The 57,671-nt window shown below is 39.6% G+C and carries 50 protein-coding genes, 1 tRNA gene, 1 other RNA gene and 1 pseudogene (1 of these 53 running past the window's edge); 50 read left to right on the forward strand and 3 right to left on the reverse strand.

The window, feature by feature from the left end:
• From BM146_RS19425 to BM146_RS07160, 27 genes and pseudogenes are all read left to right on the forward strand, one after another.
• A pseudogene (locus BM146_RS19425) lies at window positions 1-283 on the forward strand (hypothetical protein); the annotation flags it as partial.
• 152 nt (window positions 284-435) lie between these two features.
• A tRNA-Leu gene (locus BM146_RS07035) sits at window positions 436-520 on the forward strand.
• 143 nt (window positions 521-663) lie between these two features.
• Window positions 664-1,314, forward strand: coding sequence for an HAD family hydrolase (locus tag BM146_RS07040; RefSeq protein ID WP_074886459.1), 651 nt, complete (start codon window positions 664-666; stop codon window positions 1,312-1,314).
• A gap of 34 nt (window positions 1,315-1,348) precedes the next feature.
• Complete coding sequence (locus BM146_RS07045) at window positions 1,349-3,031, forward strand: extracellular solute-binding protein (protein ID WP_074886462.1); 1,683 nt, start codon at window positions 1,349-1,351, stop codon at window positions 3,029-3,031.
• A 62-nt stretch (window positions 3,032-3,093) separates the two neighbouring features.
• Window positions 3,094-3,522 (forward strand): hypothetical protein, encoded by a 429-nt coding sequence (locus BM146_RS07050; RefSeq protein WP_074886465.1) that lies wholly within the window; start codon window positions 3,094-3,096, stop codon window positions 3,520-3,522.
• A 16-nt stretch (window positions 3,523-3,538) separates the two neighbouring features.
• Window positions 3,539-4,063, forward strand: a complete 525-nt coding sequence (locus tag BM146_RS07055; RefSeq protein WP_074886468.1) for a DUF6465 family protein — start codon at window positions 3,539-3,541, stop codon at window positions 4,061-4,063.
• Window positions 4,064-4,076: 13 nt separating this feature from the next.
• A complete protein-coding gene (locus BM146_RS07060; protein WP_074886472.1) occupies window positions 4,077-4,388 on the forward strand; it encodes a hypothetical protein in 312 nt (103 codons plus the stop codon).
• Window positions 4,389-4,497: 109 nt separating this feature from the next.
• Window positions 4,498-5,505: a deoxyguanosinetriphosphate triphosphohydrolase gene (locus tag BM146_RS07065; protein WP_074886475.1), complete on the forward strand. Its 1,008-nt coding sequence runs from the start codon at window positions 4,498-4,500 to the stop codon at window positions 5,503-5,505.
• 3 nt (window positions 5,506-5,508) lie between these two features.
• Window positions 5,509-7,287 (forward strand): DNA primase, encoded by a 1,779-nt coding sequence (dnaG, locus tag BM146_RS07070; protein WP_074886478.1) that lies wholly within the window; start codon window positions 5,509-5,511, stop codon window positions 7,285-7,287.
• 30 nt (window positions 7,288-7,317) lie between these two features.
• The gene (gene rpoD, locus BM146_RS07075; protein ID WP_074886480.1) at window positions 7,318-8,754 is read left to right on the forward strand and encodes an RNA polymerase sigma factor RpoD; all 1,437 of its coding nucleotides are present in this window, start codon (window positions 7,318-7,320) and stop codon (window positions 8,752-8,754) included.
• A gap of 2 nt (window positions 8,755-8,756) precedes the next feature.
• A complete protein-coding gene (locus BM146_RS07080) occupies window positions 8,757-9,542 on the forward strand; it encodes a class I SAM-dependent methyltransferase (RefSeq protein WP_143087445.1) in 786 nt (261 codons plus the stop codon).
• 10 nt (window positions 9,543-9,552) lie between these two features.
• A complete protein-coding gene (locus BM146_RS07085; RefSeq protein WP_074886487.1) occupies window positions 9,553-11,208 on the forward strand; it encodes a nucleoside kinase in 1,656 nt (551 codons plus the stop codon).
• The gene (locus BM146_RS07090; RefSeq protein ID WP_242949359.1) at window positions 11,183-12,316 is read left to right on the forward strand and encodes an NAD-dependent epimerase/dehydratase family protein; all 1,134 of its coding nucleotides are present in this window, start codon (window positions 11,183-11,185) and stop codon (window positions 12,314-12,316) included. Before BM146_RS07085 ends, BM146_RS07090 begins: the two co-directional genes overlap by 26 nt.
• Window positions 12,317-12,487: 171 nt before the next feature.
• Window positions 12,488-12,832 (forward strand): hypothetical protein, encoded by a 345-nt coding sequence (locus BM146_RS07095; RefSeq protein WP_207649905.1) that lies wholly within the window; start codon window positions 12,488-12,490, stop codon window positions 12,830-12,832.
• A gap of 242 nt (window positions 12,833-13,074) precedes the next feature.
• Window positions 13,075-13,555: RNase P RNA component class A (rnpB, locus tag BM146_RS07100), an RNA gene on the forward strand.
• A 406-nt stretch (window positions 13,556-13,961) separates the two neighbouring features.
• Window positions 13,962-14,825 carry a 5-dehydro-4-deoxy-D-glucuronate isomerase gene (gene kduI, locus BM146_RS07105; RefSeq protein ID WP_074886495.1) on the forward strand — a complete coding sequence of 288 codons (864 nt, stop codon included), beginning with the start codon at window positions 13,962-13,964 and terminating at the stop codon, window positions 14,823-14,825.
• A 93-nt stretch (window positions 14,826-14,918) separates the two neighbouring features.
• Complete coding sequence (locus BM146_RS07110) at window positions 14,919-15,758, forward strand: gluconate 5-dehydrogenase (protein ID WP_074886498.1); 840 nt, start codon at window positions 14,919-14,921, stop codon at window positions 15,756-15,758.
• 204 nt (window positions 15,759-15,962) lie between these two features.
• Complete coding sequence (locus tag BM146_RS07115) at window positions 15,963-16,928, forward strand: bifunctional 4-hydroxy-2-oxoglutarate aldolase/2-dehydro-3-deoxy-phosphogluconate aldolase (RefSeq protein WP_074886501.1); 966 nt, start codon at window positions 15,963-15,965, stop codon at window positions 16,926-16,928.
• A 72-nt stretch (window positions 16,929-17,000) separates the two neighbouring features.
• A complete protein-coding gene (locus BM146_RS07120) occupies window positions 17,001-18,026 on the forward strand; it encodes a sugar kinase (RefSeq protein ID WP_074886503.1) in 1,026 nt (341 codons plus the stop codon).
• A 300-nt stretch (window positions 18,027-18,326) separates the two neighbouring features.
• Entirely contained in the window at window positions 18,327-19,349 is a 1,023-nt protein-coding gene (locus tag BM146_RS07125) for a GGDEF domain-containing protein (RefSeq protein ID WP_143087446.1), read from the forward strand.
• Between the two features lie 6 nt (window positions 19,350-19,355).
• A complete protein-coding gene (locus tag BM146_RS07130; protein ID WP_074886509.1) occupies window positions 19,356-20,627 on the forward strand; it encodes an HD domain-containing phosphohydrolase in 1,272 nt (423 codons plus the stop codon).
• 201 nt (window positions 20,628-20,828) lie between these two features.
• Complete coding sequence (locus tag BM146_RS07135) at window positions 20,829-21,884, forward strand: LacI family DNA-binding transcriptional regulator (protein WP_074886512.1); 1,056 nt, start codon at window positions 20,829-20,831, stop codon at window positions 21,882-21,884.
• Between the two features lie 264 nt (window positions 21,885-22,148).
• The gene (locus BM146_RS07140) at window positions 22,149-23,102 is read left to right on the forward strand and encodes an ABC transporter permease (protein WP_074886514.1); all 954 of its coding nucleotides are present in this window, start codon (window positions 22,149-22,151) and stop codon (window positions 23,100-23,102) included.
• Window positions 23,103-23,121: 19 nt separating this feature from the next.
• Window positions 23,122-24,048 carry a carbohydrate ABC transporter permease gene (locus BM146_RS07145; RefSeq protein WP_083413439.1) on the forward strand — a complete coding sequence of 309 codons (927 nt, stop codon included), beginning with the start codon at window positions 23,122-23,124 and terminating at the stop codon, window positions 24,046-24,048.
• 96 nt (window positions 24,049-24,144) lie between these two features.
• Window positions 24,145-25,812: an ABC transporter substrate-binding protein gene (locus tag BM146_RS07150; protein WP_083413440.1), complete on the forward strand. Its 1,668-nt coding sequence runs from the start codon at window positions 24,145-24,147 to the stop codon at window positions 25,810-25,812.
• Window positions 25,813-26,015: 203 nt separating this feature from the next.
• Window positions 26,016-27,881 (forward strand): glycoside hydrolase family 35 protein, encoded by a 1,866-nt coding sequence (locus BM146_RS07155; RefSeq protein WP_074886520.1) that lies wholly within the window; start codon window positions 26,016-26,018, stop codon window positions 27,879-27,881.
• Window positions 27,882-27,898: 17 nt separating this feature from the next.
• Window positions 27,899-30,043: a glycoside hydrolase family 2 gene (locus tag BM146_RS07160; RefSeq protein WP_074886523.1), complete on the forward strand. Its 2,145-nt coding sequence runs from the start codon at window positions 27,899-27,901 to the stop codon at window positions 30,041-30,043.
• 66 nt (window positions 30,044-30,109) lie between these two features.
• Here the strand turns inward: BM146_RS07160 and truA are convergent, their stop codons facing one another.
• The gene (gene truA, locus BM146_RS07165) at window positions 30,110-30,862 is read right to left on the reverse strand and encodes a tRNA pseudouridine(38-40) synthase TruA (protein ID WP_074886527.1); all 753 of its coding nucleotides are present in this window, start codon (window positions 30,860-30,862) and stop codon (window positions 30,110-30,112) included.
• 122 nt (window positions 30,863-30,984) lie between these two features.
• Here truA and BM146_RS07170 point away from each other — a divergent pair, with 122 nt between their 5' ends.
• The 9 genes from BM146_RS07170 (at window position 30,985) to dinD (ending at window position 38,254) form a co-directional block, all read left to right on the forward strand.
• Complete coding sequence (locus BM146_RS07170; RefSeq protein WP_074886529.1) at window positions 30,985-31,506, forward strand: QueT transporter family protein; 522 nt, start codon at window positions 30,985-30,987, stop codon at window positions 31,504-31,506.
• Between the two features lie 87 nt (window positions 31,507-31,593).
• Window positions 31,594-31,983: a hypothetical protein gene (locus BM146_RS07175; protein ID WP_074886532.1), complete on the forward strand. Its 390-nt coding sequence runs from the start codon at window positions 31,594-31,596 to the stop codon at window positions 31,981-31,983.
• A 60-nt stretch (window positions 31,984-32,043) separates the two neighbouring features.
• A complete protein-coding gene (rlmD, locus tag BM146_RS07180) occupies window positions 32,044-33,633 on the forward strand; it encodes a 23S rRNA (uracil(1939)-C(5))-methyltransferase RlmD (RefSeq protein ID WP_083413441.1) in 1,590 nt (529 codons plus the stop codon).
• 319 nt (window positions 33,634-33,952) lie between these two features.
• Window positions 33,953-35,653, forward strand: coding sequence for an arginine--tRNA ligase (argS, locus tag BM146_RS07185; protein WP_074886535.1), 1,701 nt, complete (start codon window positions 33,953-33,955; stop codon window positions 35,651-35,653).
• 16 nt (window positions 35,654-35,669) lie between these two features.
• A complete protein-coding gene (locus tag BM146_RS19430) occupies window positions 35,670-36,062 on the forward strand; it encodes a hypothetical protein (protein ID WP_074886538.1) in 393 nt (130 codons plus the stop codon).
• A complete protein-coding gene (locus BM146_RS07195; RefSeq protein ID WP_074886541.1) occupies window positions 36,007-36,465 on the forward strand; it encodes a phosphorylase family protein in 459 nt (152 codons plus the stop codon). Before BM146_RS19430 ends, BM146_RS07195 begins: the two co-directional genes overlap by 56 nt.
• A gap of 413 nt (window positions 36,466-36,878) precedes the next feature.
• The gene (locus BM146_RS07205) at window positions 36,879-37,064 is read left to right on the forward strand and encodes a hypothetical protein (RefSeq protein WP_207649906.1); all 186 of its coding nucleotides are present in this window, start codon (window positions 36,879-36,881) and stop codon (window positions 37,062-37,064) included.
• Window positions 37,065-37,103: 39 nt separating this feature from the next.
• On the forward strand, window positions 37,104-37,331 hold the full coding sequence (locus BM146_RS07210) for a helix-turn-helix domain-containing protein (protein WP_074886550.1): 228 nt from the start codon (window positions 37,104-37,106) through the stop codon (window positions 37,329-37,331).
• 65 nt (window positions 37,332-37,396) lie between these two features.
• Window positions 37,397-38,254, forward strand: a complete 858-nt coding sequence (gene dinD / locus BM146_RS07215) for a DNA damage-inducible protein D (protein ID WP_074886553.1) — start codon at window positions 37,397-37,399, stop codon at window positions 38,252-38,254.
• Between the two features lie 194 nt (window positions 38,255-38,448).
• On the opposite strand, the gene BM146_RS07220 is transcribed toward dinD, so the two are convergent.
• Complete coding sequence (locus BM146_RS07220) at window positions 38,449-38,715, reverse strand: hypothetical protein (RefSeq protein ID WP_083413443.1); 267 nt, start codon at window positions 38,713-38,715, stop codon at window positions 38,449-38,451.
• Window positions 38,716-38,787: 72 nt separating this feature from the next.
• Window positions 38,788-40,272, reverse strand: coding sequence for a serine hydrolase domain-containing protein (locus BM146_RS07225; RefSeq protein ID WP_074886559.1), 1,485 nt, complete (start codon window positions 40,270-40,272; stop codon window positions 38,788-38,790).
• 279 nt (window positions 40,273-40,551) lie between these two features.
• Here BM146_RS07225 and BM146_RS07230 point away from each other — a divergent pair, with 279 nt between their 5' ends.
• The 14 genes from BM146_RS07230 to BM146_RS07295 form a co-directional block, all read left to right on the forward strand.
• The gene (locus tag BM146_RS07230) at window positions 40,552-40,887 is read left to right on the forward strand and encodes a PadR family transcriptional regulator (RefSeq protein WP_074886562.1); all 336 of its coding nucleotides are present in this window, start codon (window positions 40,552-40,554) and stop codon (window positions 40,885-40,887) included.
• Between the two features lie 17 nt (window positions 40,888-40,904).
• On the forward strand, window positions 40,905-42,023 hold the full coding sequence (locus BM146_RS07235) for a permease prefix domain 1-containing protein (protein WP_074886565.1): 1,119 nt from the start codon (window positions 40,905-40,907) through the stop codon (window positions 42,021-42,023).
• A gap of 136 nt (window positions 42,024-42,159) precedes the next feature.
• Window positions 42,160-43,902, forward strand: coding sequence for an ArnT family glycosyltransferase (locus BM146_RS07240; protein ID WP_177201613.1), 1,743 nt, complete (start codon window positions 42,160-42,162; stop codon window positions 43,900-43,902).
• 153 nt (window positions 43,903-44,055) lie between these two features.
• Complete coding sequence (locus BM146_RS07245; protein ID WP_074886570.1) at window positions 44,056-44,736, forward strand: hypothetical protein; 681 nt, start codon at window positions 44,056-44,058, stop codon at window positions 44,734-44,736.
• Window positions 44,737-44,938: 202 nt separating this feature from the next.
• The gene (locus BM146_RS07250; RefSeq protein WP_207649907.1) at window positions 44,939-45,847 is read left to right on the forward strand and encodes a polysaccharide deacetylase family protein; all 909 of its coding nucleotides are present in this window, start codon (window positions 44,939-44,941) and stop codon (window positions 45,845-45,847) included.
• A gap of 31 nt (window positions 45,848-45,878) precedes the next feature.
• Entirely contained in the window at window positions 45,879-46,841 is a 963-nt protein-coding gene (locus tag BM146_RS07255) for a polymer-forming cytoskeletal protein (protein WP_074886573.1), read from the forward strand.
• Window positions 46,842-46,864: 23 nt separating this feature from the next.
• Window positions 46,865-47,560 (forward strand): UMP kinase, encoded by a 696-nt coding sequence (gene pyrH / locus BM146_RS07260; RefSeq protein ID WP_022775554.1) that lies wholly within the window; start codon window positions 46,865-46,867, stop codon window positions 47,558-47,560.
• A 25-nt stretch (window positions 47,561-47,585) separates the two neighbouring features.
• Window positions 47,586-48,137, forward strand: a complete 552-nt coding sequence (frr, locus tag BM146_RS07265; protein WP_074886576.1) for a ribosome recycling factor — start codon at window positions 47,586-47,588, stop codon at window positions 48,135-48,137.
• A 4-nt stretch (window positions 48,138-48,141) separates the two neighbouring features.
• A complete protein-coding gene (locus tag BM146_RS07270; RefSeq protein ID WP_074886579.1) occupies window positions 48,142-48,858 on the forward strand; it encodes an isoprenyl transferase in 717 nt (238 codons plus the stop codon).
• Between the two features lie 39 nt (window positions 48,859-48,897).
• Window positions 48,898-49,704 (forward strand): phosphatidate cytidylyltransferase, encoded by an 807-nt coding sequence (locus tag BM146_RS07275; protein WP_242949360.1) that lies wholly within the window; start codon window positions 48,898-48,900, stop codon window positions 49,702-49,704.
• A 92-nt stretch (window positions 49,705-49,796) separates the two neighbouring features.
• Window positions 49,797-50,948 carry a 1-deoxy-D-xylulose-5-phosphate reductoisomerase gene (locus tag BM146_RS07280; protein WP_074886585.1) on the forward strand — a complete coding sequence of 384 codons (1,152 nt, stop codon included), beginning with the start codon at window positions 49,797-49,799 and terminating at the stop codon, window positions 50,946-50,948.
• On the forward strand, window positions 50,945-51,997 hold the full coding sequence (gene rseP / locus BM146_RS07285; protein WP_083413445.1) for an RIP metalloprotease RseP: 1,053 nt from the start codon (window positions 50,945-50,947) through the stop codon (window positions 51,995-51,997). Before BM146_RS07280 ends, rseP begins: the two co-directional genes overlap by 4 nt.
• Before the next feature lie 13 nt (window positions 51,998-52,010).
• Window positions 52,011-53,075 (forward strand): flavodoxin-dependent (E)-4-hydroxy-3-methylbut-2-enyl-diphosphate synthase, encoded by a 1,065-nt coding sequence (gene ispG, locus BM146_RS07290; RefSeq protein WP_074886588.1) that lies wholly within the window; start codon window positions 52,011-52,013, stop codon window positions 53,073-53,075.
• A gap of 62 nt (window positions 53,076-53,137) precedes the next feature.
• Window positions 53,138-57,671: the 5' portion of a PolC-type DNA polymerase III gene (locus tag BM146_RS07295; protein WP_074886591.1), read on the forward strand. It continues 11 nt past the right edge of the window; the window shows 4,534 of its 4,545 coding nt (coding positions 1-4,534); the start codon lies at window positions 53,138-53,140; the stop codon falls past the right edge of the window.

Here is a 57,671-nt window from a genome sequence, read left to right on the forward strand (position 1 = left end):
AAAGTACAAGGAAAGTGAACTGCTCTTCCTGCACGACAAAGCGGTTCCGGCAAACAATTCGTTAGCTGAGAGATTGGCGAGAGTCTTCAAGCGAAAGCAAAAACAGATGATGGTTTTCAGAAGCAGAGACAATTTTGAATATGTCTGTGACAGCCTGGGAATTCTATATACGCTAAAGTTTGAAGAAGGAAATCTATACAACAGGGTAACAGATATCTTTGACCGGAAACGTTACAGAAAAAAGAAGAAAAAGAAAGTAGAAGAAGCCGATGTGAGTGCATGATCACATCGGCTTTATTCGTGAACCACTGGCTAACAACTGAATTGTAACTAATTACAAAATAAACGTAAAAAAGTTTTAAAATTATTGTTGACGTTTTGCGTTATTATTGTTATTATAAATGAGTCGTCGCGAGAGAGATGCGGCGACGGTTCGCGGAAGTGTCGGAATTGGCAGACGAGCAAGACTAAGGATCTTGTGACTGTTTATGTCGTGTGGGTTCAAGTCCCATCTTCCGCACGAAAGAAAAGGATCAACTCAAATGAGTTGGTCCTTTTTCTTTTGCGCGGAAGGGAACTCTCACCCAGTGACTTCGCTTGTACCAAAATATGGGAAATAGTGTTAAAATAAATTGGCGAGATTTATGAAAAGGACTAGAGACAATGAGATATAAAGCAGTTATTTTTGATATGGACGGAACACTTCTCAATACGATTGAGGATATTACAGACTCAGTGAATTTCATTTTGAGAAAGTATGAAATGCCGGAGAGAACTCTGGATGAGGTAAAACATTTTGTGGGCAACAGCTCTGTGAAGCTTATTGAAAGGGCAATCCGGGGCGGGAGAGAAAATCGGCAGTTTGATCAGATATTGAGTGATTACGAGGCGTATTACGTTGATCACTGCAATATAAAAACAGGGCCCTATAAACATATTCCTGAGCTTTTAAAAGAGTTAAAAGAACGCGGATACAAGATAGCAATTGTGTCCAATAAGTCTATGGACGGAGTTCAGGAACTTAAAAATGTATATTTTGGAGAATTGGCCGATGTGGCGATTGGTGTGACGGAAAAGCTTCAGAGAAAGCCTGCTCCGGATGAGTGCCTTGAGGCTATGAAACAACTTTCTGTAAATAGAGAAGATTGTGTGTATGTTGGGGATTCTGATGTGGATCATATGACTGCTAAAAACACAGGAATACCATGTATTTCCTGCTTGTGGGGCTTTAGGACGAAGGAAGAACTTATTGCAGCGGGAGCAGGTGGAAATTCTTTTGTCAGTGATCCGTTAGAAATACTTGATCTGGTATGATTTATATGGTGTTTATGACTTGAAGGTGGGGGAAATGAAGAAGGCTATATCGGTTGCAGTAACTGTTCTTTTTTTGGGTGTTGTTTGTGCTGGATGCGTTATAAATAAATTTGATGAAAAAGCCAAAGACATTCAAGTTGCAGATAAATCCTACAAAGAATTTTCAGCTTTTTTTGCTGTTCCCGGTACTGAATTGGATGAGGATAATGTGGTCCGGGAGATGATCGCAGATGCTACAGGAGTCAAGGTAAATGAGAAGTGGCTGGAAAATCAGATAGCTTACGATGCCATAGATGATTTGCTTGAAAGCGGTGAATATCCTGATTTTGTAGATGCGGGCGAAGAGTCGGTACGCATGTATGAGGCGGGGGCACTTGTGGCTCTTGATGACTATATTGATAAATATCCAAACATTAAAGAACTGTTTAGTCAAAGACAGTGGGATTCTTTGAGGCAGAGTGATGGCCATATTTATTGGATTCCTCAGTTTTCCAGTACATACGGGAAGGAGAGGGTGTGCGTCCATATAGATGAGGCTTTTTGGATACAGACCAGAGTTCTTGAATGGGCGGGGTATCCTGAAGTTCACACTCTTGATCAATATTTTGACTTAATAGAAAAGTATTATGCGGCACATCCTATCATGTATGATGGTTCTTCTGTGATTCCTTATACGATTCTTTGCGATGATTGGAGATATTTTTGCCTTGAAAATGCCCCACAGTTCCTTGATGGATACCCAAATGATGGCGCTGCAATAGTTGATCCGAAGACTAGAACTGTTATTGATTACAATACGACAGATACGGCTTTTAAGTACTTTAAAAAGCTAAACGAAGAGTATAAAAAAGGCATTGTTGATCCTGATTTTTACAAGCAGAGCTATGAAGAGTATATTGCCAAGCTGTCATCCGGAAGAGTTCTTGGAATGGTTGATCAGTGGTGGGATTTTGCCTATGAGGCTGAAGATGCGATAAGGCACGCCGGACTAGATGATGAGGGATGCCAGTATGTTCCACTTCCGATAACGATAAGAGAAGGAATTACCAATCAATGGCACAATTCAGGAAACGTTTTGCATGGAAGTTCAGGCCTTGCAATTACGAAAAGTTGCAAAGATGTTGACGGGGCCATGGAATTTATCAGTGCTTTATTGGAGCAGGATATTCATAATCTGCGATATTGGGGCATTGAAGGCGTTGACTATGTGATCGATGACAATGGTATGTTTAAAAAGACAAAAGGGATGCGAAAACAGGCTTATGATACAGCTTATAAGAAGTCACATTTCTGTCAGTACAATTATTTTCCACAATGGCTTGGAACAAGCAGGGATGGTATAAATGCCATGAAACCTGAAGGCCAGGAGGTGGAGTTTTATGATGGATTGTCAGATAAAGTCAGAAAATGCCTTACGGCCTATGATGCACGGACTTACGTGGAAATGCTTGGAACAAACCCTTCTCCGGGGGCTTGGTATCCGATCTATACATACGCACAGGCTCTTTCACCGGGCTCTGCTGAGGGAGAAGCTTATCACATGATGACAGAGTGCAAACAAAATTATCTTCCTCAGGTGGTAATGGCAAATAATTTTGAAAGAACCTGGGCTGAGTACATGGAAGCTTATTATTCCTGTCATCCTGAACGTTTTTTGAATGCACTTCAGAATGAAGTTAACAGAAGGGTTGAAGAAGCTGCTGGCTATGAACAGTAATAATATAGGTGTATAATGTTTTGAATACATGAAAACAGTTTGTTTAAAAATGGAGGGGATATATGGGAAATACAGAAAATAAGGAGCAAAATGATACTGTTGTAACAAGTGAAGAAGTGCTTGTTGAGATAAGAAATCTCACAAAGAAAAAGCTCTTTTGGCAGAGAATCGGTACTTGTTGTATAGCTGCTATTACCGGTATTGTGCTTATTACAATGCTCATAGTTATTCCGCAGCTTGAAGTGACTCTTGATCATATCAATGATACAGCGCTCGAGGCTCAGAAATCTTTAAATGAAGCTAATACCATGATAACAAGTATCACTAAGGCAAGCGATAATTTTGACAGCCTTGTTGATAAAAACGGTGAAGGCATTACAAATGCAGTTCAGTCAATGGCAGAGATTGACTTTGAAGGACTTAACAAAGCAATCAAGGATCTTCAGGATGCAGTAGGACCTTTAGCGGCATTTATGAGTAAATTCAGATGATTAGGAGGGAAAAGCAATGGGGAAGAAGTCAACAGTAGAAGAAATCAGAGAAATAGTAAAAGGGGTTTCCAAAAATGCAGAGCCAGTTATTGATGGCGCTATGAAAAGGGCAGAGCCTTTGATTAAAGATGTTACAAAAAAGGCAGAGCCTATCTACAATGATATAAGAGAAAAAGCAGAGCCTATCTACAATGATATTAAGGAAAAGGCAGAACCTATTTATAATGATATAAAAGAAAAGGCAGCTCCTGCAGCAAAGATTGTCAAAAACCGCTCTGAGAAGGCTCGCAAGGCAGCTAAGACTGTAAGTGATGACATCACTTTAAAAGCGGCTAAATTCAGCTGCAAAGAAGAAGTTTTTGTTCAGTACAATCATCATGAGATCAGAACAACTGATATCATTGAAAAGGCCAAACAGGACTACGTTTCAAAAGGAAATAAGCCTTCGAACATCAGAGAGATACAGGTATACATTAAACCTTCGGACAACGCAGCATATTATGTTGTAAATCACCAGGAAACTGGAAAAATAGGATTTTGATAGGAAATAATAAATGGCAATAGAATTAGCAAGTTTTTTTCCGCTTTCCCACTATGAGTACGGCGAGGCATATTTTGGAAGCTACAAGGGCATGAGATACAGGCTTGCCAGAGAGCCGCTTGAAAATGTCAAGTTTACTCCTGTTGATAAAAGAGGTCCTGCTACTTTGATGGCCACTGTGTGGCCTGAACCAAATTCCTATGCACATACAGATGATTCTCTTAAGACAACGGAGAATTTTGAAGTATCACAGGAGGGACTTGAAAAGGCTGTTCAGTGGATAAATGATCAGTATACATCAAGGGAAAACGAATGGATGAGATAAAATTTTAAAAATAATCAAAATAAAAAAAGGATTTTAAGAACCCACGTCGAATATATTAGATGTGGGTTTTTTAGTAGATAACTGATTCGCCCGCAGAAAGAAGAAAAAATTGAAAATTCGCGAACAACTGGAAAAACGTGAGACTAAAATCTTAAGCAAACATGCTACTCTGAGCATGAATTCCAAAGGTAGAGAAAAAGAAGAAAAACCATGCGATATCAGGCCTTGTTTTCAAAGGGACCGTGATAGGATATTGTATTCCAAGTCATTCAGGCGCCTAAAGGACAAGACTCAGGTTTTTTTGTCTCCGGATGGAGATCACTACAGAACCCGTATGACGCATACTCTTGAAGTTTCTCAAAATGCAAGGACTATTGCAAAAGCTCTTTTGCTCAACGAGGATCTGGCAGAGGCCATTGCCCTTGGACATGATCTTGGGCATACACCATTTGGACATGCCGGAGAAAGAGCCTTAAATCAGGTATGTCCCGGCGGCTTTAGACACAATGAGCAGAGTCTTAGAATTGTAGAAAAACTTGAAAACTACGGACAGGGAATGAATCTTACATGGGAAGTCAGGGATGGTATTTTAAACCATGAAATTGATCTGACTCCATCAACCCTTGAAGGAAAAGTTGTGCGCCTTTCAGATAAGATTGCCTATATGCATCATGATATGGATGATGCCATCAGAGGAGGCATAATTACTGAAGATCAGGTGCCCGAAGATTTGTGTGATGTCATAGGTCATACCAATAGAGAGTGGCTTGATACGTTCATTCATGACATTGTGGCTAACAGCCTTGATAAGGATGATATCCGCATGTCAGATGAGATATATGATGCATTTCACAGACTTAGAAAGTTTATGTTTGACCGCGTTTACACCAATCCTATTGCCAAGAGTCAGGAAGGCAAGGTTGAGGTGATGATAAAGATACTGTATTTTTATTATTTTGATCACATAGATCTTTTGCCTGATTATCTTAAGGATATGATGAATCATGGTGAGACAAAAGAGCGGGTTGTCTGTGACTATGTCAGCTCGATGACTGACAGATATGCTATTTCAGTATTTGAGGAAGTTTATATACCACATACTTGGGGAGTTTTGTAAATAATGTACTATTCAGATGAAATCATCGAAGAAGTGCGTTCAAGGAATGATATTGTGGATGTGGTGGGACAATATGTGCATTTGCAGAAAAAAGGATCCAATTATTTTGGACTTTGCCCGTTTCACAATGAAAAATCCGGGTCGTTTTCAGTCTCCGCTCATAAGCAGATGTTTTACTGCTTCGGATGCGGTGCAGGCGGCAATGTGATCACTTTTTTGATGAAGTATGACAATTTAACATTTCAGGAAGCGGTAAAAGAACTTGCGGAGCGAGCGGGGATAAAGCTTCCTGAGCAGGATGATTCTCCTGCAGCCAAGGCTGCGCGGGATAAAAAACAGATACTGTATGATATCAATAAAGAAGCAGCTAAGTATTATTATTATCAGCTTCGAGGAAAGACCGGACAAAAGGGCATGGAGTATTTCAGATCCAGAAAGCTTACTGATGAGACCATGCAGCACTTTGGACTTGGATATGCCAATATTACAAGTGATGATTTGACAAAGCATCTCAAAAAACTTGGATATACAGACGGTCAGATAATTGAGGCGGGCCTTGCTTCTCATGATGATAAAATGGGAACCCACGATAAATTTTGGAACAGAGTAATGTTTCCTATACAGGATGCTTCTCAAAAGGTTATTGGCTTTGGTGGCCGCGTGATGGGAGATGGTAAGCCCAAATACCTCAACTCTCCCGAAACACCTATTTTTGATAAAAGTCGTAATTTGTTCGGACTTAATTATGCCAAAAATTCAAGAGCAGGTTACATGATAATCTGTGAGGGATATATGGATGTTATAGCTATGCATCAGGCGGGCTTTAATATGGCAGTTGCTTCTCTTGGAACTGCATTCACCACCGGGCAGGCCATGATATTAAAAAGATATACGGATGAAGTAATCTTGTCTTATGACAGTGATGAAGCCGGAACAAAAGCTGCACTCAGAGGAATTGGTATTCTTAAGGAAGCAGGACTGAAGGGAAAAGTTCTTGACCTAAGACCATATAAGGACCCGGATGAGTTTATTAAAAATGAGGGCAGGGAAGCTTTCGAAGAGAGAATAAAAAATGCGGAAAACACTTTCTTTTTTGAAGTAAGGGTGCTTCAATCACAGCATGATATGTCAGATCCTCAGTCCAAGACTGAATTCCACAGAAAACTTGCTATGAAACTGTGTGAATTTGAAGAGGCTTTGGAAAGAGAAAATTATATAGAGGCTGTTGCTGCCAGATACAACATTGCGGTAGATGATCTTAGAAGGCTTGTGTCCAGTGTGGCATCCCAGGGCGGACTTGTGAGAAAGGTTGAAAGACCTAAGTCCGGCATACAACAGAAGCGTACGCCGGAAGATGGAGCCAAAAAGAATCAAAGGCTTCTTTTAACATGGCTGACTGATGAACCACAGCTTTTTCCCAAGGTCACCCGGTGGATTACTCCCGAAGATTTTTCGGATGATCTGTATAGAAATGTGGCAAAAGAGCTGTTTCAGGGAATGGAGAGCGGTAACTTTTCTCCGGCAGCTATTCTCGACAGGTTTACTGATGAAGATGAACACCGGCAGGTGGCCGAAATGTTTAATACCAATCTAATCGAGATAGAGACCAGGGAGCAGAGAAAGAAAGCTTTCCGCGACATAATATACGGCGTTAAGGCAGCAGGATATGACAGACTAAAGAAAGAGCTAAAGCCGGATGACCCTGATTTTCTCACAAAGACAATTCAGGGTAAAAAAGAGTTAGAAAAGTTATCACATGCAGATATAATGCCGGATGACTGATAAAAAATAATAGAAAAGGAAAATATAAAAATGGCAAAGAAAGAAATAGAGACTAAAGAGACAAAAAAGGTAGTTGCCAAGGCTTCTGCAAAAGTTTCGGCAAAACCTAAAAAAGAAGTTGCTGCAGAAGAGAAGAAAACAGCTAAGAAGGCTGATGAGAAGGCGCCAAAAGCAGCAAAAGAACCTAAAGCAAAAAGGACTGCAAAAAGTGCAAAGGCAGAAAGCGAGAGTTCATCTAATGATGGAGAGGGTAATGAGTTTGATGAGGCAACAAAAGAACTCTTTACACAGAAGATAAAGGATATCCTTGCACTTGCGAAAAAGAAGAAAAACGTTCTTGAGTATTCGGAAATCAGTGATTTCTTCACTGACATGAATCTTAATGAGGAACAGCTTGATAACGTTCTTGAAGTTCTTGAAAACTCAGGTATTGACGTTCTTAGAGTTTCAGAGGTTGACGATGATCTTCCTGATGAAGATGACATGATGCTTTCTGATGAGGATGAGGTAGATATGGAGAATATCGACCTTTCAGTTCCTGATGGAATCAGCATCGAAGATCCTGTAAGAATGTACCTTAAGGAAATCGGTAAAGTTCCGCTTCTTAACGCTGATCAGGAGATCGAACTTGCAAGAGCCATGGAAGCAGGTGCTGATGCTCAGAAGCAGCTTGATGATGACAAGGATAAAAATGAGCTTTCAGAGGCTGAAAAGAAAGAATTAAATCAGGCAATCTATGAGGGTGAAGAGGCAAAGAAACGTCTTGCTGAAGCGAACCTTCGTCTTGTTGTAAGTATTGCAAAGAGATATGTCGGAAGAGGAATGCTTTTCCTTGACCTTATCCAGGAAGGAAACCTTGGTCTTATCAAGGCTGTTGAGAAATTTGATTTCAGAAAGGGTTTCAAGTTCTCAACATATGCTACATGGTGGATCAGACAGGCTATCACAAGAGCTATTGCAGATCAGGCCAGAACTATCCGTATTCCTGTTCACATGGTTGAGACTATCAATAAGCTCATTCGTGTAAGTCGTCAGCTTCTTCAGGAGCTTGGTCGTGAGCCGCTTCCGGAAGAGGTTGCAAAAGAGATGAATATGCCTGTAGAGCGTGTGCGTGAGATTCTTAAGATTTCTCAGGAGCCTGTATCTTTGGAAACACCTATCGGTGAAGAGGAAGACAGCCATCTTGGTGATTTCATTCAGGATGACAACGTACCTGTGCCTGCAGACGCTGCAGCATTTACACTTTTAAAGGAACAGCTTGTTGAGGTTCTTGGAACACTTACAGAGCGTGAACAGAAAGTATTAAGACTCAGATTTGGTCTTGATGATGGAAGAGCAAGAACTCTTGAAGAAGTTGGTAAAGAGTTTAACGTAACTCGTGAGCGTATCCGTCAGATTGAGGCTAAGGCACTTAGAAAGCTTCGTCATCCTAGCCGTAGCCGCAAGCTCAAGGATTATCTTGATTGATCATGAGTAGAGAAGATATATCACTTAAAATGTCACAGAGGCTTATCACTGTTGCAGATATGTTAAGAAGTGACGGTGAGGTTTTGCGGGCTGCGGATGTCGGATGCGACCATGGATATGTGTCTATTTACCTTGTTCAGAGGAAAATAGCAAGCTCGGTGATTGCCATGGATGTTAGGAAAGGCCCGCTTTCTGCGGCTGATGCCAATATTGCGGAGTGCGGATTAAAGAATAGCATTTCCACAAGACTTTCAGACGGCGTAAAAGAGCTGAAAAAGGGCGAGGCAAATGCAATAGTAATTGCAGGAATGGGCGGCAAGCTTATGGAGAGGCTTATAGACGAAGGCAATCTTTATGACCTTGGCATAAGAAGAGCAGTTTTTCAGCCACAGTCTGATTATGAAGAGTTCAGACAGTTCATTAGAGATAAGGGATATCTGATCACAGATGAAAGAGTTGTTTACGAGGATGGGAAATACTATTTTCCGATGAAAGTAGATATTGTGGACAGCTCTTTTGACAGCAAAAACGTATTTGATAAAACTTTAGAAACATTGTTTAGTGATAGTGGTGACATTGATAAAGACTTGATGGTCAGAATATGTAACCGCTATGGTGAGTGTAATTTAGTAAGAAAAGAACCGCTTCTTGTGCCATATTTAGATCACGGGAAAGAAGTTCTTGAGAGCATTTTGAAGAGTCTTGATGACAGCCATACAGGGCGCAGAAAAGAAATAATGGAGGAGTTGTCCGATATTTCTTTTGCCCAAAAAATCTTAAACAGGTAGGAGAGACGTTATGCCGCAGGTTACAATAAATGGAGTATCTAAAGAATACGAAAAAGGAACTACATTTGAGCAGATCGCAAAAGAGTACCAGTCTGAGTATAAATACAGAATTGCAGCAGTTATATACAACGGCAAGATAAGGGAACTTTTCAAAACTGTGAAAAAAGATGGAGAATTGTCTTTTATCACCTTTGCTGATGACATTGGGCATAAGACTATGCGAAGAACGGCAATAATGATACTTATTAAAGCTGTAAGAGATGTGGCAGGAAAGGATGCTCAGGCAAAAACAAAGGTGGAGTTCACAATTGGTACAGGCTATTACTGTACCATTAGAGGCAGCATTGACGTTACTGATGAATTTGTGGGAAAGGTATCTGACAGGTTCCGGGAACTCATAGACAAGGCGCTTCCTATAACAAAGAAAGTTTATCCCCTTGATGAGGCTATCGAGATATTCAAAAAGCAAGGCATGACTGATAAAGTTTCTCTTTTGAAATATAGGAGAAGCTCAGAGATAAATGTCTATAAACTTGAAGATTTTTACGATTATTTTTATGGCTACATGTTGCCAAATACTTCTTATATAGAGCATTTTAAATTAGAGAAATTCCATGATGGAATGCTTCTTACCCTTCCTATGAAGATTGATCCTAATCTTTTAAAGGTTTCAGAACCGAGGGAAAAGTTGTTTGAAACCATGAAGCTTGCCAGCGATTGGGGCAGCAGAATGGGAATTGATAATGTAGGTGATCTCAATGATCAAATCTGCGCCGGCAGGATCAATGAGATGATTCTTGTTCAGGAGGCTCTTCAGGAGCGAAGGATTGGCGAGATTGCCAAAAAGATTCATGACCGCAAGGATATCAAGTTTGTAATGATTGCAGGACCCAGTTCTTCCGGAAAGACAAGTTTTGCAAACAGACTATCAATACAGCTTCGAACCTACGGAATGGTTCCGCATCCTATAAGCCTTGATAACTATTTTGTTAATAGAGAGTTTACTCCCAAGCATCTGGATGGAAGCTATGACTTTGAGTGTCTTGGAGCAATGGATATTAAGCAGTTTAATGATGATATGGTAAGACTCTTAAATGGTGAGCGCGTTGAGATGCCTGAGTTTAACTTTGTTACAGGCAAAAGAGAAATGAATGGTAATTTCATGCAGCTTGGTGAGTCAGATGTTCTTGTTATTGAGGGAATACATGGACTTAACGAAGAAATGTCATATGCTCTTCCGGCAAGTTCAAAGTTTAAAATTTATATCAGTGCTCTTACAACACTTAGCATTGATTCTCACAACAGAATTCCTACAACTGATGGAAGACTGCTCAGACGAATTGTCAGGGATGCCAGAACCAGAGGCGCCAGCGCCAAAGCAACCATCAGCATGTGGCCTTCTGTCAGAGCAGGAGAGGAAGCAAATATTTTCCCATTTCAGGAAGAGGCTGATGAAATGTTCAATTCTGCTCAGATCTATGAACTTGCTGTTATAAAGCAGTATGCAGAACCGCTTCTTTTCTCAATCGGAAAAAATGAACCTGAGTATTACGAAGCAAAAAGGCTTCTGAAGTTTCTTGACTATTTTGTAAGCGTTGATAATTCTTTCCTTCCAAAGAATTCAATCTGCAGAGAATTCGTTGGCGGAAGTTGTTTTAAGGTATGAAAGAATGAGATATTGTAAAGAATATTTTGATGATGTCAGGCTGGTAGCAGATACCATGCCTGACATTACGGCTTTATTAAATAAAACAATTTGCATAACCGGTTCTACTGGTATGCTTTGCTCAGCTGTGGTGGATATCATAGCTCTTTTGAACGAAGAAAAAGATGCTCATATTAAGCTGATTTTGGCAGGCAGAAATAAAGAGAAAACAGATGCCAGATTTGAAGGGCTTTTTAAGAAAAATGGATATGAATTTGCCCTGTATGATGCAACTAAGGAAGGAGTTCGACTACCTGTAGCTGACTACTATATTCACGGAGCCAGCAATGCGGATCCGGCCAAAATGGCTTCGGAGCCGGTTGAAACTATGCTTAGTAACATTCTTGGCTTGAAGACGGTTCTGGATTCAGCTGCTTGTGCTAAGGGCAGCAGGGTGCTGTTTATTTCTTCCGGTGAAATCTATGGCAATCCGATAGTTTTAGAAGATCAACGATCTGAAAAACAGCATGAAGACTTATCAGAGGAATATGGCGGATTTACAGCAGAGAATGCACTTAAGGAGAATGACTATGGTTATATAGATGTTCTTAATCCCCGCGCTTGCTATCCAATGAGTAAGAGGGCTGCGGAGACCATGTGTGCAGCTTTTTATCAAGAACATGGAGTTGATTATGTTATAGCCAGGTCCTGCCATGCATACGGCCCTGGTATCGCAAAGGGAGACAGCAGGGCAACTGCTGCATTTACAAGGAATGCGGCTTTAGGAAAAGATATCGTGATGAAGAGTGCTGGAGAGCAGATAAGATCTTATTGCTATACTCTTGATAGTGCGGCAGCTCTTTTGACAATTCTTCTTCATGGCAATTCCTGCGAAGCCTACAATATTTCCAATGAGAACTCTGTTGTTGCTATAAGAGATATTGCTGAGGAAATAGCAGCGGCAGCAGGGGTAAGGGTTGTGTTTGAAAATCCTGATGATGTTGAAAAAAAGAGCTATAACATGATGAAGGCCTCTGTTCTTGACTGCTCAAAACTTAAGGAACTTGGATGGAGGGCAAAATTTGATTTGAAATCAGGTGTTAATAGAACACTGAAGTTTTTCAAATAAAAAATGTCTCTTGCGTGGTTGTTTTTTATTATAAATGTCTCTAAAATTTCACGAAATCAAACAAAGTATGAAACATAATTACAATCACAGTTTAAACACATTTTTTTCACTATTTGTTCGTGTAAACCCCATTTACATTTACGTGGCAAAGAGTAAAATATAATTCGCTGTTTGAAAGAATATGTATTTACATTGAGGGAGATTTTTATAATGACAACCTACGACAGGGCTAAAACAATTAATTCATTAGCGGTTGCCATGGGTATGCAACCCATAAGTGGAAAAGACATGGCTAGATATGACACTGCAAGAGGAACACTCTATTGCAATGATAATTCAATGGATATTGGCAATGTTGGAGCTGCTATTTCTTATTTTGAAACTATGAAATTAAAGGCACTTAGATCATTGTCGCCTGAGGCGCAGAGGGTAGCAGGATTTTATACATCAGCTATAAATGCACTCAAGTTTGTTAAGGAAAAAACTGTTGAAGAAACTGGTAAATCAACAGTTTGAGTAATACATCCACTTTAAAAGAGCCTTAGTTGGCTCTTTTTTTATATCATAGGAAATTGCTTCCTATGATATAAAAAATCGCTCCGCTAAGGAAGCGCACTCGCGCGAATGGAAGATGTTGCATAAATGCAACCGCGCTCGGCGCGCGAATGTCGCAAGCGACATTCTTTTTTTATTATGGAAGTCATAATAGATACAATTTTTGGTTTCATAAATTTAGAATTATGATATAATGTATTTTCTGAGTAGGATAAATGATCGCTGCCATGCAAACGAAAGGGCATGGGAGAGGAAAGTCCGGGCTTCACAGGGCAGGATGCCAGATAACGTCTGGTGGAGGTGACTCCCAGGATAGTGCAACAGAGATATACCGCGTTAGCAATGAGGCGGGTGACTATGGCAAGATGGAGCAGATTCATGCTTGCATGATATCTGCAACATATTGACATAGTTATGCGGCGAATGCCGCGTAACGAGGAAAGCTTGCTTTCCGAGTGACCGCCTCACACAATTGCTGGCGTAAGGGTGGAAAGGCAGTGTAAGAGACTACCGTGCTGGTGGTAACATCAGTAGCCATGTAAACCCCATCCGAAGCAAGACCGAAAAGAAAGCAAAGAGTCGGCCCGGCTCGCTTTCAGGTGGGTCGCTTGAGGCTGTCGGCGACGGCAGTCCTAGATAGATGATCATTCACGACATAACCCGGCTTACAGTCCTACTCATAAAAAGACTAAAGGCAACGCTTAACCGCGTTGCTTTTTTATATCATAGGAAATTGCTTTCCTATGATATAAAAAAACGCTCCGCTAAGGATGCGCACCTCGCGGCAATGAAATTAATTGCTTCGCAATACCGCTCGGGCGCGAAGAGTCGCGAGCGACTCTTTATTTATTTGATTTAATAGGAAATTGCAACGCTTTTTTATTGAAAAATACAGCAATTTTTGCAATATAGATAAGGGCAAAATGTGATAAAATGTAAGAAATATGAAAGCTCTTACATCAGGTCAAGATTTGCAACTTTTTTGTTTATAAATGAACTGACAAAGAATAAGTTATACCGTATCATAAAATTGCGTGAATAAATGGGAGGCATTCCCATATAAAATAGTAATTGAGGAACGGAGGCAATTATGGAACTTAGAACAGCTAGTTCACCTAGAGATGAGAAGCATTATGATACTCAGAGATTAAGAGAAGAGTACCTCATCGATGATCTTTTTCAGCCAGATGTGATTAAACTTGTTTACAGCCACATTGATAGGATCATTACTGGTTCAGCAGTTCCTGTTAAAGAGGAACTTAAACTTACAGCCGGCGATGAGCTTAGAGCAGAATACTTTTTACAGAGACGTGAGATGGGTGTTATCAATATCGGTGGCGCAGGCGTCATCACTATTGATGGTAAAAAGTATGATGTAGATTATAAGCAGGGCATGTACATCGGAATGGGAGCAAAAGATGTTTCTTTTGCAAGCTGCGATACAAGTAAGCCTGCTAAGTTTTATATCAACAGCGCACCGGCACATAAGACATATCCAACAGTTCTTATTAAAAGAGAAGGAACTCCTTCTGAAGACGTTGTTATCATCAAGGATGAAAACAAGAAAGAGCTTGGATCTCTTGAGCAGGCCAACCACAGAGTTATCAACAAGTATATTCTTCCCGGACAGGTTGAGACATGTCAGCTTGAAATGGGTATGACTGAGCTTAAGCCTGGAAGTGTATGGAATACAATGCCATGTCATACACATGACAGACGTATGGAAGTATATCTTTACTTTGATATTCCAGAGGATGCACTTGTTATGCATTTCATGGGAGAGCCTACAGAGACAAGACACATTGTAATGAGAAACGAGCAGGCTGTTATCAGCCCTAGCTGGTCAATCCATTCAGGATGTGGAACACAGGCATACACATTCATCTGGGGAATGGTCGGAGAGAATCAGGACTTCGATGACATGGATGATTGTGAGATGACATCATTGATGTAAATTTGAGAGTTTTGCGGTTATATCTTTAGATGGCCGCGATACAAAATTGAACGTAAATAATTAACAATAGCTTAATAATAGGAGGGTATTAAAATGCAGGATTTTTTAAAGAACTTTTCACTTGAAGGTAAGATTGCCTGGGTTACTGGTGCTTCTTACGGACTTGGACTTGCTTATGCAGTAGCTTTTGCAGAGAGCGGAGCAAGAGTAGTATTCAACGATATCAATCAGGAACTTGTTGACAAGGGAATGGCTGAGTACAAAAAGCTTGGAATCGATGCTTTCGGAGCTGTTTGTGACGTAACAAAAGAAGATCAGGTTCAGAAATTCGTTGCTGATGTTGAAAAGAACGTAGGAACAATCGATATCCTTGTAAATAACGCAGGTATCATTAAGAGAATTCCTATGATCGATATGACAGTTGATCAGTGGCAGCAGGTTATTGATGTTGACCTTACAGGTCCTTTCATCTGCTCAAAGGCTGTTCTTCCTGCAATGATCAAGAAGGGAAGCGGTAAGATTATCAACGCTTGTTCAATGATGTCAGAGTTTGGTCGTGAGACAGTATCTGCTTATGCAGCAGCTAAGGGCGGACTTAAGATGCTCACAAGAAACATCTGCTCAGAGTATGGTCAGTTCAATATCCAGTGTAACGCTATTGGACCCGGATATATTGCAACTCCTCAGACAGCACCTCTTCGTGAGAAACAGCCTGATGGATCAATGCATCCATTTGACAGATTCATCCGTTCAAAGACACCTGCTCAGAGATGGGGCAAGACAGAAGACCTTATGGGACTTGCTGTATTCCTTGCATCACCTGCTTCTGATTTCATCAACGGTCAGGTTGTATATATTGATGGTGGTATTTCAGCTTACATCGGACAGGATCCAAGTAACCTCGATCCTTCAAAGTTCCAGGATGTTGATTAAAAATGGATTAAGATCAATCATGTAGTCGTGCTGGCACGTAATTACATGATTGATTTTGAGACATGCTAGGCAATGAGTGAAAAAGATATGCGAATGAATGAGCATATCGATTTCCGAATTGCCGATAGCGATTGCGAGAGCGAAGCGAAGTAATCGCATTTTAATCAAGTTAACAATATTTTTTTATTATAGAAAGGCAATAAAATGGATAAGATTTGTGAAGAACTTTACAGAATTGGTATTGTACCAGTAATCGCTATCGACGATGCAAAGGATGCTGAGCCTCTTGCAGAAGCTCTTATAAAGGGAGGACTTCCTGCTGCTGAGGTTACATTCCGTACAGCAGCTGCTGAGGAAGCTATCAGGATCATCTCTCAGAAATTCCCTGAGATGATCGTTGGTGCAGGCACAGTACTTAATGCTGAGCAGGCTGACAGAGCAAAGGCTGCAGGAGCTAAGTTTATTGTAAGCCCTGGATTTAACAGATCAAACATTGAGTACATTCAGTCAATCGGAGTACCTGTTGTTCCCGGAACAGCAACACCTGGCGAAGTTGAGCAGGCTATCGAACTTGGTCTTGATTGTGTTAAGTTCTTCCCTGCTGAGCAGAACGGTGGAATTGCAAAGATCAAAGCTATGGCAGCACCTTACACAAAGATGCACTTCATGCCTACCGGTGGAGTAAATAAGAACAACCTTAACGATTACCTCAGCTTCAACAAAGTATTCTGCTGCGGTGGTAGCTGGATGGTTAAGAAGGACCTCATTTCTGCAGGTAAGTTTGATGAGATCGAAGCTATGACAAGAGAAGCTGTAAATGCTATGCTCGGCTTTAAGCTTAAGCACATCGGAATCAACCAGGATAGCGCTGAGGCTGCTGAGGCTGTTGCAGATAAGTTTGATGCTCTCTTTGGTCTTACAAAGAAAGTTGGCAATTCTTCTGTATTTGCTGGATCAGCTGTAGAAGTTATGAAGTCTAAGGGCCGTGGAACATGTGGACACATTGCTATCGGATGCAATAACATTGACAGAGCAGTATATCATCTCTCTAAGCAGGGTGTTAAATTTGATGAGTCTTCATTCTCATATGATGCAGACAATCATCTTAAAGTTGCTTATCTTGCTGATGATTTCGGTGGATTCGCTGTTCATCTTGGAAAGAATGACTGATTTATCTATTAAAACATTTAACACATATATCTAATCTACACTTTAGTGCAGTAATGAAAGGAATTAATTATTATGTCAAAGAAAGTTGTTACATTTGGTGAGATCATGCTTCGTCTTCAGCCTGATAACTATTTAAGATTCGTTCAGGTTGATCATCTTGAGGCTACATTCGGTGGCGGAGAGGCAAACGTTTCTGTTTCTCTTGCAAACTACGGACTTGATTCAGTTTACGTTACAAAGCTTCCTAAGCACGAAATTGGACAGGCTGCAGTTAACTCACTTAGAAAATATGGCGTAGATACATCTAAGATCACAAGAGGTGGCGACAGAGTAGGTATCTACTACAACGAGAAAGGTGCTTCACAAAGAGGCTCAAAGTGCATCTATGATAGAGCACATTCAGCAATCGCTGAGGCTGTTCCTGCAGACTTCAACTGGGATGAGATCTTCGAAGGTGCTGAGTGGTTCCACTTCACAGGAATTACTCCAGCCGTAAGTGATTCACTTGCTGAGATCACTCTTGAGGCTGCTAAGAAGGCTAAAGAGCATGGACTTACAGTTTCATGTGACCTTAACTACAGAGGAAAGCTTTGGAGCAAGGAAAAAGCCGGAAAGGTTATGGGCGAGATCTGCAAGTATGTTGACGTTTGTATCGCTAACGAAGAGGATGCTGCTGATGTATTCGGAATTGCTGCTTCTTCTACAGACGTTACAACAGGTAAGCTTAACAGAGAAGGTTACATCGAAGTTGCTCAGAAGCTCACAGAAAGATTTGGATTCAAGAAAGTTGCAATCACACTTCGTGAGTCAATTTCAGCTAATGATAACAACTGGAGCGCAATGCTTTACACAGATGGACAGGCTTATTTCTCAAAGAAATATGCTCTTCGTATTGTTGACCGTGTTGGTGGTGGAGATTCATTCGGCGGCGGACTTATCTACAGCTGCGTAAATGAGTTTGATCCTCAGGCAACAATCGAGTTTGCTGTAGCTGCTTCAGCTCTTAAGCACACAATCGAAGGTGACTTCAACCTTGTAACTGTTGACGAAGTTAACAAGCTTGCTGGTGGAGACGGCTCAGGTCGTATCCAGAGATAATCATTGATTATTAAGGCCTACCCGGGAAAAGAAACATCTTTTCCCGGGTAGGTTTTTTTATTTGAAATAAAATTGCAAAAAACATAAAAATTCTATAAATTATCACAAAGTTTTGGACCCTATTTAGTATAATTGGAGCGTAACATTGGCAATAGGTTAAGCAAAAGGGGCATTTTATTGGTTATTTCAGGTTGGATAATTTTAAATTTTTATACAGCGTTACTTTTGATTCTTGTTCTGATTTTTCAAGGCAAGACTATTAATACGAAATCAGCTGAACGATTCGTTCAACTGGTTGTCATGACGTTTATTCTTGTTATTGCTGAAACTATTGGCCATGTTGGTGAATTGTATCCGGAAAGTTATGCGATAGGAATGAAGATAGGGTATTATATTATCTATGCTCTTGATCCTGCTGATTATCTTTTTGCCATACTATACATTAACTGTTGGCTGGATGAATCAAAGGCGAAGTTTCAAAAAGAAGTTACATTGGTTTACAGGATATTTATGGGGCTGAATTTTGTTTTGGTTACAGTTTCGGTACTCTTTAACCTTGACTGGTTCTATTATTTTGATGGCCTGAAATATTTACGAGGACCATTCTTCCTGGTTCGAGGTGCCTTTGTTTTGCTTCTCTGTGTTCTGGTATCTGTGTATGTGCTTATAAACTATAATGCCATTTATACAGGCTATGTTAAGCCGATTTTAGCACTCCCTTTGATCGCCTTGTTTGGAGCTTTCCTGCAGATATTCTTTACAGATATGAATATGACTTATGCCTCAATAACTATAGGTATTCTCATAGTCTTTTTCTATCTGCAGACCAAGAATCTTGATGTTGATTACCTTACAGGTGCACTTAATAGAAGAGGAATTGATATTGCTATGGAGAATAGAATTAAGAATTCTTTATCCACAGGACATCAATTTTCTGCTATAATGATGGATTTGGATAGGTTTAAAGAAATTAACGATACATATGGCCATAATGAGGGTGATTATGCTCTGAAAATTGTTTCAGCTATTCTTTATAAAGTATTTTCTGACGACGCTGCCATTGGGAGGTTTGGTGGAGATGAATTTTGCGTGATAAGTAATATTTCATCTCAGGATGAGTTGGAGGAGAGGATTGAACTGATTGATGATGAGATGGAACTTTGGAATTATAAAAGTGATAAACCATACAAGCTTGAGATAAGTATGGGAAGTATGATATATAATCCGGCCAATTCCATGTCAGTCAAGCAGTTTCAAATAGCAATTGACGAACTAATGTATATTCAAAAAAGGCAACACCATTTGGCTGATAATAGAAGGTGATGGGGAATGAAGTTAAGTAAAACAACAAAACTGGTGATTGTTTTTTTGTCGCTGTTTGTTATTTTGGTGGTGGCTTATTATACGCTTGAAATAGTGGCGAGAAATTATGTCTCTTCTTCATATGATGAGACTGTTAGCCTTACAGGGGCAAGACTTTCAGATGAGTTTTATTCTAGTGTGAGCAGAGCTGCTACGTGGAAAAGTGTAAGCGGCTATTCTTCACAATTTGATTTTGAGATTTACAACACTGGGAAGAGCAATCTTTCTAATTGGGTTGTTAAAATTGAGCTTCCATCTGATGCAACTCTTGAAAACTATTGGGGCGCAGAAGCTGTTTTTGATGCTGAAAGAGAATGCGTTGTTTTAAGACCGACATATTACAATAACGTAATATATTCCGGGGAGAATATTGCATTTGGAATAATAGTTAATTCCAAAGAAGTATTTACTCCAACGGAAATAGGCATTAAGGGATATAAGATTTCATCAGAATTGACTGATATCGGTAAAAAAGTCATTATGATCCTTTTGATGGTATGTTTTATTGTGTTTGTAGGTCTTTTGGTTACAAGAGTTAATGTAAGGAACTACAAAGAAAGACAGCGTAACGATGTAAAAATCATTCTTCAGTCGATGAACACATTCATTAATTTCATTGATGCAAAAGACCCATATACACGAGGCCACTCAAGGCGAGTTGCCATGTATGCAGCGGAGATTGCCAAGAGAATGGGGCTTTCAGAGGATGAAATTCAGAATATTTATTATGCGGGGCTTCTTCATGATGCCGGAAAAATAAGTGTACCGGATGCAGTTTTGAACAAGCCGGGTAAACTTACTGATGAAGAGCGTAAGCTAATACAAAACCATACCGTTGCAGGTGGAAAAATGCTGCTTCAGCTTTCCTCTCTTCGTGGAGTAAGAGAGACGGCTCTTTATCATCATGAGAGATATGATGGAACAGGCTATCCTGATGGATTAAAGGGGGATATAATACCACTTTATGCAAGGATAGTGGGGGTGGCTGATTCATATGATGCCATGTCAAGTAATCGTGTGTACAGAAGGCACTTAAATAAGGATGAGATCATTGAGGAAATCCAAAAGGGATCAGGAACCCAGTTTGATCCATCAATTGTGAAGTATATGGTAGACATGATTAACGACGGATATGTAAACGTTGTTAAGATGGAAACGGCAGAAGCAGATGAAAATCATGAAAGATTTCATCTGACAGAGGATGATATCCCGGGAGTTTATATGGGATTCCAACAGTAACGAAAAAGATTAAAGAAACAGTATAAGTCACTTATCAATGGTAAGCTTGCTAAATAACCTCAGAGATTAAAGGACTCCTGTCAGACCTGTTATGGTACTGGCAGGAATCTTTTTTTTATTTACCATATTGACAATAAAAAGCATATTTCGTAATATTAAATTTGAAATCGGTTTCAGACAGTCCCCAAGACGGAGTTTCTTATGGAAAAAGAAAGGCTGAATACCGCAAAAACCATAACAATCTATGATATTGCAGAGGAGGCAGGAGTGTCTGCGTCCACTGTTTCTCGTGTGCTCAATGGAAGCGCATCTGTCCGCAAGGAAAAGAAAGAACGAATCCAAAAGATAATTGAAAAGTATAATTTTAAGCCCAATGCCTTGGCAAAGGGATTGTCAGACACAGCTACTAAGAATATAGGTATAATAGCTGCTGATGTGCGAAATCCTTATTATTCAGCTCTTTTTGTGGCCTGCGAACTTGCTGCCGAAAAGGCCGGGTACAGCGTAGTTCTCTCTAACAGCCTTGGAGAGAATGAAAGAGAAAGAGCTCAGCTTGATATTATGATGCAGCAGAGGGTTGATGCTATCATACAGATGGGTGGAAGAGTAGATGATCTTATAACGGATGATTCCTATGCTGAGAAGGTGAGAGGAATCTGTGAAAAGACTCCGGTAATCGTCACCGGAAAGCTTGATAAAGCGCCTGTCCACAGCGTGGTCATTGATGAATCAAATGCTATGGATATACTTATGGAGCATCTCTTTGCACTTGGACACGAAAAAATTGCTCTTGTTGGCGGCGAGATGAAAGTTGCGTCAACATATAATAAGTATCAGAAGTATCAGGAAAACTTAAGGAAAAAAGGCATTAAAGAACGAGGAGAGTATGTGGTAAACGGCACATATGATCCGGAATCAGGATATGAATGTACAAGCAAAGTACTGGATCTTGAAGAGAGGCCGACGGCGATTATAGCAATAAACGACTTTGCTGCCAGTGGAGCAGTAAGGGCAATCAAAGAGCATGGACTCAGAATTCCGGAAGATATATCCCTTGTGAGCTTTGATAACACTTATATTGCTGAGCTTACAATTCCAAAGCTTACCAGTATCGATTATGACTATGAAGGATATGGTAGAGTTCTCATTGAAACAGCAGTATCTGCAGCTGAAGGGAAAAATGTTGAAATGATGCAAATGATAACCCCTAAACTTGTGATCAGAGAGAGTTCAGGGAAACTAGAAAATGGTGTATGAATGATATTAGGATTTGTGAAATAATATACAAAAATCATACGTGATTTGGCAATTTGAACAAAAAAGAAGCGGAGTTGACATAATAACTCCGTTTTTTTTGTTGCATATCGCCAAAAATGCAATCGGTTTCAAAAATCGCGTTGAAATAATATGTCAAATGTGTTTAAATAATAATATGAAATCGGTTGCACAAGGTAATAATGCACAATATGGGGACTGTGCCGTGAATAAATGCAACTGAAAGAGTATTAGTAGGAGGATATTATGATAAAAAGAAACAAGACAACTTCTACAGGAGTCAGAAAACGTAGTCTTTTAGAGACACTATGGAGATACAGAGTTCTTGAACTTATGTGTTTACCGGCTGTAGTATTCTTCTTTATGTTCAGCTACATGCCTATGCCTGGTATTTGGGTTGCTTTTGTAAAGTACAACTATAGAAAAGGCATTTTTGGAAGTAAGTTTGTAGGACTTCAGAATTTTGAATTCCTTGCAGAATCAGGAAAGCTCTTTTCCCTGACAAGAAACACAGTTCTTTATAACCTGGCATTTATTATTCTTGGTAACCTGGTAGCGGTTCTCATAGCTATCCTGCTTAATGAGATCAGAGCCAAGATGTTTAAGAAGGTATCGCAGACACTTATGTTTTTACCTTACTTTATTTCCCAGGTTTTGGTAGGTCTTTTAGTTTATTCTCTTTTGAACTACGATACAGGATTTGTTAACGAAATCCTTACTGCACTTGGTAAGGCAAAATGGCAGCCGTATTCAGATCCGACTGTTTGGCCATGGCTCATTGTTCTGATCCACTTGTGGCAGCAGACAGGTTACAACTCAGTTGTTTACTTTGCAGCTATCTGTGGTATTGATGCTGAGATAATCGAGGCTTCAAAGGTTGATGGTGCCAATGCTTTCCAGCGTATCAGATACATTATCCTTCCATCACTTCGTCCTACAATTGTTATTCTTCTCTTGTTTGCACTTGGTGGAATCGTTAGAGGTAACTTCGGACTGTTCTGGAACATTATAGGTTCTAACTCAGTTCTTTATGAGACAACAGATATTATCGAGACTTTCGTTTATAGAGCTACAATGTCAGATTTCAATTTCTCAACTGCTTCAGCGGTTGGTTTCTACCAGTCAATAGTTGGCTTTGTTATCGTTATGCTTGCTAACTTTGCGGTTAAGAAGATAGATCCTGACTACTCTTTATTCTAAAAAAAGGAGAAATTGAAAAATGGCAAAAAGTAAAGATATGGAGTTTGAAGTAGGAAACTCCAAGATTAAACTTGGAAAATCGGATTACGTTGTAAGAGGCCTTGGATATGTACTTGTTACTCTTTATGCAATTGCCTGCGTATTCCCATTCCTCATTATCATCGGAACTTCTTTTACAAGTGAATCATATATTAGAACTCACGGAGTTCAGCTCATTCCAAGAGATTTTACCCTGAAAGCTTATGAGATGGTTATTGGAAGCGGTAATATCTGGAAGTCATATGGCCTTACGATCATGATGACACTTATTGGAACAGTTTGCGGACTTTTGATCATTGCGATGACAGGCTACGCCCTTCAGAGAAAAGACTTCCCGCTTAGAAATGCAATCTCTTTCTATATTTACTTTACAAGTCTTTTCAGTGCAGGACTTGCACCTTACTATCTGCTTATGACACAGACATATAAGCTCCTTGACAGCTACCTTGCAGTTTTGCTTCCACTTATGATGTCGCCATGGCTCATCATTCTTATGAAGAACTTCATCAAGCAGATTCCGCATGAGATCACAGAGTCAGGAAAAATAGATGGTGCAGGAGATATGACAGTATTTGTTTATCTTATCCTTCCTATGATCAAGCCTGCACTTGCAACAATAGGTCTTTTCCTTGCACTTGGTTATTGGAATGAGTGGTATCAGTCATCTCTTTTCCTTACAGCCAAGGTAACAGTTAAGCCTCTTCAGTACACACTTTATGAGATCGTCAATAAGCTTGATGCGCTCCGTAACTCAGTTGCAGGACAGTATGTAACACTTACAGATATTCCTGAGCAGAGCGTAAAGATGGCTAACGCAGTACTTGCAACAGGACCTATCGTACTTCTTTACCCATTCGTCCAGAAATACTTCATCGGTGGCATTACGGTTGGTGCTGTTAAAGGCTGAGCGAAGCGAGAGCTTAAGTTCCTTATTTTAATTCAAATGAAATCTGTTATGCAGATTCAGATACATATTTTCTTATCATCAAGAAGGAGGAAAGAAATGAAGAAAAAGTTATTAGCAACATTACTTAGCGTAAGCATGGTAATGGGAATTGCTGCTTGTGGCTCATCTACGGCAGAGAGCACAACAACTGGTAGTGACACAACTGCTGCACAGACAGAGTCAACAACAAGCACAGAGAGCACAGATTCATCTGCAAGCGCAGACGCTGCTGCAATCGACACATCTGAACACGTTGTAATCAATTATATGACAACTGGTGATCCGCCAGAGGCAGGAAGTGAGAAGGAAGCTAACCTTAACGAGATGCTTGATAAGCTCAATGCTATCCTTACAGAAAAGGTTAATGCAGAACTTCAGATTTACTATATTCCTTGGACAGATTACCTTTCAAACTACAACCTTACACTTGCTCGTATGGATGGAAGTGTAGACCTTGTAGGTACAGCATCTGACTGGCTTGATGCTTGGCCAAATGCTAAGAATGGTGCTTTCCTTGAGCTCTCAGAGGATATGCTTAAGACATATGCACCTCAGACATGGGCAAGCGTTCCTGCAGATCACTGGGATCTTTGCAAATACAATGGTGAGATCTATCTTATCCCTGAAGACAATTATGCACAGTGGACAAACCACGGCTGGATCTATCGTCTTGACTGGGCTAAGGAAGCTGGACTTGCAAATGGCGTTCATAGCTGGGAAGATATGACAACATATGTTAAGTGGTGCAAAGAGAACAAGACAGATCTTAAGTATGTTTGGGATTCAGACGGAACACAGTATTCACAGATGGCTAACGGTTGGATCGCATCTCATACAAACTTCGTACCAATTGATGGTATCTGCTCAGGTGCTCTTTGGGGCGGTACAAAGGATGACCTTTATACAATTACTGTTCCTGCTATGACAGAGACAGAGTCACTTGTTGAGTATGCTAAGCTCATGAAGGAATGGGCTGAAGCAGGTATATGGCCAACAGACGTACTTAACAACACATCAGGAAGTAACCGTGATGAGTTCCGTGTAGGCGATGTTGCTGTAGAACAGCACCACACACAGACATGGACAGATCTTTGCTCAGCTACTCCTGCAAACACAATTTTCCAGGATGATCCGGAAGCTGAAGTAGGATTCTTCTATTGGGGCGAAGAGACTCAGAACGTTGTAGCTCTTTCAATTACACACGGTGCTATGGCTGTTTCTGCAGGAAGTGCAAACCCAGAGCGTGCTCTTATGGTTTATGACCTTCTTAGAAACGATCCTGAGTGCTACAAGCTCTTCTGCTATGGTATTGAAGGAAAGTCATGGGAACTTGATTCTAACGGACTTCGTACAACACCAGCTTCATACAACTCTGAGACAGAGAACATTAACGGTATGACAAACTACTGGTGGGGCAGAAACGACGACCTTGAGATCAAGGACGCTACAAGAAACTGGGATGCTATTGATAAGCTCTATGCTGAATATGACAAGATCAAGATTGACTATCCATATGGTCAGTTCGTTCCTGAAGTAGACAGCATCCAGGGTAAGATTGATAACTGTAACGAGCAGTATACAAACTACATGAAGCAGATTTCCTTCGGCCTTTACAACGGAAGTGCTGAGGATATCGTAGCTGAGATGCAGGCAGCTCTTAAGACAGCAGGTGTTGATGACGTTACAGCAGAGCTTCAGGCTCAGTTCGATGCTCTTTACAAGTAATAACTTGTTAAGCTAAGAACATCCTATAAGCAATTTACAAGGGAATACTGTTAATTAGACAGTATTCCCTTTTTGCTTTAAATAAATGCTTTTTATGATATAATAAACGCTCTGCTTTCATTGGTTTTGTTTTTATATATTTATATTTTAGATAAAGATGTGGATATATAAGGATAAAAACAAGCTTTATAGGAGATTATATTATGGGAAAATTTGAGATCAAAGATACGTTTATTCTTAACGGAGAACCATTTAAGGTTATATCCGGTTCTTTTCACTATTTCAGAACTGTTCCTGAATATTGGAGAGACAGACTTGAAAAATTAAAGGCTCTTGGCTGCAATACAGTTGAAACATATATTCCATGGAACCTCACAGAACCTAAAAAAGGCCAGTTCAATTTTGAAGGCTTCTGTGATGTAGAAAAATTTATCCAGACTGCCACAGAGCTTGGGCTTTATATTATAATAAGACCTTCACCATATATCTGCGCAGAGTGGGAATTTGGCGGTCTTCCGGCTTGGCTGTTAAAAGACAGAAATATGCGCCTTAGAGTAAGCTACAAGCCATTCCTCGATGCTGTAGAAGATTATTATAAAGTTCTTTTACCAAAGATCACTAAGTACCAGATTGATAATGGCGGAAATATTATTCTCATGCAGATTGAGAATGAATATGGATATTATGCAAATGATCATGAGTACATGAAGTTCATGTCTGATCTTATGAAAAAATATGGCGTTACAGTGCCACTTATCACATCTGACGGACCATACCATGAGAGTTACCGCGGTGGCTATGCTGAGGGAGCTCACCCCACAGGCAACTTCGGCTCCAAGACAGAAGAGAGGTTTGATGTTATAAAAGACTATGCGAATGGCGGACCACTTATGTGCGCCGAGTTCTGGGTTGGCTGGTTTGATCACTGGGGCAATGGCGGCCATATGAAGGGGAACCTTGTTCAGAGTACAGAGGACCTCGATAAGATGCTTGAGCTTGGAAATGTCAGCATCTATATGTTTGAGGGCGGCACAAACTTTGGATTCATGAATGGCTCTAATTATTACAACGAACTCACACCTGATGTTACTAGCTATGATTATGACGGAATCCTTACAGAGGATGGTCAGATCACAGAGAAATACAGAAAGTACAAAGAAGTTATTTCAAAGTACGTTGATGTTCCTGAAGTTGAGTTTTCTATGGATATTAAGAGAAAAGCTTACGGAACGCTTGAGTGTAAGGAAAAGGTAAGTCTTTTCTCTGTAGTTGATGATCTTAGCACACCTGTACATCTTCCATACACTGTAAATATGGAGGAACTTGACCAGAGCTACGGTTACATCCTTTACAGATCAAGACTTCACTCAGAAGCAGGAATTGCCAAGCTTAAATTGTGGGAAACAGCAGACAGGGCCAATGTTTTTGTGGATGAGAATCCTCTTATCACGCTCTATGACCACGAACTTGATGAAGAACATAGCATTCCTATGGAGAAGTTCCTTGCATGCAGTCAGCCTGCACAGATGCTTGCCGGTAAATTCATGATGGAGAGAGGTTTGACTCCTGAAACAGCAGCTGCTGCAATTGGAGAAGCAGGTCTTTCTACCGGAACTCTTACAGGACTTAATGAGAAATTCGATGTCCTTGTTGAGAATATGGGACGAGTAAACTTCGGACCTCGTATGGAGACTCAGCGCAAGGGCATAGGCAGATGTGTTCAGATCAACGGACATATCCACAATGATTGGGATATTTACACACTACCTCTTGATAATATTGAAAAAATCGATTTTAATAAGGAATACAAAGAAGGAACACCGGCTTTTTACAGATTTACTTTTGACGTAAAAGATAAAGCTGATACATTTTTAGACTTTGAAGGATGGGGAAAAGGTGTTATATTCTTAAATGGATTTAATCTTGGAAGGTTCTGGGAGATTGGACCGCAGAAGAGATTATATATCCCTGCACCACTGCTTAAAGACGGCGAAAACGAGATCATTGTCTTTGAGACAGATGGCAAGCATACAGATACTATAGAATTAAAGGATGAGCCTCTCCTTTAATATTCCAGCGAGGAATTATGGATACTAAACTATTAACTCTAACAAATAATTGGAAATTTCACTACGGGGAGTGTGAAGATGCGTGGTATAAAGGATACGATGACAGTAGCTGGGAGGACGTAACTGTTCCTCACGATTTTTCTGTAACTTCACCATTTTCCAAGGATTATTCAAGTGGAACAGGATATCTTCGTGGTGGAATAGCCTGGTATAGGATAAGTATTCGTATTCCTGAGGAATACAGAGGTAAAAAGATTACTCTTATATTCGATGGCATATATAAAAATAGTTACGTATGGGTCAACAGTTACTTTATGGGCAAAAGACCATATGGATACTCTGAGATTGCTTATGATATTTCAGGGCAGGCAAGCTTTGGTGAGGAATTGACCCAGATCAGCGTCAAGGTTGTCCATACGGATATCGCTGATTCCAGATGGTTTACAGGAAGCGGTATAACACGTAAGGTTACCCTGATGGTATCAGAGCAGGTAGCTCCTGTTGTTAACGGTGTTTTCTTTAAGTGTGACAGCGTTGAAAAGGATGGAAAGAAAGCAATAGCCAAAGTTTCTGTAAGAAACGAGATATACTGTGGAGTACCCGGTATTGGTAAGAAAAAGAAGACCAAGATCATTTCACAAAGCACTCTTCTTGATAATGATGGAAAGATAGCTCTTGTAATGCAGGGAGAGCTTTCTGCGTCAGAAGGAAAAACTGAGGTGCTAGATTTATCCGGCTCTTTTAAAAGTCCGAAACTCTGGGCACCAGATTCACCATATCTTTATACCCTGGAGACAAGGCTTTCGGTTGACGGAAAAAGCTATCTGGTAGATACCAGAAAAGTGGGAATAAGAACATTTTCTTTTGATCCCAATAAGGGATTTGCGCTTAATGGAAAAAGTATGAAATTCAAAGGCGTCTGTGTTCATCATGACGGCGGATGTCTCGGAGCTGCCATGAAAAAAGAAGTCTGGAGAAGACGTCTTGAACTCCTTAAGAAGTCGGGGTGTAATGCTATCAGGTGCAGTCACAATCCTCATATGCCTGAGCTGTATGATCTGTGTGATGAGATTGGTTTTATGATGATGGACGAGGCCTTTGATGAGTGGGAAAATCCCAAGAATAAATGGTCTACAGGTCATAATGTTTATCCGCCAAAGCATCAGGGGTATTATGAAGATTTCCCAATGTGGCATGAGATTGACCTTCGCACCATGATAAGGAGAGATCGTAATCACCCTTCTGTAATACTTTACAGTATTGGCAATGAGATTGATTATCCAAATGATCCATATTGCCATCCGATGTTCTCGGAGATGACCGGAAACAATGATAACAACAAACCGGCAGCAGAGCGACAGTACGATGTAAATAAGCCTAACATGGAGAGGCTTGCTGTGATTGCCAAGGAGCTGGTGGCCATTGTTAAAGGCGAGGATTCTACGAGGCCGGTGACTGTTGCAGCAGCATTTCCTGAGCTTTCAACCAGAATTGGATTTATTGATGAACTTGATGTGGTTGGATATAACTACAAAGAACATTTATATGAACAGGATCATAAGAGATTTCCTAAAAAGACATTCCTTGGTAGTGAAAATGGACACAGCCATGAAGCCTGGAAGGTAGTTAAGGATAACGATTATGTTTGTGGTCAGTTCCTTTGGACAGGAATAGACTATTTGGGCGAGGCGCAAGGATGGCCGGTTAGAGGTTCATCTGCCGGATTTATCACTACAGCAGGTTTTGCCAAGGAAGAGTTTTTTGAAAGAAGTAAGCTTTGGGGAGGCGTTGGCCTTACACAAAAGAAATCTGATGAAGTTACAGTAGAACTATGGAAGCCTGAACTTTGCTGCGATATGAACCTTAAGTCAGAGTTTATTGAGAACCATAAAGAGATTGGCTATATTTATCAGGTTATAGTGAAGGTTCCTGAAAATCTTCCTGAGAAAGATATTCTTGTACAGGTTACAGGAGCAGGAGAGCTTGCTGGAATCGACAACGGCGATCTTTCAGATCTTACACCATATACAGCCAATTACAGAAAGACTGTGGATGGAAAGCTTGTAATATATATAAAGAGAATGGCTACAGGAAAGATAAATGTAGCAGTTAGAGAAGTAATCGCTGAAAAGTCCAATGTTCTTGCAAAGATAAATATTTGATAATAGAAGGCGTGTGAAAAAATAATTTTTTCACACGCCTAATTTTTGTTGTGTCTTACCTCTGTCTTAATAATCTACCTTCATCATGCAAAGTCCCTGAGGTGGTGCAGTGGGACCGGCTTTTTGACGATCGCAGGCTTCAAGGATCTCTTTTACGGAGTCAACAGGGATATTGCCGTAGCCAACTTCTAAAAGAGTTCCTGTTAGGATACGTACCATGTTCTGGAGAAAGCCGTTTCCGTGGAAATATATGCGGATGTAATTGCCACTTTCTTCGATGTTTATGGTGTCTACACAGCGAACGGTAGATTTTTTCATTTTCTTATTGCCGCAAAAACTCTTGTAATCATGTGTACCGATGAGATACTGAGCTGCTGCGCGCATTTTGCTGACGTCAGGCTTTTGGTTTAAGACAGTCACATACTTCCTGTCAAAAACAGGCTTTGATATGCCATACCATACGGTGTATCGGTAAGTTTTTCCGAGGGCGTTGTATCTGGCATGGAATCTGTCAGAGCAGATTCTTACTTCGTTGACGCTTATATCCTCGGGAAGATATGTGTTCATATAGACCTGGATTTCTTCTTCAGTCATGTCAGTATCGAGAATAGCATTGGCTACAGTAGCTCTTGCATGGACTCCGGCATCGGTCCTTCCTGCGCCTATTACGCTAACAGGAGAATCAGCAGGTGCGTTTGTCATCTTGGATAATACAGTTTCGAGCTTCCCCTGTATAGTCATTTCTTTACCAGGCTGTTTTTCCCAACCATAGAATCGTGTTCCATCATAACTTATGATAAATTTGTAGTTTCTTTTCATAAAAAACCTCGTAAAATAGTGGTGGACAATAGCAAAAACTAATGCTATTATAGCATACGTTGCACTAAAAAATGTCAGTTCGAGACCTTCCTGACACAAAACAAAACTAAAGGAGAAAATTTATGCGTAACACAAAGGTATTATTTATCACTCAGGCTGCAGTAGTAGCAGCACTTTATGTCGTTTTGACATTACTTGCAAATGCTCTTGGACTTGCTAATCAGGCTGTTCAGGTGCGTTTCTCAGAGGCACTTACGATTTTGCCTTATTTTACACCGGCAGCAATCCCTGGTCTTTTCCTTGGATGCATTCTTAGTAACACTCTTACAGGATGCATGTTCCTGGATACAGTATTTGGATCACTTGCGACATTGATTGGTGCTATTCTCACATATTTGATTTCCAAAAAGGTTAAGAACCCTGTTGCTAAGTGGCTTTGTCCTATTCCACCAATTGTTGCTAATATGATCATTGTACCACAGGTTCTTATGCACGTTTATGAAGCTCCTGGAACACTTCTTTTCTTTACCCTTACAGTTGGTGCCGGAGAAATAATTTCTTGCTATGTTTTGGGAATGATTCTTCTCTTTGTTCTTGAACCAAGAAAAAATGCAATCTTTGGTCAAAATAATGTAGTTGCATAATTGGTTTGAAAGATATTGCTTACTACGCTATAATCTATATTTGGAACAGGAAATTTCTGTTAAAAAAACATATAATGTGAGGTTGTTATGTCATCAATAATCCAGAATAATCAGGTTTTTAATAATGAGATACCATTTTGCAGAGTTTATAGCATAGAGAGCAAAAAACAGCTTGAAGAAAGATTTCTTGCCCACAGGATTTCTTATTTCATTGAGTGGCAGGATAAATCATTTTTACAGAGGCTTTTCGATAGAAACGGTAGCAAGATTGTCTGCACTTTTAAGATAAACAGAGGGGAGATAGCTCGTGCTAAGGCTCTTGCCCAGGGAATAGAAGGAATTAAATTCAAGGACTATGGCGAGGAGAAAAACACTGAACGTATCCGCAAGAGAAGCGATTCAGTTGCTAAAGAGGGCGATGGCCTTGAAATGCCTGAACTGAAGTTTGAGACCAGTCAGGATGATTATGAAGAGTGAGATAGTTGAAAAGGGGATTGAGTAATCCCCTTTTCTTTTGCTTAAAAAGTAGGAGAGATTATGGCTGAGAAGAAATATAGTGGAAGTAATAAAAAATCATTACTGGGAAAAGAGGCTGCAAATAGAAAAAAGCCCGCTTTCAAGAAAAATAATGAGTTCAGAGAAAAATCATCGGCAAAAGGAAAAAGTCTTAATAAAAAAACTGATACCAGACGAAATGATACAGCGCAGGCTGCAAGTCGTTGCCCGTATTTTAAGAAGTGCGGTGCCTGTCAGATGATCGACACTCCATATGATAAGCAGCTGAGACAGAAACATGCTCATGTTAAGGAACTTCTTGAGCCATATACTAAAGTTGCTTCTTTTGTTGGAATGGAAGAACCTGAGCATTACAGATGCAAGGTTCATGCTGTTTTTACTCATGACAAAAAGGGTAATCCACTTTCAGGAATATATAGAGAGGGAACTCATGAGGTAGTGCCTATTGATTCATGTCTTTTGGAAGATCAGAAGGCAGACGCTATCATAGCAACTATCCGTGGAATGCTTAAATCTTTTAAGATCAAGACATACGATGAGGATAACGGATTTGGACTTCTTCGACATGTGCTTATAAGAATTGGTAAGAATACCGGTGAGATCATGGTTGTTCTGGTTACGGTTTCTCCTATTTTTCCTTCCAAGAATAACTTTGTAAAAGCTCTCATAAAGGCTCATCCTGAGATTACAACAATTGTTCTTAATGTAAATGATAAGCAGACCAGCATGATCCTTGGTGATAAGGAAAAGCCAATGTATGGTCCTGGATTTATCTATGATATCTGCTGTGGAATGAAGTTTAAGATAAGTCCTAAGTCTTTTTACCAGGTAAACCCTGTTCAGCAGGAAGTTTTATATAAAACAGCAATTGAAATGGCTGAACTTAAAGGTGATGAGGTGGCACTTGACTGTTACTGCGGTGTTGGAACAATTGGAATAATTGCAAGCCCTCATGTTAAAGAAGTTATTGGTGTTGAGCTCAACAAAGATGCTGTCAAGGATGCTAACCTTAATGCCAAGATAAACAATATAGATAATATTACTTTTTATAACAATGATGCCACTGTATTTATGCAGCAGATGGCAGCATCAGGAGATAAGGTTGATGTAGTGTTTATGGATCCTCCAAGAGCAGGCTCTACGCCGGAATTCATTGAATCACTTAAAATCCTTTCACCTGAGAAGGTTGTGTATATTTCCTGCAGCCCTGACTCTCTTGCCAGGGATCTGGGAATACTTAAGAAAAATGGATTTAAGGCTGAAAAGGCCATTCCAGTGGACATGTTCCCTTTTACAAGGTCGATAGAGACGGTTATGCTTTTGTCCCAACAAAATCCTGATGACAGGATTAGGGTAAAAGTGGACTTGGACGAACTGGATGAAACTAGTGCTGAAGCTAAAGCCACATATAAGAAGATAACAGAATGGGTGCAGGAGAAGTACGGTTTTCATGTAACGAATTTAAATATTGCTCAAGTTAAGCGTAAGAATGGTATTATAGAGCGCGACAACTATAATAAGCCTAAATCTGATGATAGTAGGCAACCAGAGACTACGCCAGAAAAAGAGAGAGCTATCACAGAAGCTTTAAAGCATTTTAAGATGATTTAAGCATTTTAAGATGATTTAAGAAAAACTAGGATTTCTGAAAATATATTGACATGTGTTTTTCGAAAGTGTATATTGAGTTCATTATTTAGTGAGGAAACGAAAATGAATATTTTATTACTTAACAGCTTAAGACGCAGACAGAGAAGACATAAGTTCTTGTGATCATTGCAGATTCACCGCATGGTTGCAAGAACGTATGTCTTGCTTTCGTGCGGTTGCTGTTAATAAGATATTTTAAGCAGAACCGTAAAGGATTTAGCAGATAATCTAAATCTATTGCGGTTCTTTTTTTATTCAAAACTCAGAAAGGAATGCAGAAATGAAGGAAAATGTTAGCAAAGTTATTTCAGAAGTAGTAGGGGGTATGGAGCGGGAGCAAATCAAAGAATTATTGGAGACACCACCGGATAGCTCAATGGGAGATATGGCATTGCCATGCTTTGCATTTGCGAAGGTCATGCATAAGAATCCGGCATCTATAGCCCTGGAAATCAAAGAAAAACTAGAGGACTATAAGGATGACCTGTGTATAGACCGGATTGATGCTGTTGGAGGATATTGCAATCTTTTCTTTGACCGCGCAGAGTATGTCAAGAAAGTGTTAACTTCTTTGCAACAGGATAATCATGGTGTAATGAAAACAGGAGAGGGGAAAACGGTCTGCATAGATTACTCATCACCCAATATTGCCAAGAACTTTCATGTGGGGCATCTTCGTACAACAGTCATAGGCAATTCCCTATATAAAATATACGATAAGCTAGGCTATAAAGTAGTGCGCATCAATCATCTTGGGGATTGGGGAACTCAGTTTGGTAAGCTGATTGTTGCATATAAAAAATGGAGCAGCAAAGAAGCTGTCGAAGAAAAGGGAATCCAGGAGCTCCTGGATATCTATGTTAAATTCAACAGCGAAAAAGAGGCGTATCCAGAGCTTATGGATGAAGCCCGCGGATGGTTCGCAAAAATGGAAGCTGGAGATAAAGAAGCTCTTTCAATTTGGAAATGGTTTAAAAAGATTAGCATGATAGAGTTTGAGCGTGTCTATAAAATGCTTGGTATAGATTTTGATTCATATACAGGCGAAAGCTTCTATCGAGAAAAAGTGCCGGCTCTTAGTAAGCTTCTTACAGAAAAAGGACTGCTTGTAGAAAGTCAGGGAGCCAATGTGATTGATCTTTCGGAATATGACATGCCACCATGCATGATAACAAAGAAAGATGGGAGTTCAATATACCACTCCCGCGATATAGCTGCTGTATTATACCGCAAGGAAAAATATGATTTTGATAAATGCTTGTATGTGACAGGACTTGAGCAGTCACTCCACTTCAAACAGGTTTTTAAAGCCATCGAGCTCATGGGATATGATTATTATAAAAATCTTATACATGTTCCTTATGGACTTGTAAGCCTTGAAGGAGAGAAGCTTTCTACACGTACAGGAAACATTATTTATGCTGAAGACATCTTAAATGAAGCTATTAACCGGGCAAAAGAGCTGATCAATGAAAAAAATCCTACACTTGAAGATAAGGATAATGTATCTAAGAAAGTTGGCATAGGAGCAGTTATTTTCCATGATCTTTTCAATCAGCGAATAAAGAATATTGATTTTTCCTGGGATGATGTACTTAGTTTTGAAGGTACCACTGGACCCTATGTTCAATATACATATGCCCGAGCTGGAAGCATACTTCGCAAATATGGAAAGAAAATAACTGACAGTAACATAGAATACAAGGCTCTTACAGATGATTCTACATATGAACTTATTAAAGCAATTAGCGGTTATGAAAAGGCAATAGAAGCTGCTGCGACACGATATGAGCCATCAGTTATGGCGCGTTTTCTCATTTCTTTGTGTACTACATTTAATAAGTTTTATCAGGAATGCAAAATCCTAAAGGAAGAAAATGAAAATGTTAAAACAGCGCGACTGTACTTGGTGGGACTGGCAAAAGATATTATTGTTGAGGGATGTGATCTATTGGGGATACAATGTCCTGAAGAAATGTAATACGAGGAGAGTGGTGATGAAAAAAAGAATGATAGAACTAATCAAGGCAGACAAGTCTACAGATAATTACACAGGAGCTGTTTTTGATGAGTTTGGACTAAGCGTAGATAAACATTATGATGTGTTAGTTGTAGCTCCAGGCTGGACTCCTGCAAAGATTATGAATGATTACGATGTAGAAATAACATGTACTGCAGAACATTCTTATATTTCTGGATATGAAGTGGTGGGGGATGATTACCTGTTGGGCTGGATACAAATCAGCTCTGGAGCAAGCAGCTTGATAGATACAGTATCGTTATGTGCAGTACTTGATTTTGATAAGATGGTTTTTTGGGGCGGTTGGCGCTTTAGTGCCGGAGATACCGTTAGGATCTTTATGTACACCATTATGGTGTATTTCAGGTAATCTTGCAAATGGTTATCTCTTAAAGGATTTGAGAGAATATATACCATATGGAAAAGTGTTTCCAAATGATAATGAGTTTGTGAAAAAAGTAGTAAAACTAGCCGGTAAGCTTGGATATGACCTGAAGCAGGAACCGGTCTTTTGCACTGATTCAATATTTTGTGAATATTCACATATGGATTTCATTAAAAGTTTTGACGTTAGCCTCATTGAAATGGAGACAAGCTCATTTTATTTAATGGCTGATTTGATGGAAAAACCAGCAGTAGCATTATTGGCTGTTTCAGATAATTCATCCACAGGGGATCCGTTGCTTGCGAGAAGTGAAGAACAGAAAAATGAATATAACCAGTGTCGCAAGCAGGTTATCCCAAACATTATCATACAAATAGCAAAAATGTGATAAAGTATGTCAGTTCCTATTCAAGGTATTGTTATCACAGATTGAAAAAATATCTATTTCTTTTTTCCGCGTCCCTTTGAAGGCTGCTTTATCATGGGATTTCGTGAGCCCTTGCTAATCAGGCGGGTAAGCTCACGAGTCTCTTCAGGGGTTAGCTTCGAGAAGTTTATATCAAGCTTCTTGCTCCAAGCTATGGACTTATCTATGATGCGAAATGTATTGGCAATTGCAGAGGTTTTCATAATGTATGCAAATCGGAGTTTAGCCCGGTCATCGGCAAAACACCATTTGACTGATATGGGAGAAATACCTGTTCATGGTGCTCGTCCTGATACATGCGGAGCAGTGCGAGCAAAGTGAGCAGACTTTTTGAAATATTGATTAGAAAAATACGGAGGGAAATAATGATTAGTATGATGAGACAACAGCAGGGAGATTTTAATCGCTGTTGTGATTTTATAGCAAGAATGATTGAGAAATATGGATACAGTATAGAACGTGGAACCGTGAAGAAAGTAGCATTGATATATGAGTGGATTAATACGTCCGGGGACAAGCAGGATTATATACTTAATCTTGAGTATTCACGTATTGCGTGATAATATATTATTGACGCTTGGCGTGAAAGGAGCAGAGATATGGCAGATTATATTTTAAATGATGATAAAGATGCAAAAGATATTTTAATTGAACTAAGGGAAAGTACCAGCATGAATAGGCATCAGTTCTGTGAGTACTTTGAAATTCCATATATGACGGTAAGTGACTGGGAGCATGGCAAGAAGCGTGTTCCTAAGTACTTTCTGCGCTTGCTAGAGTATTATGTGCGGATGGAGCAGATGGGACAAGAGAAGAAAGAAGATTAAAGTGGTCGAATTCGACTACTTTAAGGGTGCTAATTTTGTGATTTTGAAAAAGGAGTGTATGAACAATGGATAAAAAAACTATCATGACTATGAAAAAGAACTTTGATGATATTATGCATACAACGGAAGATGGTAGTGTTGAATTTTGGTATGCCAGGGAATTGATGGAGTGTTTGGGGTATGCAACATGGAGACGTTTTAAGGAAGCTATTGAAAGAGCGAAGGAATCTTGTGAAAGTGCTGGAATAGAAGTGTCGGATCATTTTGCCGGCGCCGGCAAAATGATAGATTTACCCAAAGGTGCTAAAAGAGAAGTTGATGATATTATGCTTACTAGATATGCTTGCTATCTCATAGCCCAGAATGGTGATCCTAGAAAAGAGGAGATTGCCTTTGCACAAAGTTATTTTGCCGTTCAGACAAGAAAGCAGGAATTGATAGAAGAAAGAATTGCGTATATTGAAAGGACTGAGGCAAGAGGAAAACTTCGTGAATCGGAGAAAAGATTATCACAAAATATCTATGAGCGCGGTGTAGATGATGCTGGTTTTGGTCGCATTAGATCAAGAGGTGACCAGGCTTTATTTGGTGGAAAATCTACGCAGGATATGAAGAAGAAATTAGGAGTTAGTGATAAAAGACCTTTAGCTGATTTTTTACCAACGCTGACAATTGCAGCAAAGAATCTTGCAACAGAAATGACAAATTACAATGTTGAAGAAAAAGATTTACAGGGGGAAGGGGCAATTACTACTGAGCATGTACAGAATAATTTGTCTGTGCGCGAAATGCTTGGAACGAGAGGTATAAAACCAGAGGAATTACCGCCTTCGGAAGATATTAAAAAATTGGAGCGAAGGGTAAAATCCCAAGAAAAGAAGTTGGCAAAGGAATCTGGGAAATTACCACAGGATGGGGGGTGATTATTTGAAAAAGCAACGATGTTCTAAAACATATACAATTCAGATTCCCAGTATATTACAATGGTATTGTGATAGATGATATTAGTTGGGAAAGCGGAAGTACACTTGAGACGGTTGTCTTGCTTTCCAAGGATGAGATACCAGGTAAAAGGTAAAACAGCACCAATTAAGAGTGATATTGGAAAAAACTTCTCTTACGCTAGGACTTCGAATGATGATGTTTTCTGGTTTTGAAGCTGGGCATTCTTGTCATAAGCGTATGCTGACTGCTTTAGCATGTAAGCTGTGTTAGATGACTTAATTGCATTTATTCTGCTATAGAGGGTTGATACCTGCTGTTCTAATGCAGCAGCGGCAGCCTGAGATGATAGATTATTAACCCTGGAAAGCTCATTGACTTTCGTGCTTAATGACTGGAGCCGCATCTGATATGTACTTATTCCTTGAATACTTGAAGACATAATAAAATCCTTTCCTTGCGATACTACAAGGAAAGGATACTAGTCTAAACTTAATTAAACTTAAAAAAATAATTAATTCTCCAATGTTCCATATAAATGTCCATCAAATTCTTTGAAGTATGTCTCTTCAATTTTTCGCATGAATATCGTGATATCGTTATCTCCAAAATAAAGCTCCATTCGGATGGAACCAACGCTTTCGCCGATCAGATGGAAACGTATATATAGCACGTTTTCACGAAGGAAAACGGCTCCGGCGGTGTATGGATTGTCATACTTTGGGAATATGCCTTCTTCCATGTGTTCAAGACCAAAGCTTAGCTTAAAAGCACCGGATTTAAGGGTAGAGTCATTTGTGAAAAATGTGATGGTGCTCTGCTTATTACCCGGGCAAATATCTAACTGAATTTTAGTAAAGCCTTGTTTATTTGGCAAAAGTGCGTAGGTCTGATGCAGATCAGATGTTAATTTTTTTGTGCTGTACTTTGTATAGGAGTGATTTATAGCAAGTTTTGGTGGTGCAATAGCGAGGGTATCTGCATAGCTTACAAGTTTTTGGTAGTCCTCTGCAGTATTTGCTCCATCAATTCCCGGTAAAAGAAACTGATAGATGCCATCATAAATAATCTGATTACCACCCTGAATACCCTGTGTATCAGCAGTTGTGGTTATCAAAAGATTTTTATCAGGAATACTTATTCCAAGCTGACCGCCCATTCCGTAGAGTACGTAGCCGCCTTTTTCGTTCTGCCAGATCTGCATGCCATAGCCCTGGGATTCACCTGAGATTGGAGCTGTCATAACGGTATCGCTGATATTGGAGGTTGCAAGCTCTATAAGGTCAGATGGCAAAAGAGTTCTTGTGACTCCATCATTACATTCTATAGTTCCCTTTTTATCGATAAGATACAGAATTTTCATAAAGTCCATAGGAGTTGCCACAAGACCACTTCCACCCATAGAGACACCAAAAGGATCTTTTACCATGTATGAATCCTTACTAAAATCCATGTAGTTAAATACGTTTTCTTTCAGATAATCCAGCATTGGCATCTGAGTAAGCTTTTCGACAAGTGCGCATAAAACGTGGGCTGCAGAAGTATCATAGTGGAAAACTGTTCCCGGCTTATGAGTAGGCTCCACTGTAAAAAAGCTCTCTACCCAGTCTGATTTCATGTCCACCTTATAGGTAGTTGAAGCATGACAGGTTCTCATTTCAAGCATATTTCTTATAGTTGTATCTTTTATCCACCTGTGAGTGGAGCTGTTTACGTATTCCGGGAAATAATCGGTTATTGAGTTGTCTATACCGATCAGACCCTTATCGATCAAAAGAAATATGGCAAGGGCAGTTATTGTCTTACTTATGGAAAACATGCGATGAAGTGTATCTGCCTTATATGGCGCGTAATATTTTTCAAATATAAGATTGTCATTTCGCATGATCAGTAGTGAATGCATGGGAATCTCTTTACCATTTAGAAACTCAAGAAGATCTTTTATTGATGAAGATGAAATGCTGACATCTTCGGGATATGCTCTGTTAAATGAAAACATGGAATTCTCCTATGATGTATGATTATTATTTTGAATATTTACATATTAACACATACATGAAAAAGAGTATTAAGTAACATACTGATATTCTATAAAGTGGATTTGAGAGTATACATTTTAGAAAACGAGTGACAAAAAAGCATAGATTCTGATACAAAAAAGTTGACATACTACGACAGACGTTGTATATTTACTATGACAGACATACTACGACTGACATAGCATGACTGACGTAGTACGACTATCGTATAGAATCTGAGTAAGGAGAAGGTAGATGAAATGGTAGAGATCAGTAGTGATGTCATCAGAGGGTACAATGACACGATTATTCTTTTTACTCTGCTGGATGAACCTTCCTACGGATATGAGATATCAAAACGAATAAGGGCTCTTTCAAATGATAAATATATTATAAAAGAGACCACGTTGTACTCTGCTTTTACCAGAATGGAGAAAAACGGTTACATTGAATCCTATATTCAGAACGCTGAAAATGGTAAGAAGCGCACTTATTACAGAATCACAGAAAACGGAAAAAAGTATTATAAGGAAAAATGTGAGGAATGGAATCTCACAAAGGAAGTTGTAGAATTATTTGTTAAGAAAACAGATTAGTATATGGGGAGAAAAGTATGGACACAATAAAAAAATATCTTGAAAGTATGTTTGAGCATCTTCCAAAGACTCTTGAGGTCATGAGGGCCAAGGACGAGCTTTATTCAATGATGGAAGATAAGTACAATGAGCTCATAAGTGAGGGTAAAAAAGAGAATGAGGCTATCGGAATCGTTATTTCCGAGTTTGGAAATCTTGATGAACTCGCTGAGGGATTGGGGCTTAGTAAGGTTCTTGATGATCTTGTTTCATCTGACAGGAGATATGTTTCAAGGCAGGAAGCAGATGATTATGTTGATGCAGTTGTATCCAGAAGATTTATGCTTTCGCTTGGCATATTACTATGCATTCTGTCACCTGCAGGACCGATTCTTTTGGATTCAATAGCAACAGCTACCGGTTTGAACTTATTTACCGGAATAGGAGTAGCATTCCTGTTTCTTTGTGCTGCAGTAGGAGTTGGATTCATTGTTTTTTCAAATTATATAACCAAAAGCTGGAGCTTTTTAAATAAACAGCCTTGTTATATCGATGATGAGACTATTGATTATCTGAAAAGTGAAAAAGAGGAATGTCAGACTGGAAATGGAATGTTATTGGCAGTTGGAATCATGTTATGTATTGTGAGTGTGATACCGGTTATTGTTCTTGATGCTGCATTAAATGTTCCAATCATTTCAGATGGAGTTGGACCATCTATGATGTTTACTCTTGCAGCAGTAGGTGTGTTCCTTATAGTATTTTCAAGTGGCAGAAACAAGGCTTATAAAAAGCTTCTTTCACTTAATAAAAAGGTATTTGCCCGGGAGATTCTGCAGCAATTTGCCGATGCACCTGATAATGGCCCTGAGAAAAGCGTAAAAATAGAACGGGTTACAGGAGAAGTTGTTGAAAGTGATTATAAGGATGCATCATATAGTTCTTATGATAAGCCGGAACAATCATCTGATTCCACTGAGAAAAAGGTGAAGAATTTCATCAAAGTCATGGTTAAAGATTATTGGAAATCAGTCCTTTGTATATATATCATTTGGAGCTTCTTTACTTTCAGCTGGGGATCATCATGGGTCATCTGGCCACTTGCAGCAATTCTTAGAAAGCCGATTGAACAGTACTTTTTGGGAGGTAAACACTAATTCGGAAAAAGAAAAAATATTGCATTTAATCGGTAGACAGATTATCCTTTAGAAGTAATGCCAAAACTTATATACAAAGAGCAGCTTCTATCATGGGATTGTTCGAATGGAATGCTGTTATGAATGCGAGATAAAAATGAGAATAATTGATTATTACAATTATATAATGACAGCTGCATGCGTATTAACCTGCGCGGCAGCTGTTGTTATTTATAAAAAGAAGAGTGCAGGCAAAAACGCAGTAAGTGACATGTCTGATAGGATGACATATCTTCTTTTGACTATAACGATTTGCATTGCCACATTTTTAAGGCTTTTCTTATTGGGATGCGTTCCAAATGGACTCCAGCAGGATGAAGCATCAATAGGATATGAGGCATTTGCGCTTGCAAAATATGGCGTAGACAGGAATGGCTATGCATATCCGGTTCATCCTCTTGCTTTTGGAAGTGGCGGCAACAGTGAGCTTATGATCTATCTTAATATGATATCTGTAAAGCTCTTTGGGACAGGAATTGTGAAGCTTAGACTCATTCCGGCAATTTTAGGGATCGCAACAGTATTTGTTTTCTTTTTTGTGTTAAAAGAGGTCTTTTCAGCCCCTGCATTTGCCGGTAAAAAGAATACACTTTCAATTGTGGGAACAGCCTTTTTGGCAGTGTGTCCGTGGCATGTGATCCTAAGTAGATGGAGCCTTGACAGCAACATAATGCCTTTTCTTCAGATAATAGGGCTCTACACCTTCCTTGTGGCTTTGAGAAAGAAAACTGCAAAAAGCTTTGCCCTTAGTGCTGCCCTTTTGGCTATCGGCATGTATGGATACGGGGCAGGGACTATGGTAATACCCATGTTCATTGTGATTGCATGTATTTATGCATTAATAAAGGGCGCTTTGAATGTAAAAAAGTTGATTATTTCTGCTGCGGTATTTATGATCATTTTTATGCCACTGTTTTTATTTTATGCGGTTAACTATCTGGGAGTCCCGGAAATTGTAACTGATTATTTTTGTATTAATAAACTTACAGCTACAAGAAGTGGAGAGGTGTTCCTTACACTTGATTCATCACTTCCCCAAAAGCTCCTCAATAACCTGAAGGTCCTTGGGCTGGTTTTAACAGTTGGCAATGATGAAGATATGCTTTGTCATTTCTATCCGGGGTATGCAACTTTGTTTGAGTTTACCTTCCCGATAACTTTTACAGGTCTTTTTCTTGTATTTAAGGACTTTTTTGTGGGATTGAAGAAAAAGGCTGAGGATGATTCTGAATACCTATGTAATAATGCGGCTTTTGCAGCTTTTCTTATAGCAAATATTGTTTTGTCGATTGCTGTAGAAACTGATATAAGCAGAATGGTGACTTTGTTTATTCCACTTGTTTATGCTTTTGTAAGAGGCTTTGATTTTATTCTTTCAAACAGTAAGAGGCTTGCGGCTGTTCTTTTGATCATGGTATTGCTGGCAGATATATCTTTTGTGAAGGACTATTTTACTGATTTTAACAGCAAGGTAATCAGCATATTTATGCCGACTTATGGAGATGCAGTTGCAAGAGCTTATGAGATAGCAGGAGATGATAGACAGGTATATTCAACCTATGATGGGCTTTCTGCTCCTTTTATAGTGGCTCTTTATTATACTGATTATAATCCGATAGCGTTCAATGATACGGTTGAATACTATGATGATGAAGCAATGTTCAGAACTGCAAAGAGCTTTGGAAACTTCGTTTTTGCTGATATTCCTGAGAATTTTGAATCGGAAGAGTACGAGAATACAGTGTTTGTAGTATCCAGTGCTGAAGTGTCCCGATTTGAAGAAACAGGCAATTATATTGTGGAAAATATGGGCGGATATTCTGTAGCTTACAAGGAGTGAACTACCACATATAGTGCGCATTTAATGGCAGTTTATAGATAATTTATAAAGGTAAAAAAAGGATTAAATATGCCCTGAAGTACTCGAAAAAAAACTGCTTTTACATGATAATTAGTTCATCAAGAAATACTTTTTTTGATGGAGGGAATGGTCATGAAAAAGGAACTTTTTTCTGTTTTAGCGAGTCTTGGAATATCTTTACTGATTCTGTTTGGTGTTAACAAATGTGCTTTCCCTTTGAATGTAGTACATGCTGCTGAAGATTTAGAAAGTAGCATTAAAATTGAAGATGAATACATAATTCCTGACAAGTTTGACTGGTGCACATATTATGTTCTTGTGGCTACAAATAATACAGGAAAAGATGTGGAGATAGATGCGGATTTTACTGCTTACAATTCGGAAAAAAGCGTGGTTTCACTTGTGCATGATCGCGCTGACGCAGTAAAAGCCGGGCAACGTTTTATTCTTTACGGACAGTTTCTAAACAAAAATATAAAGAAAGGTGTATCCTTTGCATATTCACTTAATGCAACAGAAACTGACAACTGTACTTACAATATGGTCGATATTGATACAAGTTCAAAAGAACAATGTATTGAGGTAAGTGCAACAAATTATTCAGAAAAAGATATACAGGGAGTAGGGATTAGAACTCTTTTCACTAAAAATGGAAAAGCGGTGGCTTTTGACACGGTAAACATTGCTGATGTTGGATATATCTTCCGCGGTGGAAGTACAAACTCCCAGATCATAGGATTAAATGCATCTGATTATGATAATTATATAATCACATATATATCAGCGGGAGTTGAGAATGCACAGACATTTTAACCTGCACCTGAAATTTAAGCCTGGTCAATAAGACTGGGCTTTTTTTCATGTCATAGCAAGCATAAAAACTTCTTTTTGACTTTGTTAATCTATGTTATACTATAAGTTGGTTATATATAATTACAGAAAGTGACTTTTGTTTGGAATGGGTTCAGGCAAACCTAAAAAGGTTTACAGTAAAAGAATACGGAATCTACGACGGATGATACTTGCTTCTGTTGCTGCGGCATGTCTTGTTCCTACTTGCATATGCTTGATACTGGCCGTCAGGTATGACAGACTTCGGACAGAATATGAACAGAATAAAGCAAATCTTGAGTGGTACAGAGATAGATTTGGCAATGAAATGACTATTTTGGCTGAAAATGGTGAAGAAGTTACTGTTTTAGCCGATGGCCAAGAAGCGAGCACTTCCCAATCGGGAGAATTCGAGGCTGATTATTCGGACATATATATAAGCGGTGCGACGAATCCTGAGGATATTGAGGGAACGCGCTATGTGTATCTTACATTTGATGATGGTCCAAGTTCTTCAACGGATAAGATACTTGATATACTTGATCAGTACAATGTTAAGGCTACTTTTTTTGTCTGTGGCAAGCCGGATGAAAAATATACGGATATTTATAAACGTATTGTAGAAGACGGTCATACTTTGGGAATGCATTCATATAGTCATAAATACAGTCAGATTTATGCTTCTTTGGATTCTTTTAAGGATGACTTTGAAAAACTTAGAATTTTTTTGTATCAGACTACAGAAGTCTGGCCTGAATTTTACAGATTTCCCGGAGGGAGTTCTAACGGTGTCAGTAAGGTGGATATGCACGAGCTGATCTCTTTCCTTGATGAACAGAAGGTTACGTTTTTTGATTGGAATGTTTCGGCAGGTGATGACAAGGCCGGTGCCAACAAGGATACAGTTTATGCTAACATAGTGAATAACATTCCTAAATTTAAGCACTGTGTAGTTCTTATGCATGATGCTGCAGACAAAAAATATACAGTCGAAGCTTTGCCTGAGATAATTGAAGCAATACAGGCAATGGATGATACAGTGATAGTACCGATAACAGGGGATACGTTACCGGTTCAACATATCAAAAAATAATAATAGAAAAGTGCGAATGGAGGATATCAGGATGGGATTTTTTTCTGAGCTTAAGAGCGATCTTTCTCAGGCAGTGAACACACTGATGCCGGAAGATAAGCTTGACGAGGCAGCGGGTCTTGATAATGAAAAAGGGGCAGGAGAGTCAGCCCAAAAGGGGGATGGCTTCGAAAAAGTGGATATCGAAAGTATGCTTGATCGCATTGATGATATCAAACTTGATGAGGCTGCTGAAAATGGAAAAACTTCAGATGAAAGTACGGAGCCTGCTCCTGTACAGGCTGTGGCTGAAAAAGAGCCTGCCAGGGAAAAAGTGGCTCAGCCGGTAAAACTTTCTGAAAAAGAAGAGGAAGAACTTCTTGAGGAAAGAATTGAGGAACAGACAACAGCAGAAGTTAGTAAGCCTGCACCATTAAGTGCAATAGAAATGGTTGCGGCAGCCAATGCAAACGAGTATATAGCAGAGACAACAGTTTCTGAAAATAACACAAACAATGGGGGGAATGAAATGATGGATTTTGAACAGCAGACACCAACAGATGAAACAGCAAGTATTACAGAGGGAATGACTATTACAGGTGACTTGCAGACAACGGGATCACTTGATCTTATTGGAAAGGTTACAGGAAATATCAAGTGTCTTGGAAAACTTAATATAACAGGTGAGATCGTGGGTGACTCAGATGCAGCTGAGGTTTATGCAGAGTCAGCAAGAATTAATGGTGAAGTTAAGAGCAAGGGTAGCGTAAAAGTTGGACAGAGCACAGTTATTGTTGGTAACATTTTTGGAACAAGTGCTGTGATTGCAGGCGCTGTAAAGGGTGATATTGATGTACATGGCCCTGTAGTTTTGGATACAACAGCAATCGTAATGGGTAACATTAAATCTCAGTCAGTGCAGATCAACAATGGTGCGGTTATCGAAGGTATGTGCTCACAGGCTTATGCTGATGTTAATCCTTCAGAGTTCTTTGAAGGACTTAAGAATAGATAATAAATTTTTAAAATGGAGAAATTATGAGAATATTATTAAAGCTCAGCGGTGAAGCACTTGCTGGGGACAAAAAAACCGGTTTTGATGAGGCTACAGTAAGAAAAGTAGCACTTCAGGTTAAGGAACTTGCAGACAAAGGCGTGGAAGTTGGTATTGTTATTGGAGGAGGCAATTTCTGGAGAGGCAGAAGCAGCGAAAGTATTGACAGAGTTAAGGCTGACCAGATTGGAATGCTTGCAACAATAATGAACTGTATTTATGTTTCTGAAATTTTCAGAAGTGAAGGAATGATGACTAATATTCTTACACCTTTTGAATGTGGTTCATTTACAAAGCTCTTTTCAAAAGACAGAGCTAATAAGTACTTTGCAAAAGGTATGGTTGTATTTTTTGCAGGAGGAACCGGACATCCATATTTCTCAACTGATACAGGCGTGGTACTGCGTGCTATCGAGGTTGAAGCGGATTATATCCTTCTTGCCAAGGCAATTGACGGTGTTTATGACAGTGATCCTGCCAAGAACCCTGATGCAAAGAGATATGACACAGTTACAATCGATGAGGTTATAGCCAAGAACCTTCAGGTTGTGGATATGACTGCTTCAATTCTTGCAAGGGACAACAAGGTTGCTATGAGAGTTTTTGCTCTCCAGGAAGAAAACAGCATTGTTAAGGCTGCTGATGGCAATTTCAACGGAACAACAGTTACTGTTGACTGATATCACATTTTAAGGAGATTAAGGTATGAATGAAAAGTTAAAAGAGTATAATGACAAAATGCAGAAGTCATTCGACTTTTTGAAAGAGGATCTTGCATCTATCCGTGCAGGGAGAGCTAACCCACATGTTCTTGATAAGATCAAAGTTGATTATTACGGAACACCTACACCTATCAATCAGGTAGGTAACATTTCAGTTCCTGAGGCAAGAATCATTCAGATTGCACCTTGGGACAAGGCTCTTATTAAGGATATCGAGAAGGCACTTATGACATCAGATCTTGGAATTACTCCAAGCAATGACGGTGTTATTATCCGTCTTGTATTTCCTGAGCTTACTGAAGAAAGAAGAAAACAGCTTGCTAAGGATATCAAGAAAAAAGGCGAAGATGCCAAGGTTGCTGTTCGTAATGTTAGACGTGACGGTAATGATGCTCTTAAGAAGCTTAAGGGCTCAGAAGTATCAGAAGATGAGATAAATGATCTTAATGACGAGCTTCAGAAAATTACTGATAAATTTATCAAGGATATCGATGGAGCAGTTGAAGAAAAGAATAAAGAGATCATGACGGTATAAGTTTATGGAAGAAGAAAAGAAAATTCCCGCACATGTGGCTATAATACTTGACGGAAACGGAAGATGGGCCAAGGCAAAGGGAATGCCTAGAAATTATGGCCATATGCAGGGAGCAAAAGCTGTTGAAGATATTTTGGTTGTTGCCAGAGATATGGGAATAAAATATCTTACAGTGTATGCTTTTTCAACGGAAAATTGGAGTCGTCCTGAGGCAGAGGTTTCAGCGCTCATGACGATCCTGCGCAATTACCTGAAAACAAGTATTAAAAAATCAATGAAGAATAATGTTCGCTGTCGTGTAATCGGTGAGCGACAGGCTCTTTCTGAGGATATACAAAAGGCTATTCAGGAACTTGAAGAGGCAACAGCAGGAAATACAGGTCTTACATTTACTATTGCCATCAATTATGGCAGCAGGGATGAGATTAGACGAGCTGTAAAGAAGATTGCTCAGAAAGTTAAGGATGGTGAAGTAGATCCTGAGGAAATTACAGAGGATATGATAGGAGCAAACCTTGATACCAATTTCCTCCCGGATCCGGATCTTATGATAAGAACCTGCAATGAGCAGAGAATTTCCAATTTCCTGCTTTGGCAATGTGCATATACAGAGTTTTATTATACTCCTGTGGCTTGGCCTGATTTTGATAAGAAGCAGCTTGAACTTGCTGTTGAGTCATATGGCATGCGTAATAGAAAGTTTGGCGGACTTAAAAACTGATCAAAGTATAGGCTGGTGTAAAAATTGAAAACAAGGGTTTTGAGTGGTGTTGTAATTGGATTAGTACTTGCCGGAGTGCTTATTCCCGGTGGAATCATTCTGGCGGCGGTACTGTTTGCGATTTCTCTTATCAGCTATTTTGAGCTTACGAGGGCAACCGGAGTACATCAGGAAGATGGCAAATTTAGTATTTTGGAGATCTGTGGATATATTGCGATAATAGTTCATTATATCCAAATGCTTTTGGTAGGAACCCATAAATACTACATTTTTTCAATTATGTTTGCCTTCTTTTTAATTATGGTCTGCTATGTTGTGAACTTTCCAAAGTTCAAGTCAATGCAGGCTATGGCGGCTTTCTTTTGCTTTGTATACGCTCCGGTGAATATGTCTTTTGTATATTTGTTAAGGCTAAGGTCATATGGCAAGTATTTGGCGTGGATCCCTTTTATTGCCTGGGTGTGTGACACATGTGCATATTTTGCGGGAAGAGCATTTGGAAAACATAAGATGGCACCGATTCTTTCTCCAAAGAAGACCATCGAGGGAGCTATAGGGGGAATACTTGGATCAGTTGCAGTTGGAGCTGTTTTTGGATATCTCTTATATAGAAATGAAGTTCACAATGTGAATGTGATCTATATGCTAATGCTGATCACATTTATTGGAAGTATAATTGCTCAGCTTGGAGATTTACTTGCTTCAGGCATAAAAAGAGATCACAACATAAAAGACTATGGAAACCTGATTCCGGGACATGGCGGAATAATGGACAGGTTTGACAGTGTGATTTTTGTAATACCATGTATTTATTTTTTGGCAGTAGTTATGATTTCACATTTTTAATCAATATTCGTATAATAAGCGCTGTATTAGTGGAATACTCTAATACGGCGTATACTTTTTTAATGTAGAATGTTTCAATGCTAGGAGAAAAAATGAGAAAGATAGTTTTACTTGGAAGTACCGGTTCTATTGGAACACAGACTTTGGATGTTGTAAGGAATAACAATAAGGAGCTTGAGGTAGTTGGTCTTGCTGCAAACACCAGAGTAGAGATGGTTGAAAGACAGGTTAGAGAGTTTAAGCCCAAATATGTCTGCATGTTTGATGAAAGTGCGGCAAATGATCTGAAGCAGAGGCTTTCTGACATTGACATAGAAGTATACAGCGGTATGGAAGGATTGCTTGAAATCGTATCTGTACCTGAGGCTGACACAGTTCTTACTGCAGTAGTAGGAATGATTGGAATAAGACCTACTATCAAAGCTATAGAGAGTGGAAAAGATATTGCTCTTGCCAACAAAGAGACGCTTGTATGTGCAGGTCATATCATTATGCCGCTCGCTGCAAAGAAGGGAGTAAAGATCCTTCCTGTAGATAGTGAGCATAGCGCTATTTTCCAGTCTCTTAACGGAGAACCAAAGGACAAGGTTGAGAAAATTCTTTTAACAGCCAGTGGCGGCCCTTTCAGAGGAAAGAAAAAATCTGAACTTGAAAATATGACTGCGGCAGATGCTCTTAAACATCCTAACTGGGATATGGGACCCAAGGTTACTATTGACTCATCTTCGCTTGTAAATAAAGGATTGGAAGTCATGGAAGCCAGATGGCTGTTTGATGTGAGCCTTGATAATATTCAGGTGCTTGTTCATCCCCAGAGTATTGTTCACAGTGCTGTTCAGTATGTGGATGGAGCAGTGATCGCACAGCTTGGCGTTCCTGATATGAAACTTCCTATTCAGTATGCGCTTTTTTACCCGGACAGAAGACCTATGGCTGAAAAGAGACTTGATCTGTTTGAACTTGGAAGTTTGACTTTTGAAAAGCCTGACATAGAAACATTCAGAGGACTTAAGCTTGCTTTTGATGCAGCGTATGCGGGTGGAAGTATGCCTACAGTATTTAATGCAGCCAATGAAATGGCTGTTCGCAGATTCTTAAAGGGCGATATTCGTTATCTTGAGATTTACGACATGATCGAAGAGGCAATGGAACACCATGTGAGGGTTGAAAATCCTGATGTTGACGCAATCATTTTGACAGAAAAAGAGACCTATGAGTTTCTTGGAGGAAAATACAATATATGATAATAAGCATTATTATATTCTTCATAATCTTCGGAATACTTGTTACATCTCATGAATTCGGACACTTTATAATAGCCAAGGCAGGTGGCATCAGGGTTAATGAGTTTTTTGTTGGAATGGGGCCTACTCTTTGGAAAAAGCAAAAGGGTGAAACTCTTTACAGCATAAAGCTTTTACCGATAGGTGGAGCATGTGTATTTGATGGAATGGACCCTGTTGCAGAAGAAAATGAGACCTATGATGAGCATTCATTTTTAAATGCACCGGTTTGGCGCAGGATAGCAACTCTTTTTGCCGGACCTTTTGCAAACTTTATCATAGCGTATTTGCTTGCAGTAATTCTTGTAAGTTTTTCTGCCTGGAATTTTCCTGTTATAAATCAGCTGACTGAGGATTCTGCTGCAGCTGAGGCCGGACTTAAGGCCGGTGATAAAATCATAAGTGTCGATGGTGAAAAGGTGTATATGGCAGGAGAAGTTACATTGATATCTCAGTTTGCTGAAGGTTCACCTATGGATATTGTCTACGAGAGAGATGGTGTAAAACACGAGACTACTCTTGTTCCAAAGTACAGTGAAGAAGCCGGAAGATACTATATGGGCGTTTATCTTGGAGAATATGGAGAGATTAAAGGAGCTGCAGCTCTTAAATATGCCTGGTATGAGGTGCGTTATTACTTTAAGACCACATACAGAAGTCTTGCACTTTTAGTAAAGGGCAGACTTTCAGCAGATGATGTATCAGGGCCTGTTGGAATGGTTAAGATTGTTGATGATGCTTATGAGGAGGTCAAGCCTTATGGAATCTCAGCTGTGATACTTACCATGATGTCTCTGACAGTTCTTTTGTCTGTCAATCTGGGAGTTATGAATCTTTTGCCACTTCCTGCTCTTGATGGTGGAAGACTGGTGTTCCAATTCATTGAAGTTATCTTTGGAAAACCGGTACCTCCTGAAAAAGAGGGATTTGTGCACATGATTGGTATGGTTGCACTTTTAGGGCTTATGGTATTTGTGCTTTTCAATGATATAACAAAGTTTACAAGGTAAAGAGAGGAAAACTATGGCATATAGAGATAATACAAAGGTTGTACATATAGGAGACAGAGTAATCGGCGGAGGGAACCCTATTCTTATTCAGTCTATGACCAATACAAGGACAGAGGATGTCGAGGGAACAGTTGCTCAGATAAAAAGACTTGAAGAAGCGGGCTGTGATATCATTAGATGCACAGTCCCTAATATTGAAGCTGCAAAGGCTCTTGGAGAAATAAAGAAGCAGATACATATTCCACTTGTGGCAGATATCCACTTTGATTATAAGATGGCTATAGCTGCTATGGAAAATGGTGCTGACAAGATTAGGATCAATCCCGGAAATATTGGATCAAAGGATAGAATCGCAGCGGTGGTATCCTGTGCAAAAGAGAGAAATATTCCTATTCGTGTGGGAGTTAACAGCGGATCTCTTGAGAAGAATCTTGTTGAGAAGTACCATGGTGTAACTGCTGAAGGTCTTGTTGAAAGTGCAATTGATAAGGTTGGTATCATTGAGGACCTTGGGTACGACAATATGGTAGTCAGCATTAAGTCATCTAATGTTATGCTGTGCGTAAAGGCACATGAATTATTGGCAAAGCAGTGTAAATATCCTCTTCACGTAGGAATAACAGAAGCGGGAACAGTTTACGGTGGCAACATTAAGTCTTCTGTAGGACTTGGAATTATCTTAAATGAAGGCATTGGTGATACAATCAGAGTTTCTCTTTCAGGTGATCCTGTTGAAGAGATAAAGACAGCCAAGATGATCCTAAGAACTCTCGATATCAGAAAGGGAGGAATTGAAGTTGTCTCATGTCCAACTTGTGGAAGAACAAGGATTGATCTCATTGGTCTTGCCAATCAGGTAGAGACAATGGTTCAGAAGTATCCTCTTGATATCAAGGTTGCAGTTATGGGGTGTGCAGTAAATGGCCCTGGAGAAGCTAAAGAAGCAGATATCGGGATTGCAGGCGGAGATGGAGAAGGCCTTCTTATAAAGCACGGCGAAATCATCAAAAAAGTCCCTGAAGATCAGTTGCTTGCTGTTCTTAAGGAAGAACTTGACGCTTGGCCTTCTAATGACTGATAAGCAATATATAGTCTGGTTCGAACGTGTTCTGGCGAGGTAGTTTTATTTAGGAGTTTTTAATGGGAAAGAAGTTTTTTGAGGTTTTTCCTGGCCTTAAGCTTGATGACCGAACTCAGGAGATTATGGAACAAACTGAGGTTGTTAAGGTCTCAACCACAAGAAAACAGGATTTTATAAGAATATATATATCAAGTAATGCTCTTATTGATAAGGCTGATATTTACAAAACTGAAACCGGTATAAAAAAGCAGTTATTTAACGGACAGGATCTTACTATCAAAATCTATGAGAAGTTTAGCCTGTCTGCTCAATATACACCACAGAATCTATTTGATATTTACAGAGAGAGTATAGAGATGGAATTAAAAGACTATGATCATATGGAGTATAGTCTTTTTCGTGCTGCCAATTTTGAGTATCCGGATGACGGAAATGTGATCATTCAGCTTGAAAACAGCGTAGTTGGCAAAAAGAAGGCACCTGATCTTATTAGGGTTTTATCAAAAATTGTAAATGAGAGATGTGGATTGTCTGTAGCTATTTCGCCTGAATTTGTAGATATAGAGAAAGAGACAAAAGAGCCGGATTATACTGATGAGTCAGTTAAAATGGCCAAGAAGCTTGAGGATTTTGAACAGAAATCTGAAGAAAAGAAAAAGCAGGCTGCTGAGAAGAAAGCAGAAAAGGCTGTTGAAGAAAAAGCTCAGAAAAATGAGGAACCTCAAAAGAGCGCAGCGGAAGGGACAAAAGCTGGATTTTCAAAAGGCAAGTGGACGCCAAAGAGAGACTTTGGCGGTAGCTACAAGCGAAGTGACAATCCTGATGTTGTATTCGGCCGAGATTTTGATGATGAGACAATGAAACTTTCAGATCTTATCGGTGAACTTGGTGAAGTTACAGTTCATGGTAAGGTGACAGCATATGACCAAAGAGATATCAGAAATGAAAAGAGCATCATGATATTTGATATTACTGACTTTACTGATTCTATTACGGTTAAGATGTTCGTAAAAACAGAGGATGTTCCTGATATTACAAAGGATATTAAACCAGGGGCTTTCCTTAAGATCAAAGGTATTGCTGCTGTTGATAAATTTGACCATGAGCTGTCTCTTCAGTCTATAGTCGGTGTAAAAAAGATCCCTGATTTTACTACAAAGAGAGTAGACAGGGCGGAAGTAAAAAGAGTAGAGCTTCACTGCCATACCAAGATGAGCGATATGGATGGTGTTTCTGAAGTTAAGGATATAGTTAAACAGGCTTACAAATGGGGAATGCCGGGTATTGCCATAACAGACCATGGTGTTGTTCAGGCCCTTACAGATGCCAATCACGTTTGGGAAGACCTCTTTAATGATGAGAAAAAGAGAAGAAAAGAAGCCGGAGAGCCACCTATCGAGAGACAGGATTTCTTTAAACTGATTCTGGGAGTAGAGGCGTATCTTGTTGATGACCTTAAGGAAATTGTTGTAAATGATAAGGGGCAGCCACTGCGAGATACAACCTTTGTTGTGTTTGATATTGAGACCACAGGTTTTTCTCCTATTAAAAATAAGATTATTGAAATCGGTGCCGTGAAGGTAAGAAATGGGGAGATAATTGAGAGATTTTCTGAGTTTATAAATCCTCAGGTGCCAATTCCATATAGAATTGAGAAACTTACAAGTATCACTGATGAGATGGTAATGGATGCTCCTACAAGGGAAGTTATTATTCCTAAGTTTGTAGAGTTCTGTAAAGATGCAGTTTTAGTAGGACATAACGTTGGATTTGATATAAGCTTTATAAATCAGAACTGCCTTGAACTTGGCATTCCTGCGGATTATACGACTGTTGATACTTTATGGTTATCAAGATATTTCTTTCCGCTTCAGGCTAAACATACACTTGATGCTGTTGCCAAGACTTTGGGAGTTGTGCTTGAGCATCACCACAGAGCGGTAGATGATGCTGAATGTACTGCACTTATTTTTAACAAGTTCCTTCCAATGCTTGAGGAACAAAAGGCAGTAACACTTACTGATGTAAATGTTCTTGGAAAGCCAACCAAGGAAATGATAAGACATCTTCGTCCTAATCATTGTATTATTCTTGCCAAGAATACTTTGGGAAGAGTTAATCTCTATACCCTTATTAGTGAGTCCCATATTGATTATTTCAGAAGATTTCCGCTTATTCCAAAGAGCGAACTTATGAAACACAGGGAAGGCCTTATAGTAGGAAGTGCCTGCTGTGCCGGTGAACTTTACGGAGCAGTTGTAGAAGGAAGACCACCAGAAGAAATAGCAAGAATTGTTGATTTTTATGATTATCTTGAGATTCAGCCTGTGGGTAACAACCACTTCATGGTGGATTCAGAACGATATGAAGATGTAAATAGTGATGACGATATAAGAGAGCTTAACAAAGAAATAGTTAAGCTTGGTGAGCAGTTCAACAAACCTGTTGTTGCTACCTGTGACGCTCATTTCTTAAATCCTGAGGATGAGATATACAGAACAATCATCATGGCCGGAAAAGGTATGAATGATGAAGAGCCTGCACCTCTTTTCCTTAGGACAACTGACGAGATGATGGAGGAATTTGATTATCTTGGCGGTGATAAGGCAAAAGAAATTGTTATAGATAATACCAGAAAAATCCTTGATATGTGCGAGAGCATATCGCCTGTGCGACCTGATAAGTGTCCCCCTGTCATTGAAAACAGTGATGAGATCCTTACTAAGATCTGTTACGACAAGGCTCATGAAATTTATGGAGAAAACCTTCCTGAAATAGTTCAGGAGCGACTTGAGAGAGAGCTTAACTCAATTATAAAGAATGGTTTCGCGGTTATGTATATCATCGCCCAGAAGCTTGTTTGGAAGTCCAATGAAGACGGATATCTGGTTGGATCGAGAGGATCTGTAGGTTCCTCTTTTGTCGCATTTACATCAGGTATCACAGAAGTTAATTCACTTAGCCCGCACTATGTGTGCCCTAAGTGTAAATACAGTGACTTTGATTCCGAGGAAGTACTTAAGTATGGCGGTAATTCAGGTTGTGATATGCCTGATAAAAGATGCCCTAAGTGTGGAGCTATGATGAACAAGGATGGATTTGATATTCCTTTCGAGACATTCCTTGGATTTAAGGGTGATAAGGAGCCTGATATTGACCTTAACTTCTCTGGTGAGTATCAGTCTAAAGCTCATAAGTATACCGAAGTCATTTTTGGTTATGGACAGACTTTCAGAGCTGGAACAATAGCTTCTCTTGCAGATAAGACGGCTTATGGTTTTGTTAAAAAGTATTTCGACGGAATTGGTGCCAGCAAGAGAAAATGTGAGATTAACAGAATTGTTCAGGGGTGTACCGGTATAAGACGAGGAACAGGTCAGCATCCTGGTGGAATCATAGTTTTGCCTGTTGGTGAAGATATTAACTCTTTCTGTCCTGTACAGCATCCGGCCAATGATATGACAACAGCAACCATAACGACTCATTATGATTATCACTCTATTGACCACAACCTGTTAAAACTTGATATTCTCGGACATGATGATCCTACTATGATTAGATTCCTGCAGGATTGTACAGGGCTTGACCCTAAGACTGTACCACTTGATGATAAGAATGTTATGAGCCTTTTCATGAACACTACTGCTCTTAATATCACGCCTGATCAGATCGGCGGAACAAAGCTTGGATGCTTGGGACTTCCTGAGTTTGGTACAGATTTTGCTATGCAGATGGTTATTGATGCAGGACCATCATCATTGTCCCACCTTATAAGAATTTCTGGTCTGTCGCATGGTACTGACGTTTGGCTTGGCAATGCGCAGACTCTTATCCAGGAAGGTAAGGCGACAATTGATACCTGCATCTGTTGTCGAGATGATATTATGATTTATCTGATCCAAAAGGGACTTGATAAATCAGAATCCTTTAAAATCATGGAAGCTGTTCGTAAAGGAAAAGTTGCAAAAGGAAAAGAAAGCAACTGGGCAGACTGGAAGAAAGATATGACAGATCACGGCGTTCCTGACTGGTATATCTGGTCTTGTGAAAAGATTAAGTACATGTTCCCTAAGGCCCATGCCGCAGCTTACGTTATGATGGCTTGGAGAATTGCATATTTCAAAGTATATGTTCCGCAGGCTTTTTATGCTGCCTGGTTTAGTATCAGAGCAAAGGCCTTTAACTATGAGCACATGTGTCAGGGTGAAAATCACTTGAGGGCTATCATGCGTGAGTACAATAATAAGAAGGATGAGCTCACAAATGCACAGCAGGCAGAGTATGGCGATATGAGACTTGTAGAGGAAATGTATGAGCGTGGAATTGAGTTCCTTCCTATAGATATTTTTAAAGTTAAGTCCAGGGATTTTCAGGTCATCGGAGATAAGATAATGCCTGCGCTTACAAGTATCGATGGTATGGGTGAGAAAGCTGCTGATCAGATAGTTGAAGCAGCAAAAGATGGACCATTTTTATCTAAGGATGACTTTAAGGCAAGAACAAAGTGCCCTCAGACAGTACTTGAAAAGATGGCTGATATGGGACTTTTGGGAGATATACCTGATTCCAATCAGATCAGTATTTTTGACCTGA

This window comes from Butyrivibrio proteoclasticus (assembly GCF_900115735.1).
GTDB lineage: Bacteria > Bacillota > Clostridia > Lachnospirales > Lachnospiraceae > Butyrivibrio > Butyrivibrio proteoclasticus_B.

What these genes read in the sequence shown, in the direction of transcription:
- BM146_RS07150 (WP_083413440.1), top strand. Translation starts at nt 24,145, where the DNA reads ATGAAGAAAAAGTTATTAGCAACATTACTTAGCGTAAGCATGGTAATG.
- BM146_RS07225 (WP_074886559.1), bottom strand. Translation starts at nt 40,272, where the DNA reads ATGTTTTCATTTAACAGAGCATATCCCGAAGATGTCAGCATTTCATCT.
- BM146_RS07235 (WP_074886565.1), top strand. Translation starts at nt 40,905, where the DNA reads ATGGACACAATAAAAAAATATCTTGAAAGTATGTTTGAGCATCTTCCA.
- BM146_RS07280 (WP_074886585.1), top strand. Translation starts at nt 49,797, where the DNA reads ATGAGAAAGATAGTTTTACTTGGAAGTACCGGTTCTATTGGAACACAG.
- BM146_RS07050 (WP_074886465.1), top strand. Translation starts at nt 3,094, where the DNA reads ATGGGAAATACAGAAAATAAGGAGCAAAATGATACTGTTGTAACAAGT.
- BM146_RS07230 (WP_074886562.1), top strand. Translation starts at nt 40,552, where the DNA reads ATGGTAGAGATCAGTAGTGATGTCATCAGAGGGTACAATGACACGATT.
- BM146_RS07135 (WP_074886512.1), top strand. Translation starts at nt 20,829, where the DNA reads ATGGAAAAAGAAAGGCTGAATACCGCAAAAACCATAACAATCTATGAT.
- kduI (WP_074886495.1), top strand. Translation starts at nt 13,962, where the DNA reads ATGGAACTTAGAACAGCTAGTTCACCTAGAGATGAGAAGCATTATGAT.
- BM146_RS07045 (WP_074886462.1), top strand. Translation starts at nt 1,349, where the DNA reads ATGAAGAAGGCTATATCGGTTGCAGTAACTGTTCTTTTTTTGGGTGTT.
- BM146_RS07160 (WP_074886523.1), top strand. Translation starts at nt 27,899, where the DNA reads ATGGATACTAAACTATTAACTCTAACAAATAATTGGAAATTTCACTAC.
- rseP (WP_083413445.1), top strand. Translation starts at nt 50,945, where the DNA reads ATGATAATAAGCATTATTATATTCTTCATAATCTTCGGAATACTTGTT.
- dnaG (WP_074886478.1), top strand. Translation starts at nt 5,509, where the DNA reads ATGTACTATTCAGATGAAATCATCGAAGAAGTGCGTTCAAGGAATGAT.
- BM146_RS07245 (WP_074886570.1), top strand. Translation starts at nt 44,056, where the DNA reads ATGAAAAAGGAACTTTTTTCTGTTTTAGCGAGTCTTGGAATATCTTTA.
- BM146_RS07110 (WP_074886498.1), top strand. Translation starts at nt 14,919, where the DNA reads ATGCAGGATTTTTTAAAGAACTTTTCACTTGAAGGTAAGATTGCCTGG.
- BM146_RS07170 (WP_074886529.1), top strand. Translation starts at nt 30,985, where the DNA reads ATGCGTAACACAAAGGTATTATTTATCACTCAGGCTGCAGTAGTAGCA.
- rlmD (WP_083413441.1), top strand. Translation starts at nt 32,044, where the DNA reads ATGGCTGAGAAGAAATATAGTGGAAGTAATAAAAAATCATTACTGGGA.
- frr (WP_074886576.1), top strand. Translation starts at nt 47,586, where the DNA reads ATGAATGAAAAGTTAAAAGAGTATAATGACAAAATGCAGAAGTCATTC.
- BM146_RS07125 (WP_143087446.1), top strand. Translation starts at nt 18,327, where the DNA reads ATGACGTTTATTCTTGTTATTGCTGAAACTATTGGCCATGTTGGTGAA.
- BM146_RS07175 (WP_074886532.1), top strand. Translation starts at nt 31,594, where the DNA reads ATGTCATCAATAATCCAGAATAATCAGGTTTTTAATAATGAGATACCA.
- BM146_RS07040 (WP_074886459.1), top strand. Translation starts at nt 664, where the DNA reads ATGAGATATAAAGCAGTTATTTTTGATATGGACGGAACACTTCTCAAT.
- BM146_RS07145 (WP_083413439.1), top strand. Translation starts at nt 23,122, where the DNA reads ATGGCAAAAAGTAAAGATATGGAGTTTGAAGTAGGAAACTCCAAGATT.
- argS (WP_074886535.1), top strand. Translation starts at nt 33,953, where the DNA reads ATGAAGGAAAATGTTAGCAAAGTTATTTCAGAAGTAGTAGGGGGTATG.
- BM146_RS07085 (WP_074886487.1), top strand. Translation starts at nt 9,553, where the DNA reads ATGCCGCAGGTTACAATAAATGGAGTATCTAAAGAATACGAAAAAGGA.
- BM146_RS07270 (WP_074886579.1), top strand. Translation starts at nt 48,142, where the DNA reads ATGGAAGAAGAAAAGAAAATTCCCGCACATGTGGCTATAATACTTGAC.
- BM146_RS07240 (WP_177201613.1), top strand. Translation starts at nt 42,160, where the DNA reads ATGAGAATAATTGATTATTACAATTATATAATGACAGCTGCATGCGTA.
- BM146_RS07080 (WP_143087445.1), top strand. Translation starts at nt 8,757, where the DNA reads ATGAGTAGAGAAGATATATCACTTAAAATGTCACAGAGGCTTATCACT.
- rpoD (WP_074886480.1), top strand. Translation starts at nt 7,318, where the DNA reads ATGGCAAAGAAAGAAATAGAGACTAAAGAGACAAAAAAGGTAGTTGCC.
- BM146_RS07220 (WP_083413443.1), bottom strand. Translation starts at nt 38,715, where the DNA reads ATGTCTTCAAGTATTCAAGGAATAAGTACATATCAGATGCGGCTCCAG.
- dinD (WP_074886553.1), top strand. Translation starts at nt 37,397, where the DNA reads ATGGATAAAAAAACTATCATGACTATGAAAAAGAACTTTGATGATATT.
- truA (WP_074886527.1), bottom strand. Translation starts at nt 30,862, where the DNA reads ATGAAAAGAAACTACAAATTTATCATAAGTTATGATGGAACACGATTC.
- BM146_RS07255 (WP_074886573.1), top strand. Translation starts at nt 45,879, where the DNA reads ATGGGATTTTTTTCTGAGCTTAAGAGCGATCTTTCTCAGGCAGTGAAC.
- BM146_RS07210 (WP_074886550.1), top strand. Translation starts at nt 37,104, where the DNA reads ATGGCAGATTATATTTTAAATGATGATAAAGATGCAAAAGATATTTTA.
- BM146_RS07155 (WP_074886520.1), top strand. Translation starts at nt 26,016, where the DNA reads ATGGGAAAATTTGAGATCAAAGATACGTTTATTCTTAACGGAGAACCA.
- BM146_RS07055 (WP_074886468.1), top strand. Translation starts at nt 3,539, where the DNA reads ATGGGGAAGAAGTCAACAGTAGAAGAAATCAGAGAAATAGTAAAAGGG.
- BM146_RS19430 (WP_074886538.1), top strand. Translation starts at nt 35,670, where the DNA reads ATGAAAAAAAGAATGATAGAACTAATCAAGGCAGACAAGTCTACAGAT.
- BM146_RS07060 (WP_074886472.1), top strand. Translation starts at nt 4,077, where the DNA reads ATGGCAATAGAATTAGCAAGTTTTTTTCCGCTTTCCCACTATGAGTAC.
- BM146_RS07140 (WP_074886514.1), top strand. Translation starts at nt 22,149, where the DNA reads ATGATAAAAAGAAACAAGACAACTTCTACAGGAGTCAGAAAACGTAGT.
- BM146_RS07115 (WP_074886501.1), top strand. Translation starts at nt 15,963, where the DNA reads ATGGATAAGATTTGTGAAGAACTTTACAGAATTGGTATTGTACCAGTA.
- ispG (WP_074886588.1), top strand. Translation starts at nt 52,011, where the DNA reads ATGGCATATAGAGATAATACAAAGGTTGTACATATAGGAGACAGAGTA.
- BM146_RS07250 (WP_207649907.1), top strand. Translation starts at nt 44,939, where the DNA reads ATGATACTTGCTTCTGTTGCTGCGGCATGTCTTGTTCCTACTTGCATA.
- BM146_RS07120 (WP_074886503.1), top strand. Translation starts at nt 17,001, where the DNA reads ATGTCAAAGAAAGTTGTTACATTTGGTGAGATCATGCTTCGTCTTCAG.
- BM146_RS07205 (WP_207649906.1), top strand. Translation starts at nt 36,879, where the DNA reads ATGATGAGACAACAGCAGGGAGATTTTAATCGCTGTTGTGATTTTATA.
- BM146_RS07130 (WP_074886509.1), top strand. Translation starts at nt 19,356, where the DNA reads ATGAAGTTAAGTAAAACAACAAAACTGGTGATTGTTTTTTTGTCGCTG.
- pyrH (WP_022775554.1), top strand. Translation starts at nt 46,865, where the DNA reads ATGAGAATATTATTAAAGCTCAGCGGTGAAGCACTTGCTGGGGACAAA.